The following is a 57,671-nucleotide window of genomic DNA, read 5'->3' as shown; positions in this document are numbered from 1 at the left end:
TGAATCCGGAAGAGTTTATCTCAACGAATGAAAAGGTGGCGCTCGTATACGAATGCAGTCCTGATCTTTGGAAAAAATCCTTATCAAATAGGGAGTTTGAATTTACGCTTAAGCCTAAAAAAGGCAGAAAACGGTGTGAGATAGCCGTACAAAAAGCCTTAAAACGAGAGCAACCATTTTCACTTAGCTTTCAATTCAAAGTTGAAGACGATTACGCCTATTCGAACAGTTGGCACAGTTATTTTCAGATCCATTCTTTTCCCGATAAGGGGGAAAACTGGCGTTGCCCAATTATGGCGTTAGAAACAAGTGCTGGGAAGTTGAGAATGTTTAACCGTTGGGATCTTCAACGAATATCTAGCACAGTGGATGGTACTTGTGCATCGCCCAACAACTCGATAAGAGCGCGAACCCTTTTTGAGGATGTGAGTTATTCTGCCAATAAATGGCACCAGTTTAAGATTGAGGGGACACTCTCTACAGAGACCTCTGCGTGTCTGAAAACCTACCTAGATGGCAAAAAATTAAGCGAGACGTGTGGTCCTAACACGTTTAACGATGCAAAGATGCCGTTTTTTAAGCTAGGCATATACAAGCCAACCCGCTGGGATATATATCCCGAAATAAGCATAAAAATTAAGGAATTGGAGCTTAAATAGCTTATGCTGATACGTAGAGAAACATTTAATCTATTTTGCTTAACCTCGCTTTTCTATTTGGTCCTGATTCGATCATCAAATATGGGGTTTGGTTACCCATCTGCCCAGTATCAACTTAGCCAGATTACGTTTATGCCTCAAAAAATCATGCAGATGGTCTTGTTTGCGATTTTGCTGGTTTTTCTGTTTTTTTCTGGACTATCGGTGCTGAGAAAATTCAAAACCAGTTTGCTGGCTAACCTCATTACACTGTGTGTTCTTCTCTCAATAGTGTTTTCTCCAAATATGTTTTTGGCCTTTCGTTACCTTACTTCGGTTGCCGTAGTCTCCATTCCTATCCTGCTCTATTACCAATATTATGGACCTGAAGCGCTATTCGACAATTTAGTGAAATTCCTTATTGTAGTTGTGCTCCTGAACCTGATTTATGTGATTGTTTTTCCACAATATGGAATCATGAGTGGGGTTCACTCTGGAGCGTGGAGAGGGTTGTTTGTACACAAAAATGGCGCCGGGTCATTTTTTGCTGTCGTCAGTGTTATTTTTTTCCAAAAATGGTGGTTTGAATCTAAACGCCGTGATGTTAAGCAATTGGGATTATTTCTCATTTGTTTATTCATGGTTGCAATGTCTAAGTCTGTTACTGCACTACTAACCATGGTGATTGTTATATCAACCTTTTTTGTTGTTCTCGTTGTTATATCTAAGCCTCTTATTAGACAAAAAATTGTGCTTTTACTGTTCTATTTTGTTGGTCTTATATTATCGGTTTCATTACTTAATGTGTTCCTATACGACATTTTTTATTTTCTAGGTAAAGATCCAACGCTCACGGGGCGCACTGGACTTTGGAATGTTCTCTTTGATTTGATTTTCGATAGACCTTTATTTGGATATGGAGTGGGTGTTTTTACTCGCCCGGAAATAATGTATCAGTACTCATCCGCATTTGGTTGGTCTGCAAAAACAACACACAGTTCTTATATGGATTTGATTTTAGGGATCGGTATTCCAGGCAGTATTTTAATGTTCCTATGGGTAGGGAAAAGTATATTTTTAGCATTGATGGCAAAAACCTTAACTTATAGGTATGAGCAACAACTGGCCATTGCCGTTAGTGTAATAACGGGCGGAATGACCGTTGCTTCAGCGTCAAGTGGTGTCCTTTTAAGTAACACATTTGCGTGGGTATTACTGCTAAGTATGATTTTATTCTGCCATTCTCGTGAAGTGCCAAACGAAAGTTTAGATGTATAGAATCTAATATTTAAGTTAAGAGCTGGAATATATAAGTCATTGTTCTGTAAAGAGTAGATCATTTTTTGATGTGTTTTTTAAAAAATAGGTATGGTCTATTATCTAATACTGGTTTGGTTTCTTAATGATTTCCTAGAATTATTTTTTCCTTTTTTAATGCCGTAATTTAGTTGTTCTCACCCTATTTGATTAATCAGAACTTATTAGGTTAGTAAGTTCTAATGCTGCAGTCCTATTTTGTCATTATTGTTTGTTAGAGTGGTGTCAAATTGATGTTAGGAGCAATATAATTTTCCATGAATTCAATAACGTGGCACCAACGATAATAGGCCTTATATTCGGGTGCTAATTCACTTGTGTTATATATAAATTGGAGACATGGACATGACTATAACAACATATGTAGGGACAACTAACACAGATGGCACAGGCTCAGCATCAAACCTTAATGCAGGAAATGCAACTCAATCTCTAGTTGGAATGGGTGCAGTATCCGCAGATGGTGTGGAGCTTCAGACTATAACGAGCTCTTTGAGTGCGACATTTATTTCATCCGATAGCTGGAATAAAGCAGGCTATAAAGAAGCGAAAGTCGATGGCAATGATAAAGTTGTTTATGTAAATAACTTTGTAGACGTCGATATCGATAACCAAAATAACCAAGGTGCATCGATTGTTGTTTCAAATGCAAAGCGTGGTGAAATAGACACAGGTAGAGGTAACGACAATATCGCGGTGTCCGTATTTTCAAACAATACACTGTGGAGTAATCTTTTTGAGATTAATTCAGGCGCTGGAAACGATACGATCACAATGACGCATGCTAAAAACTCGCAATTCACACGTTTTGATATCGATGCGGGGACAGGCAACGATGTCGTTGATGTCTCTGGCTTACTCGGTCCCGCTGAAGGTATAACGGGTCGCGATGTAAATGGTGGTTCGGGTTTTGATGTCTTGAAACTCAGCGGAACCGATACGGTGACGTTTGAAAACTTTGAAGTGGTAAAAGGCACCGGAAAAATCGCGCCAGCGGCACTCACCATTGACAGCACCTTGCTTGCTGCAAACGATGCAGAATCACAAGTTGGGTTTGGCTTGGTATTGTCAAACATTGACCTCACGTTGGACGAAAGCGTTACTGGGTATGACAGTAGTGCATTGACCGCCGCAGAAGAAACGTACTTACAGGCTCAGGGCCTGAATGCTGACGCATTTTTCTCTGTAACGGTTTACACCGCTGATGACACGTATCAGATTCTAACAACTGATACGGACTTTGCTCCAGTATAAGCCGACCTTACTGAGGGATCACATGCTTAGTGTGATCCCTCTTGGTACTTGGTTCATGCACAGGGGAGACTCACTCCCCGTATGCTCTCCGAGTATGTCTGTGAAGGTTAAGGCACTTTATATTCGTGTCGTTTTAGGTTCTTTTTCTTTTAAGAGCCTTAGAAGACAAGGAATATAATAAATATTAAATTGACTTACTGGCAGAATTGTTATGAAACGTTGGTCTATATTTACTTCTTATCGCAAGAAAAATTATTTCTATTTTCAAGTCTTTTCCGTATTTGCAAATCTTTTGGTGTTGGTACTCCCAATATACAGTTTGCAAGTGTTTGATCGTGTTCTCTCTTCTCGTAGTACGGATACCCTCCTTTTTCTTGCTTTGATTGCAGTGTTTCTCCTTGTTGTACAAGTTGCGATGGACTATACACGTCAACAAGTTCTCAACAACGTATCATCCATATATGATCAATCGTTTGGTGAGTTGCTGATTCAAAAGAGCCTAAATTTGTCCTCTAAGAATGCGGCGGCAGCGCACAAAGCGGTAAAAGATCACCAATTGGCTAAGCAATACTTATCTTCCCCTTTTCATCGAAGTTTATCGGATCTTCCTTGGTCGCTCATTTTCATTATTGTGCTTTTCCTTCTCCACCCCATGTTAGGTGCTTATGCACTTGCTGTAACGCTGGTATTAGCGACAGCAAGTGGTTTGCTGCTGTTACTGACGCACAAAAGCATGAATGAAGCGAAGAATATGGCGATCCAGCAATCGTCCTCGGTTCAAAAGTTGTTCTGTAAAGGCAAGTTATTGAAGTCATACCAAGCTTCTGGAAAAGTGCTGGAGCGCTGGAAGCAAAAACACAGCCGCACTCTTGAACAAGAGTTGCGTTCAAAGTGTTTTACCAATTATGGACAAACCATCATCAAGATGATTCGGATGACGGTTCAAGTGGGTGTTTTTGCGGTAGGGGCTTGGCTGGTCATCAATGAACAAATCATGGCTGGCTCGCTCTTGGCTGCTTCCATTCTGTTAGGAAGAATACTTGCGCCGATTGATCAAGGTGCAAACCAATATTTCAATTGGCTGGAATCAAAACAAGCGTTCGAAAGAATCGGTGCCGTTTTCTCTAGTCATCAGGACGACAGTAAAATGGATATCGCACTCGATACGATTGAATTGTCGGTTGACCAGGTGACTTACCGAGGGGGAGGCGATCGACTGTTGGTTCACAATATTGGCTTCAACTTAAAGCCGGGACACTGTTTGGCGATCAAAGGAGCATCTGGGGCAGGTAAGTCAACCTTGCTCAAGCTCTTGGCGAATTATTACGTGCCTACCAAAGGGCAGGTGCGAGTGAATGGGATTAATATCGATAAGCTGGATACCACACGTCTCGCTGAATCCATCGGTTATTTGCCTCAAGTTATCGACGTGTTTGACGCAACAGTTTCCGACAATATCAGCAGATTTGGAGACCATTTAGATATGCAGGTTTCTGAGAATGTAGTGAAAGCGAGTAAAGCAGCGCAATGTCATAGTTTCGTTGCCAAGCTTCCGCAAAGTTACGGAACCATGTTGGGGTCAGAAGGGGTGGAATTGTCTCGCAGTGAAATGCAGCGTTTGGCATTAGCACGTTGTTTTTATTACCAACCTAAGCTTCTTATTCTGGATGAGCCGACGGCATTTCTTGATAACGCCGCCGTCCTGCAATTGATGAAGCACCTTGAGGTTCTAAAAAGTAGTGGTGTTGGCATTATCTTCGTAAGCAGTTCTCCATTGATGATGACGTTGGCTGATTACGTCGTTGAGCTTAAAGATGGCGTCATTTCAGAAGCGTATGAAAACAAAGCGAAACAAGAGAAGAAAAGCATCAATATTGCCAGTCACTCAAACTACCAAGCGATAAAATACTAAAGGCTTAATGATGAATGACTCAACAAAATTAATGACGGATAACAACCGTCTTGTAAAGCACGCGACGATATTTCTGTTCTTGAGCTTAGGTTTATTTGTTGCTTGGACTTGGTTTGCGAAGTTGGATTCTGCCGCCATTGCTACAGGTATTGTCATCGTAGAGAGTAAGCGGAAAAGTATCGAACACTTAGAAGGGGGTATTATTGCTCATGTGTATGTACATGAAGGTCAGAAAGTAGAAAAAGGGGCTCCGTTAATAAAAATCTCGGACATCACGTTTCAGAGCCGACTCAAACAAACTCAGCTTATCTGGATTAGCCGTCAGATAGAGTATCAACGACTGCTGGCAGAGCGAGATGACTTGCCCCATTTTGATCCTGCCATCGATAAAACTCAATTTCCCCATCTTGTTTTGGAAATTGAAACGCTCATCGCCAATCAGCGGTCACTGTTTTTTAGCCGTATGGATATGCGGAGGAAGGAGCTGGATATCGTGGACTCACGATTGAAACAGACCCGCAATCGACGTTCCTTCTCGTCGCAGATGTTGGATCAGAGAAAACAAGCTTTGGAATTTCTCAACGACGAAATAGAGATGCACGCTCAGCTTTTAGCTGAAGGCTTCACTTCGCGCTTAAAAGTATTGGAGCTTAAGCGTTCGGAAGTCTTATTGGTATCCGATATTATCTCCGTTCAGTCTGAATTGGATGGACAGATATTGTCGGTATTGGAACTCGAACAGCAAAAAAGTGCCATCCAACAAAGAAACCGCTCTGAGGTTGAAACCCAAATCGCTGAAGTTCGCAATGCCCTTATCACCTTGGAGGCAGAATTAAACTTGGCGAGTGATGTTCAGGCTCGAACCGTGGTAACAAGCCCAGCGAGCGGTGTGGTCTTGGGGCTGAAAGTGAATGCAGCGGGTGAAGTGGTTGGGGCAGGTGAAAGCCTTATGGAGATTGTGCCAGACAACGACAGCTTGGTTGTAGAAGCGATCATTAACCCTAACGATATCGATGTGGTTAGAGTCGGTCAACAAGCGCTGATTCGCCTCTCGGCGTTTAACTTCCGAACCACGCCGCCAGTTCAGGGTGAGGTTGTTTATATTGATGCAGACAGGACGGATTCTGATGGTGAGGAGTTAAGTGGTTTCAAAGTGAAAGTGAAACTCAACAGCCAAGAACTCGCCAACAACCTAGACATAGAGTTGTATCCTGGGATGCCAGCAGAGGTTTACGTACTGCTCGAAGAAAAACGGCCATTAGATTACCTGTTAGAGCCACTGAAAGTCAGCTTGCTAAGAGCCTTCCGAGAAGGCTGATCCTGATGCCAATACCACTTTCACGTAATCCAGTGTCGAGTGGATAAAGGCCATAGAATGAGGCAAAGACGGTGAAATACCAATAACCGAAGCATTGTTGAGGTAAGCGCGATCTGACTGTGTATTACCCTACTAACTCGACGATCACCGACCCGAGGTGGCTGCGTCGAAGGCAGTATTGAAGCGACGAATGATGGTTGAAACAATGTTTGTTTCAGAGTTCGCGCTTCAAAACTTGCCAACAAGGTAGTAGGTAAGAAATAATTGAAAGGGTGAATACCCAGAGATTATGACGACGATGAAAGAACTCAATACCCAGACCCATCGCTCCAACTTAGGCCAACAGAGCCTAGTGATTGGTCTGTTTTTTAGCTGCATTTTATTGGTAGGCAGTCTTTCTGTTATGCAGAGCATTGGTTTACTGACAGGAGAATTGCGATACGCCATTCAGTACTACGATCTGGTCGTTCATTTTTCTTTGGCTGCTATTCTCGGTCTAACCGCATCGTTGGCGAGCAAAATAGCGGGAAAACCGTTTCTCAGTTTCTTGTTGGTATTAATGCTGATTGACGAATTCTCTCAGATCTGGATCCCCAGCCGACAATTTTCTTGGGTTGATCTCGCATCCAATATCTTTGGTTGTCTTAGTGGCGTTTTGCTACTCCAATTTTCATTCTTCATTTCAAAGGCTTTAAGTCATCAGCATTCGGGATAACTCAGCTCCTGGGATAAATCAGCTCTCGGGATAACTCAGCTTTCTACGTGAACACCGTCGATATGCGCAAACAACGTCTATAGACGCAAGTAACCTCTATACTCGGTAATCCTAATATTCTGGCAACCCCAATACTCTGGCAACCCCAATATTCCAGTAGCCTCTATACTCACAAACCCTTGCCTTGATCCCAATACCATTTCCTAGCATCCAGAGGGGACTTGGGTATAAACTGGCGGCATGATAAAAACGAAAAAACAGTGACATGCGGATCATTCACACCTCAGATTGGCACTTAGGTCAAAACTTCTATACCAAAAGCAGAAAAAGCGAGCACCAAGCCTTTTTAGATTGGCTTTTGCAGCAGATCACCGAACATCAAGTGAATGCGCTGATTATTGCGGGTGACATTTTTGATACGGGTTCGCCACCAAGCTACGCCCGAGAAATGTATAACCAATTCGTTGTCGCACTGCAAAAAACGCAGTGTGCTTTGGTGGTGTTGGGTGGTAACCACGATTCAGTTTCGGTACTGAATGAATCTAAGCAGATTCTCGCATACCTCAATACTCATGTAATCGCGAGTAGCCTTGAGGAAAATGAGCAACAGGTGATAGAGCTCAAAAACGATCAAGGCGAGATTGGGGCATTGTTGTGCGCCATTCCTTTTTTGCGCCCAAGGGATTTGGTGGTGAGTCAATCCGGTGCGTCCTCGACAGACAAAAAAGTGGCACTGGCAGAGGCGATTAAAACGCATTATGCGAGCGTGTATCACCATGCATTAGCTCGGCAAAACGAATTGCATAAAACCCATTCAGGTCGGTCGATTCCCATCATTGCGACTGGGCACCTAACGGCACTGGGGGTGAAGCAATCGGAGTCGGTTCGGGATATTTACATTGGTAGCCTAGAAGGGTTTGCCGCTGACGGGTTCCCACCCGCAGACTACATTGCGTTAGGGCATATTCATCGTCCGCAAATCGTCGCTAAAAAGGATCACATTCGCTATTGTGGTTCACCTATTCCTTTGAGCTTTGATGAATTGAAATCAGAAAAGCAGGTATTGTTGCTTGATTTCGCACAGAGCCTCACGCCCATCATTACACCTATTTTTATTCCTCGTTTTCAACCCATGGCGATCATTTCTGGTTCATTAGCGGACATTGAAACCCAGCTTAATGACTATCGATCAGGTGAGCAGACGTTAAAAGAATCACAGAATGAACAACAGCTTGGGGATGGCTCAACGTGGCTCAGTATTGAGGTAGAGATAGACGACTACCTCTCGGACCTTCAGCAGCGTATTCAACTCTTGGTTGAAGAGTTGCCTGTTGAGGTACTGCAACTCAAACGCAGCCAATCTTCACGAAGGCAAGCACTGACACAAGAAAGAAATGAGACGTTGGATGAGCTCAAACCTGCCGATGTGTTTGAAAAAAGGTTGGAACAAGAAGTGTTTGAATCCGATGAAGAGCTTGCACGAAAAGCGCGGTTACAAAATGCATTTCTGGAGATCGTGGCGGAAGTTGAGGAATCAATGAAATGAAGATCCTCTCGTTAAGATTCAAAAATCTCAACTCGCTTAAAGGGGAGTGGAAGATAGACTTCACCCAAGCGCCGTTTAATGACAATGGGCTTTTTGCCATTACTGGGTCAACGGGGGCAGGAAAAACCACGCTGCTCGATGCCATATGCTTAGCGATTTACCACAAGACTCCTCGCCTTGGGTTGCTTACCCCGTCAAACAATGAAGTCATGACAAGGGGCGAGGCGGAATGCAGTTCAGAAGTCGAGTTTGAGGTTAAGGGGAAAGCGTATCGCGCATTTTGGAGCATGCGACGTTCTCATGGTAAGTCAGATGGGAACTTGCAAGCAGCCGTTGTTGAACTTGCCGAAGTGGACAACAAGAAAATCATTGCGTCACAAGCCAAAAAGAAACTGGAAGTCATCGAACACGTCACTGGGCTAGACTTCGATCGGTTCACCAAATCCATGATGCTTTCTCAGGGGCAGTTTGCGGCGTTTCTTAACGCCAAAGAGTCTGAAAGAGCCGAGCTGCTTGAAGAGCTGACTGGGACCGAGATATATGGATTGATATCGGAACGTGTTCATCAGCATTGGTCGGAATCCAAACAGAAAATGGTTGCGCTGGAGTCTAAAGCGCAAGGTGTGCAATTGCTCAGTGATGAGTATTGCCGTGAATTAAAAGCCGAGCTTGATAGCCTGATTGCCCAGCAAGCCGACGCCAAATTGTCTAAACAGCAATTAGACATGAGCATCCGATGGAAGAATGAGAAAGCAAGTTTACAAAAAGAACATCAAAGCGCCGAAAAGGCACTCGAAGCCGCGCAGCAATCTCAATTAGACTCTCAATCCGATCTTGATAAACTCTTGCTTTCTGAACCGGCAGAACGTCTTCAACCCCTCTATGCCAAGTGCACTGAGCTGAACCAGTTACAAAAGCAACAGCATCATGAAGTGGGCAACTTAATTCAGGAAACAACGGAATTAGAAGAGGCATTCCAATCTTTTCATCAAAAGCTTGATGAGTCCCAGAAAACACTGCTTTGCGCAAAGCAAGAGCAGCAAGATCTTGAAGACCTACTGACGCAGACGGTTTTACCGTTGGATAATCAAATTGAGCAGCTAGCGAACAAGATACAAACAGAATCACAGTCTGCCGTGCAATGTGAAGCAAAGCTTAATGAGGTGCTAAATGAAATAGCGCGCCTTGAGTTATTACAGGCTACTCAGCAGAGTGCATTGCAAAGTACCGAGCAGTTTCTAGAGCAAAACAAATCGCTTTCGTACGTTGCCCCAAACATAGAAAAGTGGAAAGTCCAGTCATCCTTAATACAGAATCAGTGGCAAGAAAGCCAACACCTCGCGGAAAAGTTACAGCACGTCGAATCAGAATATAACGAGCATATTCGTAAGAGGCACCAGTTGGAGTCAGAAAAATCGCAGCTGACTTTAACTTACACACAGCTCAATGACGCTGAAACGAAAGTCGCTGCCGCATTTGAGGCACTGTGTCAAAATGGCACAATAGAAGAACTGGAAGCGGAGCTTGAGCGGCTTAATCAGGCGCTTATTTTGGCGTTACAGCTTCAACATGGGCAGGCACGTTGGAGCGAGTTAAACCAAGAGAAACGAAACCTCACTCAGGAGTGCGATAAGCAGAAATCTGAACTCGCGGCACTGCTTGCCCAGCGTAACAATATGCGAGCGCAATACCAGTCTCAACATCAATTGGTGCAATCTCTTCACCAATTGGTGTCTCAGGAAGAGCATTTAGCGGCTTACCGAGCCCAGCTATCTCCCGATGTACCGTGCCCGCTGTGTGGGGGGGTAGAGCACCCAATATTGGAACATGTCACGGAAGCATTACCTGAAACCGTATCAAGAAAGCAAGAGGCAGAGAAACGGCTTGAAGAGATAAAACAATCCGGCGAAGCCCTGACGGTTCAAGTGGGGGCGTTAGAACGCCACCAAAAAGACAACCAAGGGAAGGCCGATGCTCTTCAGGCTGAGTTAGAGAACATCGCCTCACAGTGGAATGAAAAAACACCCAACCTAGCAACGCCCATTGCCATAGAAAACGCAAACAGCGCATGGAATTTGGTGCAAAGCTTAGAACAAACCATCACGTTTACCAAAACACACCTCTCCCAGAATAAATCCGCATCCAAAGAGTTAGAGCAAGCCCAAAAAAGCAAAAGTGAACTGTCAGAAAAACTGCAACAAACGGAGGGGCAATTGCAGCTACTGGGCAAGGACTTGCATTTGTCTGAAGCCACGAAGCAAGAGCTGTTGGCTAGGTCGCAAAGCGTAACAAAAGAAACACAAATAGCAGAAAGTGAGTTTAAACAGCAGGTTGAGTCCTTAGGGCTTCGTTTTCCCTCTCAAAACACGCAACAATGGTTTGATGGGTTAGAAAGCCAAATTGCAGAGTATCAGCGGTCTAGTCAAAAGCGGGAAGAGCTCAAGCAGAGCGTGGCCGTAACTCACAGCCATTCAGATTCATTGGCGAAGCAGAAAACAGAATTATTAAATGCTCTGGACGTGCAGCAGCAACGTGTGAAAGACACTGAACGTGCTCTAAATGAGGTGAAATCGAAGCGTTTTGGAGCCTTCCAAGATAAAGTGGCTTTACATGAACGCGCTCAAATCCGTGAAAAAATTGCCGCTCTAGACGCTTTACACCACAAACTGGATGCGCAGTTGAAATCCTCTCAAGAGAAACTGGCGAATGCATTAGGCAAACAATCGACAGTGACTGCAAACTTAGAGACAACGAAAAAAGCGCTAAAAGAAGCGGAGAGTTCTTGGCAAACGGCTTTGGATGCCAGCCCGTTTGAGAATACAGCAGCCTACCAAGCCGCTCTTTTGTCGGAAGAAGAAAAAGGCAGAATAAAGGCACTCCAACAGAGCCTTAATCATGCCATCACACAGTCTCAAACGCTGCTTGAACGTTGTAGAAAGAAACTGAGTGAGATGAACGACCACGTTAACGCCCTTGATTGGGATAAAGACAGCTTAGAAGCACTCACTCTCCAACTTGAGGAAGTGCAGCAAGCATTGGATCGTCGAACCAAGCGAGAAGGGGAGATCAACCAAGAGTTAGCGTCGGATCAGAAAAGGCGGCAAGATCAGGCAGAGCTCTTGGAAGAAATTGAACGCTATCGCGTCGTCTATGATGATATCCAGTATCTGCATTCCATGATTGGTTCCCAAAAAGGCGATAAATTCAGAAAATTTGCGCAAGGTTTAACGCTTGATAATTTGATTTACTTGGCGAATAAGCAGCTCTCTCGTTTATATGGTCGATATCAATTGCAGCGCAAGCAAGGGGAAGGCTTAGAGCTCAGTGTGTTGGATTTGTGGCAGGGTGACAGCGAGCGAGATACCAAAACATTGTCTGGTGGGGAAAGCTTTTTGGTGAGCTTGGCATTGGCGCTGGCGCTGTCTGATCTGGTGAGCCACAAGACGAGTATCGATTCGCTCTTTTTGGACGAAGGGTTTGGCACATTAGACGCGCAAACTCTGGATATTGCGTTGGATGCATTGGACAGCCTCAATGCGTCTGGGAAAATGATTGGTGTTATTAGCCATATTGAGGCGATGAAAGAGCGCATTCCGGTTCAACTGAAAGTGTCCAAAAAAAGTGGGCTCGGCATCAGTGAGCTTGCACCCGAATATCGAGTTTAAAAAATGTCACACCCCTAAATCAGCACATCTTAGGGAAGCCAGAGAACAACATCATGACGAAGAAAAAGACAGACAGCGAAGAAGTACTCAAATTGGAGAATCAATTTTGTTTTCCACTCTATAGCGCAACGAATGCCGTTATACGTGCTTATCGCCCATTGCTAGACAAGCTGGATCTTACCTATTCACAGTATCTGGTTATGATGGTGCTTTGGTCACAAAATGGCATTAATGTTAAAGCGCTAGGGAATAAACTCTATTTGGATTCAGGTACACTTACCCCTCTGCTGAAGCGGCTCTCAGGTAAAGGGCTGGTGGAGAGACGACGTGCACAACATGATGAGCGGGTAAGAGAGCTGTATTTAACCGAGCAAGGACAAGCTCTAAAATTAGACGCTGAAAAAGTGCCAAGCGAGATGTTGTGTGCTTTGGATATGGATCTCGACGATTTGATTCAAATGAAGCAGTTATGTGAAAAGCTGCTAAAGAAGTTAGATCACCATTAGCTATTCACCGATTCTTTATATCTCAAGGGTTAGCGATTCACTCAAGGGTTAGCGATTTACTCAAGGACTAGCGATTAACTTAAGGATTAACAATGAACACCATTCAGGTTGAACAACGGACAGTGACACCTTCAAAAGTACTTTGTGTTGGTCGAAATTACGCTGAGCATATTGCTGAACTGAATAACAGTGTTCCAGACCAAATGGTGGTGTTCAATAAACCCAACAGTTCTATCAGTGCGACTCTTCACTCTTTCCTTGGAGAAACGCTCCACTATGAGGGGGAGATTTGCTTTGTGGTCATGGGGGGGAAGCTAAGCCATGTCGGGTTTGGGCTGGATTTAACCAAGCGAGCCCTTCAATCTGATTTGAAAGGCAAAGGGTTACCTTGGGAAAGAGCAAAAGCCTTTGATGGTAGCGTTGTGTTGAGTCGTTTTGTGCCGATTTTACCGCAAGATTTGCCCAATCTCACACTAGAATTGTTCATCAACTGCGTTCGCGTTCAGTCTGGCGGCACCAAAGATATGCTCTATCCACCGCTTCACATATTGGATGAACTGCAAAGTTACACCAGTCTAGAAGATGGAGACGTCATTATGACGGGGACACCAAAGGGGGTGGGCACCATTGAAAAAGGCGATCTTTTTTTAGCAAGAATCAAATGCCTAGATAAAACGTTGATTGAAACGGAATGGGTGGCGAAATAAGATGATACCCAAGTATCTAGAGGTTACTTGGGCATAGACAACCGCAATATTTAGATAGGAAGGGGGGTGGAGACATCGACCAGTACGCCGGCGGGGTCTTCCAGTAATAGCCTTTTTTGGCCATAAAACGTGGGTTCAGGCGTTTGAAGAACAACATAGTTTCTCTGCTCGGCCATTTTAAATACGGCATCGACATCTTCGACGACAAGCGTGACAAACAAACCACTGGCTGCTCCCTGATACCGTGGGGGAACCAATTCATGTCCCGCAGTAATAAGCCCTAATTCAACATTGCTTTTAGGATGCACCAACTGAATAAACCATTCACTTTCAAACCCAATATCAAAGCCAAATAACGTTTGATAAAATTGCTTAGAGGCAAGCAAGTTGTGCGTACAAAGTGTGGTCATCAATCGTTCAACAGACATCAGGTTTCCTTTTCAATTGTGTACTCGGGTTTCGTCAGATACCGAGATAAAGAGCGAGTTTACGTTTAGCTATCCGAAGAGTAGTAACATAGTTTTCTCATGACGTATGCTTCTTATTTAACAGACCATGTAGGATATTCTGCTCAATCATATGCAGTGATATAAATATAACTTGCTGAAATTAAAGAGGTAATTTGCTATCAAATGGGATGTTCTTATTTAAAAAGCGTGCATAACATCACAAATAGTCGGCATTATATATGCAAGTATGTTTTTCAACACATGAGTGAGTGATGAAAATTTAAAGGATGTTGACTAGAAATGCGGTAGCAATGGCTACACTATTGGTTCTTTTTGGGTGCGCTAATGTGCCGAAGAGTAATGTGGCGGATTTTAGCCAGTCAGCGACCAATATGCTTGACCATGTGTCTGGGGTCGTCAGCGAATATAATCAAGCGAAGTCTCACCGAGATCTCACCTATCTTGCAGCCAAATATAATGGCTCTTCTAAAGTGATGTTCAATTCCGACGAATTTGCGCCATTGGCAACTTACCAATTGCCGGAAAGCTCGCCCATTTTAGCGATTTCAAACGCGCTTCTTGCCTATTCTAAGGCGTTAAATGATTTGGCTTCTGCTAATAATGAAGCTGATGCAGAATTGGCCGCACTGAGTTTGTATCAAGCGGCTGAATCGTCGCCATGGGTCAATCTTTCGATATCAGAAGACAAAGTAGGGGTTGCGCAAAGTGCGTTGGTGGCGTTAGTGGGGAGCTACAGTGAAGAAAAAAAGCAGCGAGCACTCAAAAAAGTCATTACAAATTCCGATGCCATCGTTTCTCAGCTGAGCCTCAAATTGGTGGAGTTGATTAAAGCGCATCAGATAGGCACGGCAATTTATTTATCACGTTCCTATGTGTTGAGTGAAGAAGTTCAGGATTTCAATCGAAGAGCAAACCTTCGCCAAATGCCGCTAAAAACAAGTCGGGATGAAATAGAAAGGTTGTATGAACAATGGGAAGAAATGGCGGCCACCCCTCTTCTTATCGAGCAAACGGTTAAAGCAATTGACACCTTCCGAACGAGCCATAATAAGATGGCAAAAAGCCTCAATAACGGAATGTTTACGAAGGCCACTTTGGTGCAAGTGCAAGCTAGAATGAAAGAGGTCTCTTCTCGCTTCAGTACAACAAAAGGGTTATTGGAAAACTGTGAAGATGGCGTCGAAGTCGTCGATAGTAAACTCAGTTGCAAAGGGCAAGACAAATGACAGACACGGTGGTCAACGAGATACAAGTGAGCATGAAGGCGCTGAGTCGAGCCGCAGAAAGCGCAATTGATCATGAACAATTCGAGATCCGAGAGCAACAACGGCAGTTGTTTTTGAGATTGGATCGGTGGGTGGCGGCGAGAAAACCGGAGGGATCCTCGGAAGAGATCGCGATGGCGATTGAACTCTTAAAGCAACAGCAAAAAGTGGCCATAGAGGCAGAAGGCGCGTTAGATTCTCATGCAACCTTGTTGAAGATATCCAAAAAGGTGATTGCCGTGATTGATAAAATTCTGGACGCCGTTGCTTGATTAGGGGCTGTAGACTCTAGTCTGTACTTGTACTTGTACTTGTACTTGTACTTGCACTTGCACTTGTACTAGTGCTCGCCCATCCCCTATATTCGTTTTGTGCATTGGATTTCGGTTATACCCAACAAGCACCTTGAGGCTACTTGGGTATAAATCACGGATTCTCCGTTATACCCAGATTTCGAAATCAAACATGTCTGCCGCACCGTGTTAATGACGCCTAGCTCGGGTCTCTTATCCTCTTCTCTTTTATGTTCCGCTTCTAAAATTCGCATTGACTTTCATACTCACGATAGCCAATATCTCCTGCGAATAGAGCAAAGGAGCTTAAAATGGCAAAGAAATGCAAGAATAAGACGCTTATCCACGACAATGTGGTCGGGATGCAACACGAACACGGCAGAGGCGTGATTCAAGATAATGCGCTTAAGGCGATAGTCACCAGTGAGCTTTTTAGAACTCGGGTGGTAAAAGCGAAGAAAGGAAAAGGCAGTTTTAGCCGAGGGAACAAACATAAAGGGAAAGAGCCCTATTCAAAGCAAGCGGCGTAATCGCTTTTTTTGAATAGGGCTCTTTCGTTATACCTAAGTAACCTCAAGAAGCTTGGTTCAGCGAGAGTTAACTTGGTTCAGTGAGAGTTAACGGGTACTCAGCAAAGCTATAGGAACAGAATACCTACCCAAACAAGACCCGCCAGCAATAAGGCGACAAATACCGCGGCAGATCCAATGTCTTTGGCTCTCCCACTCAACTCATTCCATTCCGAACCAAAGCGATCCACAGCGGCTTCAATGGCAGAATTGAGCAGTTCAACAATGATCACCAAAAGCACGACACTGATCATAGCCACTTGTTCTAGTGGAGTAACGGGTAGGAAAAACGTTAATGTGCTGAGAAATACGAGTAATCCCACTTCTTGACGAAAAGCGGCTTCATTTTTCCATGCAGCTTGCAAACCTTTCATAGAGTAGCGTGTCGCATGCACAACACGAGTAAGTCCGGTAGCCCCAGGTTTCATTATTTTCCTACAGATTTCTCAATACAAAACACGCATTGTATACCTAAGTAACCTAAAGACGCTAGGTTCATCCACGTCTTTGTCTAGGCGATAGGCTTGGTTTCAGAGAATGTGTTTTGGGAGAATATTGTATTCTATTTTCATCGGTTTAATCTTGTTGACAGGAGTTTGACAACACTTACTCTGTATGTGTGTTCAGTGAATATAGCGTTTAGCAAGTTGAGCATAAGGATTGTGTTATAGAGTGAGAGATGGATGAATTACGATATTTTTAATGGTGATGCAGACGGCATTATCGCCCTTCTACAGCTTAGGCTGAATCAACCTAAAGATGCCGTTCTCGTGACTGGCGTGAAGCGTGACATTAATTTGATCAGTAAAATCGACGTCCAGCAAGGTGATGATCTGACCGTTCTCGATATTTCAATGGAAAAGAACAAAGCGGATTTGTTAAACGCTCTTGAGAGAAAGGCAAAGGTTTTTTATGCGGATCATCATAGACCGGGTGACATTCCTGAAGCGGAGAATCTACAAGCTCATATCAATACCGACCCAAACACCTGTACGGCTCTGATTATTGATGAACTCTTAGCTGGGAAGTACCGTTTGTGGGCGATCACAGCGGCATACGGTGACAACATGATTGCGCGAGCGGACGATCTTGCCGATCAACTTTCTTTATCCAAGGAACAAAAAGAGCAGTTGAAAGAGTTCGGTACATTGGTGAACTACAATGGTTACGGCGCAACTGTTGAAGATTTGCATTATCATCCAGCCGATTTGTTTAAGGCTTTGTTGCCGTACTCATCTCCGTTTGATGCCATTCAGCAAACTAACTCCCCTTATCATGTACTGAAGTCGGCGTATGAGAGCGACTTTTCTAACGCCTTAGCGGCGAAAGCGACTCATCAATCGGATTTGTTGACCGTTATACAATTGCCGAAAGAATCTTGGTCTGGAAGGATCAGTGGGGTTTTAGGGAACCATTTAGCCAATTCAACCCCAAATTCTGCTCATGCGGTGTTAACCAGTAACTTAGATGGGTCTTACATGGTTTCGCTGCGTGCCCCGCTCAATAACAAGCAAGGTGCTGGGCAAATTTGCAGTGAGTTTCCAACTGGGGGAGGGCGTGAAGCCGCCGCTGGGATCAATGCATTGCAGCCTGCCGATTTACCGCGGTTTATTGAACGTATTGAGTCCTACTACCGCTAGCCCCCTTTGCAAGTAGAATGAAAGAAACTCATGGATTTGTAGGTCTGTCTGTTTGAATTAATAAACGGACAGCACCCATGAATGACCACTTTTTCACCTTACTTGGGCTTAGTGCGGCAGCCCTATTCATGTCGACATCGATATCCGCTCAAACATGGACTCACCAAGGACAACCAGCACAACTCGTTGAGTTGTTTACGTCTGAAGGGTGTTCAAGTTGCCCACCAGCCGATCGATTCTTAAGCAAATTCCAATCTTCAGCAAAACTATGGGAAGAGATCATCCCTATCGCGTTTCATGTCGATTATTGGGATTATTTAGGGTGGAAAGATGACTTTGCCCATCCAGCGTATAGCCAGAGACAGCGTTTGTATCGCGCTTATGGAGCCATTAGCTCGGTGTATACGCCGGGGTTTGTAGTTGATGGAAAAGAGTGGCGTGGCTTTTTCTCGCGAAGCCCGTTACCAGCCAAGAACCGAAATGATCGTGGCGCACTCACACTCCATAAGAATCAAGATAGCTTTTCATTAACGTATGATCGTCAAGGTCAGTACACTGCGCACTTAGTTTTGCTGGCTATGGATGAAAAAACAAAAATCAAAGCCGGAGAAAACAGAGGGCGAGAATTGGAACATGACTTTGTGGTTTTGAATAAATACCAGATGAATGCAGAACAACACTGGGACTTCCAAAATATCATGGCATCTAATAATGCGGATGCTGTGGCGGTTTGGCTGACTCAGGGGAATCAGAGTCAGCCAGTTCAAACCGTTGCGGGTTATATTCACTAAGGTTTTTGCTCATTGTGGGTTTAGATAGAAACGATCACTTTGCAATGAGCTCTTATATTCCGCCCCGAACGTGGAGAACTTCCGAATGTTGATCTCCATGAACAAGGTAAAATACGACACAAGAATCCCAATATTCGATTAATGCTTGTTCATGTTGATTCAAAATCAAGCAACCAGTTGAGTTTCTAAGAAAAAAGTGACCTTTAGGGGTTCCAATTCTCAATGCTTGTGGCAATATAGAACCCGCTCAACGATGATGCGTGCATCGTATAATGGCTATTACCTCAGCCTTCCAAGCTGATGATGCGGGTTCGACTCCCGCTGCACGCTCCAATTCCTTCCTAAGATTTCAATCACTTATTTCCTTGTCTGCCTTATAGCCTTGCCATTATGCATATCACGATTGCATCCGGTCGTATGTCTTGCTCTATATTAGTGGTCGTTTTAATTTAAGTAAGCGCTAGCTTTTCCGTGTAAGTCTCGGTAGACGTACTGAACATCCACTCTCCATTTTCTAACTTGTATGACTCGATAAGCGTTATCTTCCCACCATCGTTTCGTCGGTACGCCACAGTATGTATTTCTTTCGTTTCGCCAGTGCAGGACTCCCGAATCGAGAGTGCAATCATGGGGGAGTTGTGACGCTGTATAAAATCTACTTGGGTGCGGGTTAGGTTTATCGTAAGTTGGCTCATGTACTCTATTTAGTCCAAAGGTGATGATTGTCGCCAATAACTTACTCAGTAGCTTACGCCTCATCTACGCGTTCTATGTTTCATAATGTTATGTTTATTTCGGTTTCCGTCTTGTCTGGTGGTATTTGTCTGAATTTATTCATATAAATATTTCTATTGATGTTACATTTAGCTTATGTAACTCATTCTTATGCATGAAACGAATTCTGTTTTAAGCTCATATTGTTGAGTTTAGAGATTCGATGGACTTAATGAGCGAATCGGTTCAGCCATTCTCAGTAGCGTTCTAAGATCTCCGGATACAAGACTGACGGTTATTCCATGCCGTTTTCAGTGCTGGGCTTGGCAGACAAATTGGTTTTTCCGAGTTTAATATTCAGCGTCAGGTCATCGTTTTTTCGTCAGCATTCGTTTGTAGCGACATTGAAAACAGCAGAAATGGAAGGGAGAACGTTGCCCTATTTGTTGCATGAAGGAATGAAGAAATGATTGGAGAGGGGCAGGTATTTTACGACGAATATGACACTATGGCATTACGTGCTATTAATAACAGTAAGAACAGTAAGAACAGTAAGCAGGCGGTATATTTACCGCCCCTCAAGATGATATAAGGGAGCACCTAGACAGGGCTCGCCTCTTTTTTAGTGTCTAACTCGCAGTCTTCTGCAATGAACCCGCCAGTTTGATGAGCCCAAAGTTGTGCATAAATACCACCAGAACGAATAAGCTCTTGGTGAGTACCCTGTTCAACAACGCTGCCTTTGTCCAGAACAATTAAGCGATCCATTGCAGCGATAGTTGAGAGACGGTGCGCAATGGCAATAACCGTTTTCCCTTCCATAAGCTCATTCAAGCTGTGTTGAATTGCTGCTTCTACTTCAGAATCGAGTGCCGACGTAGCTTCATCCATAATAAGTAGAGGTGCGTCTTTCAATAGTACTCGTGAAATTGCAATGCGCTGTCTTTGTCCACCGGACAATTTTACGCCTCTTTCACCGACTTGAGCATCGTAACCCACATTACCAAACGGGTCGGTTAATGTATCGATGAATTCATGCGCTTGTGCTTGCCTCGTTGCCTTGAGCATGTCTTCTTCTGATGCGTCGGGGTTGCCATACAAGATATTTTCTCGAATCGAGCGGTGAAGAAGCGAGGTGTCTTGCGTCACCATGCCTATTTTAGCTCGAAGTGAATCCTGAGTGACTTCCGATATGTTCTGACCATCGATCTTAATGCTGCCACCTTCAACGTCGTGGAAGCGAAGCAGCAGGTTAACCAGTGTTGATTTACCCGCTCCAGAGCGTCCCACCAATCCGACTTTCTCGCCAGGTTTTATGTCGAGGTTAAGGTTGTCGATCACCCCTTTGTTTTCGCCGTAATGGAAACTGACATTATCGAAGCGGATGCCTCCTTGTTCTACATTGAGATCTTGTGCGTCTTTTTTATCTTCAATGGCGATGGGTTTGGATAGCGTATTGGCACCATCGACTACCGTACCCATGTTTTCAAATAGAGCCGTCACTTCCCACATGATCCACATCGACATACCGTTGATGCGCAAAGCGAGTGCTATGGCAATGGCGATAGAGCCAACACTGATGGCGTTATCCATCCAGAGGAAGATGGACATACTGGCTACCGCGAATACCATGATGTAGTTAGATACTTGAACACACACGTTGAAGCCGGTGACTAACCGCATTTGGCGGTGCACGGTATCCAAAAAAACCTTCATGCCTTGCTCGGCATACTCAGTTTCGCGTTTACTGTGTGAGAACAGTTTCACCGTGGCGATGTTGGTATAGCTGTCTACAATTCTGCCCGTCATGGTCGAACGCGCATCCGCTTGCTCTGCCGCGACTTTCTTTAAGCGTGGAACAAAGTAGGTTTGAATGCCGACGTATGCTGTAAGCCAAGCCAGCATGGGAATCATTAAGCGCCAATCAGCTTGTGCAAGAATCACAACGATTGATGTGAAGTACACCGACACATAGATGAAAACATCGCATGTCTTCATTACGGTTTCTCTCACAGCAAGAGAGGTTTGCATGACTTTCGTCGCTACTCGACCAGCAAAGTCGTCTTGATAAAAAGAGAGGCTTTGTTTCAATAAGTATCGGTGAGCCAACCAACGAATGGACATTGGGTAGTTACCCAGCATGGTTTGGTGAATAAGCAATGAATACACCGAAACAAGAATAGGCATGACGACGAGGAGCAAAAAGCCGAACCAAAGTAGCGTGTCTTTGTTTTCTTGCCAAAAGGTTTCTGCGTTACTTTGGCTAATTAGATCAACAAGTTGCCCCATAAATCCGAATAGAGAGACTTCGATAACGGCAACTAAGGTGGCAAAAATGGCCATAATGACCAATGGGACTTCGTACCCTCTCGTATAATGACGACAAAAAGCGAAAATGCCTTTTGGTGGTTGTTCTGGCTCATCCTTGGGAAAGGCCTTCGTAAAGCTTTCGAACAGTTTGAACATACTTCCTTCCTAATAGAATACGTCCCGCTGCCAATAAGGGCAGTGGCTTATTAGCGCAACTGGTTATTTTGTTAAATTTAAGGTGATCGACTCAAAGAGGAGAGGAGCTCTTTCATTCGAAACTTAGCTATTTAAGAGATATCAAGGTAATGACTTGAGGTAGCTAAGGAAAATTCAGACGTTCTCTGTGCACAAAAGAACATCCTAACCATTTACTCTACACCAACCTCATGGAAATGTAATCAACTTAATGCATTTGTTAGTTTGTCGATCGTAACATTAACTTGTTATTAATCAATAGCATTTACTGAGCATGGATTCGGTATGGGAATCGCGAAATGCATTGGCTGGGTAAGTGATGCTGGTTAATATGTGATCGAAAAGTGCGTTCAGTTATATTTTTGGTGAAATTGATAAATGGCAGTGAATTGTTGGTTTCTGATTTCTTAATTTTAGGTAATTACAGTGAAATGATAGTTAACATTGTGTTTACAATTCAAGGGTGTTCCATCAACGTTGCCAGGGAAAATATGTTTCATTCTCCTAATCAAAATGTCGACTCTCTGTTATGCAGTGAGCAAGGTGTCCAGAACGCCAACTGTGTTGTGATGGTTCCACCGAAAGAATTTGCGTTTAATGCACAAACTGCCGTGGATAATGAATTTCAAAATGCAGTCGATGAATCAACAGAAGTGATTCGCGAAAAAGCAATGGCAGAATTCAAAGCGATGGCAAAAACATTGCGCCAGAATGGCATTCAAGTCGTGGAATTTGATTACCCTGAATCGGTGATTGAAACGCCAGATGCTGTTTTTCCGAACAATTGGTTCAGTACGACTCGAAATGGCGAGTTTTTTACATTTCCTATGGCGTGTGAAAACCGAAGACACGAAGTAAGAACGGAAGCCCTTGTACAGGCGCTTGAAAAAGCGGGCAGGAACGTTCGTTCAACTAACAACAGTCTTTTAAGTTACACAAATAAAGAAGCGTATTTGGAAAGTACGGGCGTGATGGTAAAAGATCATATAAACCGAACCCTTTATGCTGCGTTATCCCAGCGGTGTGACCGAGAAGTGCTCGAAGATTACGCGAAGCAAATTGGCTATGACCGAGTGATCAGTTTCCAAACCGCCTTACCCGAAACTGGCCACCCAATTTATCATACCAATGTGATGATGGCGGTCGGTGAGTCGTTCTGTGTGATTTGCGATGAAGTGATCCCCGAGTACGAAAGACGTTTTGTGTTGAAATCATTAGCCAGAGATCGCCAAGTCATCTCTATTAGCATTGAACAAATGAACCAGTTCTGTGGCAATATTTTGGAGTTGCAGTCGGTTAATGGTGATAAGTTAATCGCGATGTCGCTGTCTGCATACAACGCATTTAGTGAAGCACAAAGAAAGCAGCTCGCTCAACACGGCAAACTGCTTCCATTTGATGTCGGAACCATCGAGACGATTGGCGGTGGGAGTGTACGCTGCATGTTAGGAGAGGTCTTCCTTTCTCCTCGAGTCGCCATGCTTTAACGCTAAGCGGCTTTCATCACGACCTGATTTTTACCTGCTTCTTTTGCTCGGTTAAGTGCAAGATCCGCTCTTTCGATGGATGAGCGTTGATCTTGCCCAGCTTTCGTTAACCCGATACTGACCGTGATATTCAGTTCCTTGTCTTCGTACATGAAATCTGTATTTTCTATTTCATCTCTCAGATGCTCAATACGTTCAAAGGCTTCTTGCGCCGTCACCGCATCAAATAATATACAGAACTCTTCCCCTCCCAAACGGGCTACACTGACTCCAGATGGTGCTGGGAACAATGCGCTCATTGTTTTTGCTACCTCAATGATGATCCTATCTCCACAAAGATGCCCATTGTTATCATTGATGGATTTAAGGTCATCAATATCGATAAACGCGATGTAGCGATTGGAGTGCTCGACAGGTTGATTCAGGCGAGAATAGAAATACTGCTTATTGTCTAATAGAGTCATGCCATCTTTGTTTTTGAGCTGGTGGCTAAGAACAACGTTAGAGAGAGAAATTTGAGTGAAATCTCTGACAAGAAGTATCAACGTTCGATAAGTTGGAATCGCGCAAGACAGGTAAATCACACCTAACAATTTGTCTTTAACGATAAGGGGAATTGTATAGTGGCGTGAATGTATTTTTAACGTTTGAGCAAGTTCATCGCCATGTTTCCCCAATGTATAGCTAAGGCTTTTTTGGTTAGCTAATTTGTCGGCTAAGTGTCTATTCTGCAATACAACGTTGGTATTTCCATGATAGTCGATTGTTGAAAAGGTGTGTTGCTGGTGGTCATATAAACACAGCTGAAGACCGTTATGGTTAAAGAAGCGGCGAAATAGGGTTTTGAGTTGGTTTTTGAAACTCAAAAGATCCGGCGCCATATTCAGTTTTGATAGTTCTCGGTTTAACTGTAATGTAATGTAGTTCACCGCAGCCGTTAGAAACAACAAAGAACAAAACATGATAGCCGTCAGGCTAAATTGGTAAGAATTGGCGAGAATGTCCGCTTGCCCAGTGCCAGAAACAAATACCCACCCTAAATCGTTATCCGCATAAAATACCGAAATTTTATGGTCATTCTTGTAATAATATTCAACGCTTCCGAAGCGAATGCCATTGTTTATTTGTTCTTCAATACCTGCCCTATAGCTGATTGAACGTGTTCCAACGCGTTGTGGATCTGGGTGAAATATTAACCGTTTTTCTGTGGAGTCAACGACAAAGACGTAACCGTGGTCTAAGGTTTTGAGATCTTTAAAATGTTGTGTCGTATAAAAGAGATCGAATTCAATCCACACATTAAAGAGCAGCTTAGGGTTGGCATGTTTTACTGCAAAAACCCAATGACCAGGCTCCTTTTCGTAAATAGAAGAAACATAAAATTTCTCACCATAGCTGTGGAGTTTTTTCCAGCTGAGATTTTCAGTTGAGCTATTTGTTAAAGAAAAGCTGCGATGCGAACGGGCGTTATCTTTGGGTTCTGCATGAAGAATAATATCTGAGTATATGGGAGTTTCTAGCAAGATCTGCTGAACGACTTTTTGATAAGCCCCAAAGCCTTTTTCCAGCCACGTCTGTTCCAAAATGTAGAACTTGCTCACCGTTGATTCTAGGTGTGCTTGTATCAATGAGCTGGCTGTACGAATATTTGCCTGAGATTGTCGATATGCTTGGTTTTCTGTTTCCTTAAGTTCTTGATATGCCATATATAACATTACAATTATCAAGATGATGATAAATGGACGAATGAATTTTATTAGTATTTTTGGTAAAGCCATAGACGTTGTTTTTATTAAAATTTGGAAGTAGATCCCATTTTTGAGTTCGCCATCTTAGACTTAAATTAAGCGTGTATCAATGCATATCGACTGGATGTATATGGAGGGGGTGTAACTTGTCCAAAAAACAATGTGAGCCTATTTATAAAATAAGTGTTTTCTGCATGCCCAAGTCGTTTCACGGCGCAATATGCACTATGAGTGACTTGGGCATGAAATCGGCTTAGTTGTGAAGAATCATGAGTGTCATGGGGGGAACCCACTGCTCGCCATGCACTTTTTCATCAAGTTTTCGGCTTAAAGAGGTATCACAAATGACTTGCCAGTGTTGATCCTGAGAGGCTGGTAATGTGTATCTTGCTGGGACACTTGATTGGTTAATCAGATACAGAAGCTCCCGACCATCTGCACCGATTCCCATGTGAAGAGCGATAGCGCTGACAATGTTCCAATCATCATGGGACATCACTTCACTGTCGGTCCGGAGCCACGTGATTCGGTTGTCGTTTCGGGAATCGCCACTAAACGCGCGTACAAATGGAAGCATGTACTTATTTCTTGCTGCAACCAGCATCGCCAGCCAATCTTTGAAGTGTTTCTGACGTTCAGACAGCTCCCAGTTTAGCCAGCTGAGGTCATTATCTTGGCAGTAGGCATTATTGTTACCGCCTTGAGAGTGAGAAAGGAGATCAGCCGTTAGGATATGAGGAATGCCAAAACTAAACAGCAAGCTTGCCATGAAATTTCGCTTTTGTTTCTCTCTCATGGCGTTGATCAACATATTATTTGTGTCGCCTTCTACACCATAGTTTGAGCTGCGATTGTCTCCATGACCGTCTCGATTGCTTTCGCCATTTTTTAGATTATTTTTGTGTTGATAAGACACCAAATCTTGCAGTGTGAAGCCATCATGGTAGGTGACGTAATTGATCGTAAGCTTCTCCGGCCAACGGCTTGCAGAGTAAATGTCTCTTGAACCCATGAGACGTGTGGCAAACTCTTTAAGGTAGCCTTGATCACCACGCCAAAAGCTACGGCAAACATCACGAAATTTGTCGTTGCATTCATTCCAACCATCAGGAAAGCCGCCGACTTGATATCCATTTGGACCGATATCCCAAGGCTCGGCAATCAACTTGGTATCGCGAAGAGCAGGATCTTGTCCTACGGCTTGAAAGAATGAGGCCTTATGGTTGAAGTGGTCTCGATTTCTACCCAGTGTTGCCGCGAGGTCGAACCGGAATCCGTCTATGTGGTATTCCTGCACCCAGTACCTTAGCGTGTCCATAACTAAATTGAGGGTAGGTTGGTGTGTTAAGTCCAAGGTGTTTCCACACCCAGTGTAGTTTGAGAAATGACCATTATGGGCGAGGTAGTGTGAAGGGTCGAGTTTCTTAAGATTAAACACAGGTCCGTCAGCGCCACCTTCGGCTGTATGGTTGTATACCACATCCAAAATCACTTCGATGCCGTGGCGATGAAGCTCTCTAATGGCCGTTTTCAGCTCCTTAACGGCATCCTCCTCTGCGTATCTTGGGTCTGGAGCCATGAAGACAAATGGGTTATATCCCCAGTAATTTGTCATGCCTTTTTCAAGCAAGTTCGGCTCGTGCATGCAAGCAGCAATGGGCAGTAGCTGAATGGTGTTGATGCCTTGTTTTTGGTAAAACGCGAGCATATCTTTGCTTGCTAATGCGCGATAGGTTCCTCTTTGAGTTTGAGCGATTTCAGGGTGTAACTTGGTTAACCCTTTGACATGTGTCTCGAACAAAATCATCTCTTCATGGGGACGTCTTGGGGGCGTAATGCCTTGCCAGTCAAATTCAGAGGACGTGACGACGCTTTTCGCTAAACCCCAGCTTTTTTCTGCGGTATACGGTGGGACATAGTGCAGAGGTTGGCTTAATGCTTTTGCATAAGGGTCGGAAATCAATATCTCAGAATCGTCAAATGGCACAATAAAGCCATAGTGTTGTCCTAGCTCTACGCCTTCTAGGTAGATGGCTCTTATGCCTTGTCCAAGGTTTTGAAGTGGGTAACTGACAAATTCGTTGTTTTTATCGAACAAGGCAAGACGAATATCCGTCTCGTTGGGGGCGTGAACGGCAAAGTTGCAACCTGTCGAGTCTGGTGTCGCTCCGAGTGGAAATGGGCGTGCTCGTTTTTTATCCATGGTTAACTGTATTTCTATTCTTTAATTTCAAGATCAGAGCAATGCCATCACTCCGAAACACTTAGATTATTCAGATTCCAGTGCATTTCATTTCAATATGACGAGTCGATAAGAGTTCACGTACATATTGATATGCATGAATTTGAGTAGTGATTTAAGTATGATTTTTAATGACCATACGTCAACCTTACTGAGCATTCTTTTTTAGAGAAGAAATATTTCCCATTCACCCGATATACGAGGTGTAATCTTGAGCATGCTCTCGTTTGGTATGGATTGATTTGGTTATTTTTTGATGAAATTCTTTCGCGCAAAGTGTTGAAACAGTGTTCAATTGTTCAGCCTGCACTCAAAGATTTATAGAGTAACTGACTGATTTGTTTGAGCTACAAAGGTAAAATCGTCATTGCAACGCTTTTTGTAAAATTCCCCCTAAAAAAGCCCATTTAAAAACGGTACAATACAGCTTGTATTTATCACCAGCAGTTTCCTATGAATTTAATGACCATTGCCATCAGCGCTTCCGTGATCTGTCTCGTACTCGTCGGAATCGGCATGATGTCAATCAGTAGCCGAAAGCGTGCTGAAGAGCAGGGAAAAATCGCTCGAGAAGCAGCATACAGAAAGGCAATGGAAGCGTCTAAGGCAAAAGATCATCAAGAGCGTGTTTATAAAGCAGAAACGGGTCATGTCCCCACTCAGCTGTTCCTAGCGAAAGAAACGGAAATAGGGAATCCTAGAGAGGCTTTATATTGGTATGAGCGTGCAGCAAACGCCGACAATGAAATTGCCATGTACAGCGTGGTTCGCTTGTGCAATCGCTTTAGTGATAATCACATGATGAACCTTAAAGGAAAGTATTGGAGTAAGGTGATAGAAGCGAGGAACGGTGACAAGCAAGCTCAGTTTGAAGTGGGCTTGTGTTTGTTGAAAGGCCACGGTATCGATCAAGATTTGCAAAAAGGCATTGAGTTAATTCAAGAGGTGGCCGAAGAAGGCAATATTGACGCTCAGTTGTACATGAGTGATTGGTACGTTGCGGAGTCGAACCCAACGCCTAACGACACTTTAGCCGCAGAATGGAGTTACAGAGCGGCGAACCTCGGCTCAATAGAAGGAATGATTCGTTTAGGTCGTCATTATGCAGAAGGTAAGGGTGTTGAGCAAAATCGTACTCGCGCTACCTATTGGCTTGAATGCGCTGCCGAAATGGGGAATGGGCGAGCCCAATTTTATGCGGGTGAGCTTTGGGCTGATACGAATGATCAAGGTAATGCACTGGCTTATATTTGGTTTTTTCTTTCTGCTCATTCTGGTTTTTCAAAAGCCAAGAAGCGCCGTGATGAAATTGGCAATTTGATTGGAATCGATGCGATTGTCGGTCTTCAAGGGTTAACCAAACCCATTCTATCAAGGCTAGAGGAAGGAAAGATCAAAAGACATTCGATCATCAAAGCATTAAACAAAATGTATAAGCGTGAAGAATATTTTCCTGAGATTCACGGTGATGAATTTGTCGTGAGAACGTTAGAGAAAGAAACTGAAGAACCCAGTAAGCATAACGATTTCACCTAAGGAATAAGCCAAGATTAGGTGCTCTTTCTCTTTCCAGATAAACGATCCAATACACGTATTGATGACCATGCCCCGCAATTGCGGGGCATTTTTGTTTGTTATGACTGTCTATCTAAAGATTGGCATACTGCGGCGGTGAACACGACGTCGGTGGAACTGTTCAATGCGGTTTCAGCAGAGTCTTGAATGACACCAATGATAAACCCAACGGCCACGACTTGCATCGCAACATCATTTGGAATACCAAATAGCCCACAAGCTAATGGAATCAAAAGTAATGAGCCGCCAGCGACACCAGAGGCACCACATGCGGATACCGCTGCGACGATAGACAGAAGCAAAGCTGTCATTACATCAATTTGAATGCCCATAGTGTGTACAGCGGCAAGCGTGAGCACGGTGATGGTGATGGCAGCCCCCCCCATATTAATGGTGGCGCCTAAAGGAATAGAAACAGAATACGTATCTTCATGCAGCTTAAGCTTTGAACACAAATTCATATTGACTGGAATATTGGCAGCGCTGGAACGAGTGAAGAACGCTGTGACGCCACTCTCTCGTAAGCACGTTAGAACAAGGGGGTAAGGGTTTTGTTTCGTCTTAGCATAAACAATCGCTGGGTTAATGATCAGCGCCATAATGCACATTGACCCCAACAAAACGGCCAGTAGCTTTGCGTAGCCGAAAAGTGCGTCAAAGCCGGTGGTTGCAAACGTAGAGGCGACAAGACCGAATATACCAAGCGGCGCTAGCCTAATGATAAAGCGTACGATCTGTGAAACACCCTGACTTAAATCTTCAAAAACCGCCTTGGTGGTATCGGAAGCGTGATGCAGTGCGAGCCCCAACGCAATAGCCCAAGCTAAAATGCCGATGTAGTTAGCATTCATGAGTGCGCTGACTGGGTTGTCCACCAACTTAAACAAAAGCGTGTGTAGAACTTCCGCTATGCCCTGTGGAGGGGTTGCGCCTTCTGCTCCAGCAACCAACGTCAGAGTGGTTGGGAAAACAAAGCTCATTACAACAGCGGTTAACGCAGCAAGGAACGTCCCCAAAAGGTACAGCGCTATCACTGGCTTCATGTTTGTGTGTTGATTTTTCTTTTGATTGGCGATAGAAGCGGCGACAAGAATGAAGACTAAAATGGGGGCAACCGCTTTAAGAGCACCGACAAAAAGATCGCCAAGCATACTGGCTTGTATTGCGGTATCTGGTGAGGTGATTGCGAGTGCAACACCAAAAGAAATGCCGAAGAGTATCTGTAAGACAAGATTTCCGTTTGTTAACCGTGATAACACGGATGAGTTGTTCATAATCTTTCCTGTAATGCAATAAATTTTTGGCTCAAGCTAGTTTTAGGAATACGCCCGCTGCTTGAGTATTTAGCTATGAATGTCCGAATGCTTTGTTTCGGCGGGGCGATCTTATCGATTGAAGTTTTATTGTCTAGGTTAATCCGGTTATTTATGTTTAAAATTTGATAAAATACGATCTAACTAGGTATTTATTTTGTTAATTGGTTAAGTGATGTATACAGCTTGGTCACTTTCCATTGAACAATATCGGCGATATCGCTTTTGAAAGTCTTGTGTGGAGAAGAGCACTGCCATCAAGTGGTAATGAAAAAGAGGCTGGAACGTTTAGGTGTTGGCGTCAGCTTGACAGAAAATGGACGGGTTGCAGTATCGAAGTGTGTAGGAAGCTGAGGCTAAATGGATTGCTTTAGCCTAGCCAATATGTCAGCCGCTTGATCGAACTGAAAACTATCCAGCAGCTCCCTCATTTGATTGAGTGGGGATGCATCGCCAAGGTTGTATTTTTGCAATTCTTCAACAATCGTGAGCGCTTTTGTGTCTGCCTCTAGCAAGGCCGTGTTTAGCTGGTCCAGCAACTTGTGAAAATTGCTGTCGATAGTGATTTTGTCCTCTGGTTTTTCTTCCGCTTCATGAATTTGTGCATTGACCATTTCCACAAACGCCATCATTTTCTTTACATTATCAATCGATAAGGCTTGTCCGTTCTTTATCTCTTTTTCCATTCGAGAGGAATGTTGATAAAGGAAATCGACGGAAAGATTGGCTGATGCGCCTTTTATGGCATGCAGCTTGTCTTTGGCTTTTTCTAATTCTTGCTCGTTAGCCAAATGCAACAGCTCTTCCATATCGTTTGTTTGCGATTTAAAGAAACGTTTTAGCGTCGAGAAATAGATTTCAGCATTGCCGGATAACCGATGCAATCCTGCTTTCAGATCGATGCCTTCTATCTCTGGAAATGTATGCTCTGAACTCATTTTATTCTCCGGTTGATTTGCATGACCATTTAAAGTTCTTGGCGTCCGATGGTTTGCCTTAGGTTTATGGCTTTCCTCAGGTTTATAGCTTTCTTTAGCTTGATAGCTTTCCTTAGATATACAGCTTTCCTCAGATATATAGCTAGACTGGTTTTGGGTGAATTCGGAAATTTTTGCTAAAAGCCCAGGCACATCCACGGGTTTGGCTAAATGGGCATTCATTCCAACATTCAGACACGCTTCCACATCCTCACGCATGGCATTTGCTGTCATGGCCAGTATCGGTAGAGTGGTCTTATCGTAACGCTTTCGAATTTCTTTGGTAGCCGTTAGACCGTCCATTACAGGCATTTGCATGTCCATCAAAACCAGGTCGAATGTGTGCTTGTCTAATAAATCGAGCGCTTGTAAACCATGGTTTGCGATGCTGACTGTGGCCCCTTCTTTTTCGAGTATGGTTGATGCAATTTCTTGGTTTGTGATGTTGTCCTCCACTAACAATATCTTGGTTCCAGAAATATTAGGCACAGCTTGGTTTTCTGTGGGTTCTTTCAGGTCGTTTGGGGTTATGTAACTGCCCAACACGTCGACAATGGTGTCGAGCAAATTGGACGGGGAAATGGGCTTTAAGACGAGCCCATCAATAAGGTGACCATATTGGCTATTAATATCGAGTTGATTGCCATAAGCGGTGATCAGAATTATTTTTGCATTTGGGCAAAGTTGATGTTTGATAATGTGCTCAATGGCTTGTATTCCGTCAATTTGAGGCATTCTCCAATCCACTAAAAGTAGGTCATAGTGTTTTGTCTGTTGCTTAAGCATCTGGTATGCATCTTTTGCGTTCGATGCGACGTCGACGTCAAACATCATGTCGGTCAGCATGCTTGCCACGATAAGCCGAGCGGTATCATTGTCATCAATAACCAATGCACTTTTATGTTGTGTCATGAGATAGCGTTCTTGAGCTTCAGCTTTTTCATTGACTTCCAGTTCCAATTCAAACCAAAAATGGGAGCCTGCGCCATATTGGCTGCTCACCATAATTTCCCCTCCCATTAGCTGAATTAATTGCTGGGATATGGAAAGCCCTAGCCCTGTCCCGCCGTACTTACGGGTTGTGGATGTGTCCCCTTGATTAAAGGCTTGGAAAAGATTGTTGATCTGCTCTGGGGTCATCCCTATACCAGTATCTTCTACAGAGAAACGCAAAACAGCGAGGTTGTCGGTTCGCGCTTCCTCGGAAACGCTCACGATCACCTCACCCCGTTTCGTAAACTTCACGGCATTGCCGGCTAGGTTGATGAGTACTTGCCCTAGCCTTAATGGATCACCGGTCAGTCGGTTCGGGATATTGGGTGAGACATTAAAAATAAGCTCTACGCCTTTATCTTCAGATTTTCCTGACAATACGTTGGCTAGGTTATCCAGAACTTTATCGAGACAAAACTCAGTATTTTCAATTTGCAGTTTGCCTGCTTCGACTTTTGAAAAATCCAGAATGTCGTTGATGATGCCCAGAAGTTGTTTACTGGCATCATCAATTTTTTCAACGTAAACGCGCTGTTGTTTTTCCAAGCCGGAAGAAAGAACGAGGTGAGTCATCCCCATAATCGCATTCATTGGCGTTCGGATTTCATGGCTCATATTGGCTAAAAAGTCGCCCTTAATCTTGCTGAGCTTATCTGCTGAGTCTTTTGATTCAATTAAGGCGCGCTCTAGCTGTTTGGTCTTAGTCACATCCATAAAGGTACCGACAATACCCATGATCCCATTGTTCTGGTCGTAAAATGGCGCTTCGTAAACGATCAGATCTCGTTCTTCTCCATTACCATTGGTGAGCATCATTTCAAACTCAATGCGTTTTGTCCCTTGGAGCAGTTCTAACTCGTGGCGTTTAAGTAGGTGTACCGTGTCGTCGTTAAAGAGTGTCTCGATATGGTTTCCAAGCACATCATCTACTTTTAACCCCATGAATTCGCAAAACTGCTCGTTCACACCAAGGTATTCTCCTAATCGGTTACGATAATAGGTTGGGTTAGGAATGGAATCGATAATGTGCTGATTGAGTTCTAATTGCCTTTTGACTTCTTGTTCCGTTTCTCGTTGTTGTTCTATGTTCAAACTTAATTGAAATGCGATGCTGAAATTCTCGACCAATTCGTTGAGGATTCTCAGGTTGTTTCTATTCAGCTTTATGGTGGTCCCTATCTGTATTACCCCTAGTGATTTATTGTTGGCTCGTATGGGAAACGCGTGAAGTTCGAGTAACTCCATGGTCATTTCACCCATACCAATTTTCAAGGGTGCCTGCGAAGTGGCTTCAACCACTAGATGTGTACCGCTTTCTAAGCAGTAATATGGCAGTGTGTCGTTTTCGGGGGTTGGATCATAAATGTTTCCCAAACTGTTAATGGAGACTAAGTCACCGCGTTTGTTTTGATAAAAAGTGATGAGTGGAAATGAGAAATGCGTGTTTAAAAACTGTTTGGTAGCGGATATCACGTCGTCAAGCTGTTCTTTGCCACGGATCACGTCGTTATAATTTTGAACGGTTTGCCTTATTTTAAGCTCATATCGTAAATTAAAGAGTAACGAATTGATGGCACTGGAAAATGCACCTAGCTCTCCTCTCACTCTCTCGCTGAGTGTGAAGTCGTAGTCTTGGTCATTCACCTTCGAGATGACTTGATGTTGCATTCTTCCAAGTGGCGCGATGTAGACTAACCAAAGTAATGCAAAGGATAAAATTAAGAAAAACCCGAGGATCAGAACACCGATAAACAATATTCTGGAGTTGTGGTCGACTTCTTTTTCTGCTGACATTTGTTCATCGTTTAGCCTATCTATACTGGGGAGATAAGCCGATTCAATAGCCGACATTATTTTGGATTTTTCATCAAAATAGTTTTGTCCATAGAGAAGGGAAAGTGCGTTCTGTTTGCTTTGAGCGGTCGCCAGCTCGATTTGTTGGAAGGCCGCTTTTTCTAACTCAACGAGTTTCTCCGACTTAGACAGTGCGTTAGCAAGTGAATTGATTTCACTGTCAGACATGCCGGCTTTATGAATGCGTTGTAAGAATGTGTCACCGACCATTCCTTGGGTGAGGGGCGCATTTAAATGAGGATCCGTCGCGAGCACATCCCAATAGCTAAACTCGTGCCCTGTAGGAAGAGGAGCTCTTCCGTCTCTGACATCCAACACCCTTTCAAACAGCGTTTTCCACTTGATGTCACCTGTTACTGCGTAAGCGCGTGCGAATTTAGTTAGATTATCAGAGCTTTGCTTAAGCTCACTTCCCATTCTTATTAAGTTGACTTGATCTTGGAGAATTTGTTCTTCTTCCTTGAAAACATCTATTGTTCGATCGACGACAAAGATGATACTCATGTTTACGATAAACATGAGTAAAAACAATAGATTGAATAGAGCCTTCATTTTCATGGCATTACAACGCTACGACAGAAACACAACTCTAATTAGCATAGTTAACAATGTGTACTTTACCCAACAAGACAACTGCTTGATTTCAGAAATTTTAATTTGGCTTAATCACTCTCATTTTCCTCGACTATACTTGACTTAAAAAATGGGGTGTTACGTGATCTATGTATGAACTTTTGATTGTCGATGATGTGGCGGAAAACCTAAGGATGTTGCAGCTTATCATGCAGCAACCAGAGTATCGTATTCGTGCCGCAACCAGTGGGCACATTGCATTGAAGCTGGTGGAAAAACAAAAACCCGACTTGATAATTTCAGACATTAAAATGCCCCGGATGTCGGGAATTGATTTATGCAAAGTTTTAAAAGAGAGCACCGACACAAGTGACATCCCCGTTATATTTGTCAGCGCATTTACGGACGTCGAGAGCATTGTTGAAGCGTTAGACGCTGGCGGCGTAGATTACATTTCTAAACCGTATCGCCCTCAAGAAGTCTTGGCGAGAGTCAAGACGCAACTTACGCTTCGTGAAGCGCAGAAAAAACTCCTTAAGAAAGAGCTCACCTCCGCACTCAATAACTTGGTTGTTGGGGTAGCAAATGAAATTAATACGCCATTAGGGACGAGCATTCTAACGTCTACTCACATGAGAGAAACCATCTTGAATTTTGAGCAACAGTTTCGGGATCAAAAGGTCACCAGCTCGAAATTGAAAGACTTCATTATTTTCTGTCACGATAGTGTGGATCTTAATTTGAATAACCTCAATCGTGTTGCCGACATGATGGAAATGTTTAAATCGATTTCGGATACCGAAAATGAAGTGCTCATTGAAGAGGTTCATTTAATTAAAATCATCGAAAAAGTGATTGCACATTTCCATGCCAAATTGGCAGAGGCAGGCGTTATGGTTCGGTTGGATGGAGAGAAAGAAGTCCTCCATACGGATGGAAAACTGCTTGGCATAGTGTTCAACAATTTGATTGAAAACTCTCTAGTTCATGCCTATCCAAACGCAGAAGGGAAAAGGAATATTCATGTGTCATGGAAGAGATCGGGTCAACATCTTACGATCACTTACTGGGATAATGGGGTGGGCGTTGAAAACGAGATTTTGACGGATGTCGTTCGGCCGTTTTTTACCACAAAACGTGGGCGAGCAGGGCATGTTGGTTTGAGTGCAACCGTCGCGGCGAACATCATTAATGCATCACTGGCGGGTAATGTGAAGATAGAGTCGGATGATAGAGGCTTAGTTTGGCAAATGCAGCTTCCGCTTGAACTTTAAGTAACGATCACAGCCCAGAGTAAGGTTAATAGAAGTAATTGAATCAATGATCGACTCATCTACCGCTCGTTGCTCCTTCATTAAAGCGCAACCTAGAGATATTCCTAATATCAATGCCTTGATCTTTGATTCAAAAGCGTCTTGGGGGTACAGCTCGGAGCAAATCGAGCTATGGCGTACAGGGCTGACCATTACAGAAGCGTGTTTTATGCACCGTCATTTTTACAAAGGCGTGACGCCCGACGGTCTATTATGCTGTGTGTATTCCTTTAGCCACTCTGAAGGTAAAGTGTTCGAGTTAGAAGATTGCTTTGTTTCCCCTCTGTTTATTGGTTTGGGTTTTGGCAATCAAATAATGAGCGATGTGTTGACTCGAATAATGGCAGAATCGGCAGAAAAGCTGATCATTGTTTCCGATCCCAATGCCGTGGGTTTCTACCAAAAATACGGCGCCACACAAGTGGGTGTGTATCCATCGTTACCTGAAGGGCGTCAATTACCGATTTTAGAAATTGTACTGCCCCAAAAGACTTAGATTTCATACCGTGAATTCAAATGAGATGAGTAGCCAAAGAGGGCACTAAGCATTGTGACTTTACTTGGGAGAGAGGATATCTAAGAAAAGCTTGAACAGGTACGGGTTTAAATGATGCCCACGTAATCCAAGCTAATTGCATTATTAAGATAGCCCCTAACTTTTGTTTGATTTTTATTGGTGTTTTTTTAACAAGTTAGTTACCATTTGAAAGCTATGGAAATGAGCACGATGAACACTAAAAAATTTGGACAACAAGGAGGTAATATTGGACTATCAAACCATACTATTTGATTTGGACGGCACACTCATCGAACCCCGGCAAGGCTTCATACGGTCCATAAATTATTCGCTGCAAGCACACAACTTCCCCAGTTACCCAGAGCAGCACTTACTTAACTACATCGGCCCTCCTCTAGACCTCACATTTTACGATATTACCAAGCAAAACGACCCCAAACTCATCCAATCTCTTGTCGACAAATACCGCGAACGCTACTCTGAAATCGGATACAAAGAAAACACCCTTTACACCGGCATCGCTCAAACTCTTAAAGCTCTGCACCAATCCCAGCGATTTACACTCGGTCTTTGTACATCGAAACCGTCAAATTACGCCAGCCAAATCCTCGAAATGCATGGCCTTCGAGATCTCTTTGAGTTCGTTGATGGTGGTGATGTTGGCATTGAAAAGTGGCAACAGCTGGAATCGTTAAAAAAGAAAGGGGTCATTACATCCCGTTCTTTGATGATAGGGGACCGAGCCGTAGATTTAACCGCCGCGCATAAAAATGGATTAAGTAGCGCGGGTGTTCTTTGGGGGTACGGTTCGAAACGCGAACTCACGGCAGAAAATCCGAAGTATTTGTGGTGTAAGACGCAAGACATATTAACGCTGTTGGAGCATCACTGCTCTGGGTGTTATTGAGTCGTTCTAGAGCCATTTGGGGATAGATCCCTCAGCGCTTTAAAAAACCGTTATAATGTCGCGTCATTTCTAGTGAGATTCGTTAATGAGTGAAGAGATTGAAGTCGAGGCGTTAGGGGTTGAGGTGTCATCTCAGCCGATAGAGCTCTATAAGGTATTAAAAATCGCGAATGTGGTGAGCGGTGGCGGTGAAGCGAAATACGCCATTGCAGAAGGTTATGTAGCAGTGAATGGTGAGCTAGAAACTCGAAAGCGTCGCAAGCTTTACGATGGTGACTTGATTGAATTCAATCAGGAGTATTACGTTGTCATTTGCGATGCGCCAGTATCAGAGCCTGAACCAAAAGAAGCGAAACCCGTAAAACAAGAAAGCCGTAAGACGAGGTCTTCCAACAATAAAGAAACGGCTTCGGGTAATAAAAAATCGGGCTCTGCGAATAAAAAGAGTGCGAGCAATAAACAAAAAAATAAAGAACAACCCGCAGAAAAACCAGCCCAATCGCCTCGCGACCAACAGACAGGGCGTGGCTCGATAAAGTTTTGATGGAAAAGTGTTATATAAATAAAACAAGAAAGGTCTGACTATCCGTCAGACCTTTTTCGTTCTGGGTCGCTATTTATTATCAGAGCTACAGAGAGGGTATATCTCTCACAAAGCGAAGATTGGCATGAGGCAGCCAAGTCGAATTGACAATGTCAATGGAATAACCAAAATGAACGCCTCGATAGTCATTTGAGCTGGATTCGTAGCTTCTTGTCGAACTCAGGAAACTGAAGTGTTTTGCAATAATCTGCTCCATCTTTGTTCGCGGCTTGAAATCCGCCATGTGATTGTCTAACACTTCTTGCCATGTATCTGGAAAGTGTTCCTTATAATGGTCATACACTCGATCGTACTCTTCCTGAATTTCCACTTCGTGAATGGACGAAAGCGTTTGTTCTAGCTCTGCTGTTGTCACGTTAACGTAGTGGAAGTCGGTATAAATGCTGGGAGAGCAATTGGGTTGGTAAATGCTCAGTAACTCATTTGCGTTTGGGATCCGCCATAGGTTTGTGGTTTCACCGAGGCGAGTGTTTTCGCCATTAACAAGGCTGACCAACGAGGGTTTGTTTTGGTCTGCATCTCTTTCAGCCGCATTGAGTGCGCTGCCTTCACACTGACCCGTTGACGTATTAGATGCGTGTCCATACAGGCAGTATTGCCATTGTAAGCCTGTTGCATGGTCATTGACGACTCTTACCATACCAACATCTGTATTGATGGTTTCTTGAGTGAACCGACCTACAGGCGCTTCATGGGATGCCCCATTAACACAAGAGGGTATGAGCCTAGGATCCACTTGAGCATTGACAGAAAAGCCGATACCTACACCGATAAATAGAGTGATTATTGCATTAAGTTTCATCGTAAATCCCTTTTTATTGTGCTGATGTATTGGTATTGAAGCCATCACTCACCAACATGATGTAATGTGGTTCCCACATGTCATGGGCACTTCCTGACAGATGCAAGTCAGGTCGTAGTGTATGTGCCTTATCGGCTTCTATTTCTTGATCATTTAACCAGAAGGCATGATAAATCTGAGTGTAATTTTTTTGACCGACAGAGTTTGACCATTCAATGGTTGAAGAACCAAATCCAGAATAGAATGGGAAGTAGCGGCTATCCCAGTTGGCTCTGTTTTGTCCTTTGTAATCCATTAATGCATAAGTTTCGTCTGTTTCAGGAAGACGCCAGTTACTGAGCCCACAATGCTTCGCTTCGTTCATCCATTTGATCTGGTTTTGAACATTGCAAATGGCCGTTCCTGTTTCTAGTGCTCCCGTTTCTGGGTTATAGCAACTGCCGTTGAACGGGACACGATCCTCAGTAGGGAACGTCTTATAGGCGAATAAAGATCGGTCGTCGTTAAGTGTGAAGGCATCGGTGTCTTTGATCTGAGCTTTGGTTTCCCAGACAAGCCCTGTGTCTTGGTCCACTACACAGGAAAACTTAGATTGTTTGAACGACAGATCTTGTCTGGCTAAGGACTGCCCTTGTTCGTCAAGCTTAAGGTAGCGAGAGCTCGCCAATCCGTCTTGATCGCTATTGAACGCCTTGCCTGCCAGTGGGTTACAGTGTGAGTTGCTGTCACGCCCATGGTTTGCGTCGCTGCCTTCTGGTCCCATTAAAATATGGGTGTCGGCAACAAACTTTTGCCCTGGCATGTATTCCAAGAGGGCACTTGGCGTACCAGAGTTTGGAATGATCTGAATGTAGTATTTTTGCCACATTTCAAGGCCGTTCAGGGTTAGCGAGTCTGATTGAATATTTTCCGCTCTAAACTCCGCTTGTGCTTCATCCGTAAATGGGGTTTTCGACCAAACGACGGTGTAGTGGCTAGAAGCTTCTACTTCTTTCCAGTTAACGGTGACCCAAGGTTTGTTTTGCGCATCTAACCCTTTGCCTTTTAGACCAACTCGAACAACCTGATCCACCGCAACCGTATCCAAACACACAGGGCTGATAGGTGAGTTTTCATAAACAAGCACATCTGCGCCTGGTACTTGATTCTCAGTGTAGAAGCTTTTGTCTAATTCTGAATGTAAAAGCAGTTGAGTCGCCGCTTGGGTAATATGCGACACATTTTTATCTGGGTGAGCAAGCAATACTTCTCCCAAACCTTCATTGTCACCTAATCGCTCATACAGTTTGGTGTAGTCAGGAAGGATGTTGTTGTCCGACCACATGCCATATTCTGCCGCTAAATTTATATTGAGCAACGTTAGCAGTGAGCGGTGGAAATCGGCTTCATCCATTAAATCGATAGAGTAACCAAATAATACCCCTTCCGCCTGAACAGCGGCTAATCCCGCAAATACTTCCACCATATCGCGTGGCAATGCTGCGACCCCAGTCTTTATTTCCTCTAAGGTTTTGGGTACATAGTCATAAGTACCACCGTACGAATTGAGTGTCGCCTTTTGTAACAGTACCGTTTGGGCTGTTGCCACATAGCCTACATTTAACCGGTCGTACTCTGTTTCAGTTAATACGCCATCGGAGTTGGCATCGAGTGTCACCAGTTCACAGAAAGAGCCAAGCAGTGAACGCACTTCAGCGCCTGAGATTGGATCGTAGATGACCACCGTCAGGTTATCTTGCATGTTATCCCACGTGTAAGTTCCGCGTTGACCTGCACCGGGCTTACAAGCATTAAAGGTATCGGCATCATCTGGCAGAGTAACGGTTACGGAAAATCGGCTTTGGTTCACTTGGCTTATTTGAGTACGTCTGTTCCCGTGTGAATCCATCAGCGGTGTATCGATGATTCTTGGTGGGTGATACTTGCCATACTGCGTGTAGTAATACGAATCCGGTTCAGGCTTCGCTTTTGTGCCAAGTTTTATGGCGAGTTTCGCCTCTTTGAAAAGGGAAGGGTAACGTCCTTCGATAACCAATGACCTCTTGGGCTTCATGTCTAAGAACGCTGACATCAAAATGGACTCGTAGTTTGTGTCGGCTAACTCTTTTATGGCCTTTTCAAACCGAGCTTGAATATCAGCCTCTTCCTGAGAAGTCAGAGCGATGGAATGAGGTTGCAACATCGCTTTATAGGCATCGAAAAGTGCAAGATCGGGTTCTTTTTGAAGTACCTGAATAAGATCAGAAACAATGTCCGCCAGTGGTTGGTCGGGCGCAGGTATTGGTTGATTTCCTAAAACATCGTTTCCTTCTGTGTCTTTTTCAGGTTGTTTTGGGAACAACTCGGAAGCCACCGCAGCAAGTTCAAAAACCAAGTTCTGATCGTAAATCAATTCGCCTTTCAGTTTGGCTAAATCGGCTCTAGGGACACTGATGGTGACAACTTGGTCGTACTCGTGTTTTTCCGCCACTTGGAACATTTGGTAAATGCCAAGTTGAATGGTTCTGTCCACCTCTGGTGTGCTTTCGTTCGCGCTGATGCCAATCTCTTGCAGTTGTGCGATCGTCAAAACAATCGGAATGGACGCTGGGTATGCTTTTGGATCGCTCCAAGATTTACCAAGATCGGTGTTGTGTTCTTTCACCCTTGCTCTCACGGTGGATAATTGGTCTTGATTAAGATCCACAAAGCGAGTCGCTTCCGAAATCATTACAAGTAAATCATTGCGTTTGGCGTTGGCAGGGGTGACGTTTAGTGCGGACGGAATACGCGTTTCGAGTTCGGATAAAACGGTATCCATCGTCGACGAAATAGGGTTAACAATCAAAAGACCGTATTCATCAGAGGTGATTAACCCGTCTTCATTGAGATCTTCACGCGCCAACTCTGAAAGGCTCGCCAATTCTTGTTCAATCAGTATGCCCTGAGGCATGCCTTGTGGAGCGTAGCTTGCGGTTAACTTCAGAGGGAGATCGTCTGGCCATTGATCCGTTCTAAGTTTAAATTCATACCCTCCACTCTCTGAATCAGAAAGCTGAGAGTCACAAACCTTTCCTGCACAAATCTTCACGGAATACGTGTTACCAATGCCTTCAAATATATTTCCGGACAAGACAAACTCTTTCACTGCCTTTGTGCCTGTCCCACTGGCGATAGTGGTTTTGTTGTCGCCGGAATCACCTGATCCACCCCCACAGCCCGCGAGTGCAAGACTGACGGCAGCAGTGACCGTGTGTTTTTTAAATAGCATTTTCATTCCCTTTCGTTAATCAAAGAATTGGCGTAAAAATTGGACCTGCACAGTCTCATTATTGGGACTTATTTAGAGTCGAGAATAAACATAAATGAGTGATTGTGTGGTGTATGGTTCTGTACAGTTGTCCGTATGGTATATAAATGGCTACTAAAGAGCGTAAATACAAGATAATGATCGCAGATGCTATTGATAATTATTACTAATTGCAATATGATTTTCGAAATTATTAACAATTACTATTTAAATATAAAAGTGAGTGGATATGAATTACATTTTGGAAAAGGTATTAGTGGGATTTCGTTGCAAAAAAGGGGCGACGGCTATTGAGTATGGAATTCTAGCTGCGGGTTTAGCGGCAGGAATATTGGCTATTTTCGGGTCGGATGGCGTATTTATTACAGCCCTACAAGAAAAATTCATGGCCATCATTGACGGCTTAAATATGGGTGGAGAGTAATACATCAGGAAGGCATAGGCTGAGTGAGTTGTACACTGTTCGAGCTATACGCTGATTAAGCCGTGAACTGATTAAGCTATGAACTGAGTGAACTATGAACTGATTGAACTATGAACTGATTGAACTATGAACTGATTGTTATTTTATCTGAGTGTTATTGTAACTTAGCAAATGATGCGCAATTAGATTCATTAAAATAGAATACGAATCTCTTATAATTGGAACATTATTTCATAAAAAATATTCATTTCTAATTTAATCATATTAAACAAAGTGAAATAACCTATTTTAAATCATTTCATTATTTCCAATTTTGTTTCATTTCGGAGAGAAAATGAGAAGGACCATTTTGGTCGGCATTTCATTCTTAGTAATGTTGTTGCTGCTTACCTTAATTTGGATGTCGCAGAAACCCAAAGCGGTTGTCGTAAATGAAGACCCCACTGAATCACAACCCGTCGCAATGGCGTTAGTTGTCGTTCGAGATTCTAATCAAGGTGCGATTTTAGAAGATCGTAATCTTCGATGGAAAGCGTTAGATGAAAGCACCGATATTGAAATCGGTGACTTGTTTTTAAAAGGGTTGTTCGAAAAGAAAGAACTGGTTGGCGCGCTTCTTACGCGCCCGCTTCTCCGTGGTGAGCCGATCACTTGGGATAGCATATTAATGCCTCAAGACAGCCACTATATCAGTGCCTTGTTGTCACCGGGTGCACGAGCATTGACTCTTAAATTACCCGTAAGTGAGGTAGGCAGCGGGCTGATTCGTCCAGGTAACCGTGTGGATATTGCCCTGACGAGCTCGACGTCAAACCTTGGTTTAGACGAGCAATCCAATGACGATCCCAACAATGACGACCCGATCAATCTTGGTGAAGCGAGCAATGTCGCCACCGAAATTATTTTGCAAAATATTCGTCTGCTCGCCATTAACGACCAGAAGTTTAGCGATGTGGGGAGTAAAGAGTCTGAAGAAGCGCTGTACGACTTAACCTACAACTCGGATGAATATGTGTTAACGACATTCGAACTGAGCTTGGAACAAGCATCGAAGCTAACGCTTGCAAAGCAACTTGGAAAGATCAGCCTCATTCTTCGAAGCAGCCAAGTACTCGGCGAGGAGCATTCAGACACCACATGGGCTCATGAAGTGTCAACGAATCACAATGCATCATCAAAACCATTTCAAGCAGTGAAAATTTACAATGACTAATTTCTCAAGGTTATACAGTGTCACTTTTATGTCGATATTGGGCTTAGTGCTTTCTTTGAGTTCTGCCCATGCAAAGACTCAGCGCATTGAAGTGACAGAAAGTGAATCTGAACTTATTCAGCTTGATACAAGCTTCAGTGAAATCTACGTGTCAGACAAAAGTGTTTTGTCTGTGCGGGCACCATCCAATACTTCTGTTTTGGTGACGGCGAAAACATTTGGGCGTTCAGATGTTGTATTGACGAATTCGCAGGGCAAATCTGTTGCCCATTTTTCTGTCAACGTTAAACCGAATTTATCCATTCTTGAGCGTTCTATTTCGGTGCAACACCCAGATGCGAAAGTTCGCCTTCGTGCGTTAGATGAGGTCATCATTGTAGAAGGGGAAGCACAAAGCCCAATTCAAGCGCATGAAATACTGAACATTGTTCAAGGTTTTGCTCGCTCATTGGCGGATACAGACCGCGGCAATAATGAGGGGGGAGAACAAACCAAAGCGGTGGAAGGAACCGCGATTGGTGGTGGTGGGGCCGGATACTACGAAAACGTGGTGAATAAGCTAAAAGTAGCGGGTTCTGACCAAATCAATATCTCTGTGCGCATTGTCGAAATGGAACGTTCCACCAGTGAGCAATTAGGCCTACGCTGGAATGCCATCGGGGAATACCTCTCGTTAGGGGTTTCGCCGGGTAACAAATTCAACACCCCGACCGTCCTCGGTAACAACCAAGATACCAGCATCAATGGCATTATTGATGCCTTGGTTGAAAACAGTTTGGTGAGCGTATTAGCCGAACCGAATTTGACCGCAAAATCGGGGGAAGCCGCTACATTCATGTCTGGTGGAGAATACCCTGTTCCTGTCGACAACAGCGACGAAGGCGTATCGATTGAATTTAAGCGTTTTGGTATTTCGTTAGAGCTGACCCCAACACTACTCGATGGGAATCGAATCAGCCTGACCGTCTCACCAGAAATTTCCAACATCAGCCGTGAAAACAGCGTCACGCTGAATGGCGTAGAGGTGCCGGGGATCGATACTCGCAAGACCACCACCACCGTTGAACTGGCTGACGGGCAAAGTTTTGCATTGGCGGGGCTGATTAGAACGTATCGTGACCAACGTATTGAAGCCTTACCCATTTTAGGTGAACTGCCCATTATTGCGCCGTTTTTTAGCACCAACAGCTATGTCGAATCGGAAAGTGAGCTCGTGATTATCGCCACCGCTCGTTTAGTCGAACCGACGTCCGATCCTTTAGCGCTTTCGACGCCATTAGATCAATTCAAGCCGCCATCACGATTTGAGCGTTTATGGTTTGGTGAGTTTGAAAAGCAAGAAAGCACACAGCTATTCGGAGAGTACGGTTTTGATTACTAAAAAGAACACACAAACAGCGGTAATTGGCTTGGGGTTAGTGATGCTCCTTCAAGGCTGTGCGTCAAGCAGCCTTGAAGATCCAGTGATCACGCAAGAGCACCGTTATCAAGTCAATGTCAATGAGTTTGAACAATCGCTAAAGCAAGTCCTTAAGCCGTTTTATTACGACCGTGTGGAAACAGGCAAAATTGACGTGTTTGTTTCGAATTCACGCAAGCATTTTCCTCACTGGCCTGCCATCCAAAGCCACTTAGAAAACCATCTGAATATGGCGGTGGATCTCCATTTTGGTCGCGCATCATCGAACCCAATGAATGTGAATCTAGAGGTGACGCTGGTACCGGGGAGTTGCAAATACAAGAAGGACGGACACGCCTTAAATCTCGCTGAGTGCAACATGCTGAGAAATCAATATATTTTGGCTTCAAATAAAGCGTTTTGGTTTGAGGGCAGTGAATACAAAGACACCAGTTCTGCGCTTAAAACTGGCGCAGTACAAAGGTTGATGAAAGGTGCGATCAAAGTTGCTGAAAAACAGACAGTAACGGGAGAATAACGTGAGCAATTTGAATCAAACCATTCAAGCGTTCGTATTGGATAAAGAAACGCGTTTAGGTCTTGAAAACATCGCCTCTCAACTTGAAGCGGAAATGACGGTTCAGGCAGGAGGCATTGAAGATTCGGCCAACTGGATAGCTCTGCATGAGGCGCCCGACATTTTGATCGTGGATAGCGGTGAAGGGCTGAATTTAGAAGATTCACTTCGCAATTTAGCGCAGCACTGCCCACCACAAATAAAAGTGATCGTATTAGGCAAAAAAGCCGATCTGGCGTTGTACCGCAGTTTACTGTTTGCTGGCATCAGTGATTACCATACCAAACCGCTGGATCCGGATGGGTTACGAGCAAGCTTACTGAAGTTTCTAGGGCAAGAGAAAGAAACCGTATTACTGCAAGGCAGAAAAGTGTGCGTGGTGGGTACAGGAGGCGGCCAAGGAACGAGTACGCTTGCTTCCAATGTCAGTTGGCAGATGGCCGATGCGTTTAAACAACGTGTGGCTTTGGTCGATTTGGATACGTATCAGAGCCAGCATCCGATTTTGCTGGGTAAAGATTACGAACCTTCATTGGCTCAGTTAATGGCCAACGTTGACAAAATTGATGACACCTTGCTGGCGCACACCGCACACCAAGTCCATAAGAACCTGCATTTGTTCTATGCCGAAAAGATGAATGACAGTGACATCGATGCGCAAAAAGCCAAGCAGTGCGTGCAAGCCTTATCCCATCATTACGGGATGGTCGTCGTCGATATTCCGGATCTTCGTAGCCAAGCCGCGAGAGACTTAGTCGCCAGTGCCGATGTGGTGGTTTGGGTATCCGACTACAACTTAAATAGCAGCCGATTCTTATCGAAGGCGGTGCCACAAAAACGCAACCCTAATCAGCGTCAGATAGTCATAGGGAATCAGTCTCGCAGTGGCAAAAAACGCATACCTAAACGGCTGTTTGAGCAGTCACTCGATCTCAACGTCGCGATGGAATTGCCCTACGACGACAAACCTTTCCTAGCAGCAGAACGCGACGGCGTCCCCTTAGTCACGTTAAAAGGGAAGCTAACGCGCCAAATTAAGTCGCTTTCTTCCTTGATCTGCTTCGGTCATGGAGGCTAATCATGTTCGGCTCTCTTACTGAAAAAGTCAGCAGACGCAATGAGTTGTTTGATGTTTCCGAACAAGCTCGGGAAGCCTTCTACGAACTGATGGATCCCTCCGTCGCGGCCAATTTGTCGCGGGAGGAATTGTTACCCCGAGTGAGCAACGCGCTCAATGACATTGCTGGGCGAAAAATGCTGCCATACAACAGCACTGAAATTGCCCAGTTATGCCAGCAACTCGTTGACGAAATGATTGGTGTAGGGCCGATACAGATCCTCGTTGAAGATCCCTCGGTTTCCGACATTTTGGTGAACGGCCCGCATTCGGTGTTTGTAGAACGCTTTGGCAAGCTTGAAAAAACCGAGATTCGGTTCCGTGATGACCAGCACGTATTAAATGTTGCTCAACGCATCGTGAATGCCATCGGTCGTCGAATTGATGAAGCCAACCCAATGGTGGACGCCCGTTTAGCCGACGGAAGCCGTGTGAACGTCATTATTCCCCCATTGGCGCTGCATGGTACGTGCATTTCCATTCGTAAATTCCCTGCCAGTAAATTGATGCTCAACCACCTAGCAGAAAAGGGCAGCATGACCGATAACATGGTTGAATTTCTCAGCATTGCTGCGGAATGCCGTTTCAACGTTTTGGTCTCTGGTGGTACGGGATCGGGTAAAACGACATTGTTGAATGCATTAAGTCGGCACATTCGTAACGATGAACGCATTGTCACCATTGAAGATGCGGCGGAGTTATCGCTGGAACAGCCCCATTGGGTGCCGTTAGAAACCAGAAATGAGAGCAGTGAAGGCAAAGGTGAAGTCACCGTTCGTGCGTTAGTCAAGAATGCCCTGCGTATGCGCCCAGACAGAATTATTTTGGGTGAGGTTCGTGGATCTGAGGCATTTGATATGCTGCAAGCCATGAACACTGGCCACGATGGTTCATTGTGTACGCTCCACGCCAATTCTCCAGAGGATGCTCTGCTGCGACTAACCAACATGCTTCAAATGGGGTCGGAGAAGCTGTCGGAAAACATCATTCGTAACCAAATAGTCAGTGCCATTGATATTGTGGTTCAGCTTGAGCGAATGAGAGACGGAAAGCGGCGAGTGACGGCAATCAGTGAAATTGTTGGGATCGAGAATGACAATATTGTGGTTTCACCCATTTTTAAGTTTGAGTTTTCTGGCTCCACCAAAGGGGAGATCTCTGGCGTTCATAAACCCTATTCTGTCTCGGCCGAGTTGCTGGAAAAAGCCGCGCACTTTGGCCTAGAAGACGAACTCGCAGGTACATGCCAATGATGTACGTGGCGGTGGTTCTTATATGGTTCGGTTTGATGTCCCTATTTCTAAAGTCGCAAAAAGCGGAAGAAAATTGGAGCAAACAGCTTGAACGTTATGGCAAGGGAGAGAACGCAAACCTCAATAAGCCCACTCCTTCTTTTCTTGAAAAGTACGAATGGTACAAGCAGTGTGAAACGCTCATTGAGCCAGACACATTAAAGAAATGGAAGCGGGTTACCGCCGCTACGATGGTTGCGTTGCCTATTGTTCTTTTTTCCAATGGCATGCCCCTATGGTTCTCGCTGCTGCTTTCGGTGGCTGTGATCGTGAGTGGGTTATGGTTTGGCTACTATCAAGCCCAACAAAAAGCCATTGAAGCTTTTAGGTTGGAACTGCCCGATGTGATCGACGGGTTACTCAGGGCGATAAGAGTCGGTGCGCCGCTCGCGGACACCTTCTTAGTGATTTCTCAGCAACACTCAGGTGTGATCGCTCGTCTCTTTTTCCAAATCCACGCCGAACTGGGTGTTGGTCAAACCATGCAAGAAACCATGGCCAATGCCGCGAAGCGTATGCCGATACCTGAATTTCGTTTTTTAACCATAGTGATGAGCTTGCAGCAAGAAACGGGCGGGCGGTTGTCGGATGTGCTTTCACGTTTGCGAGACACGTTACGATCAAGGCGGGAGCTGTCTGCCAGCATCAAATCGATTACTTCGGAATCTCGCAATTCCGCAAAAGTATTGGCGGCACTGCCATGTATTGTTGCACTCGTTTTGTTTACGACGGGCAGGGAGCATTTCAATTTTCTGATGACGACCCATACCGGTCAGATGGTGGTTGCTTACGTGATCGCCAGTGTGCTGGTGGGGCTTTACCTAATCAGGCGTCTTACTCAGCTCAAAGGCTAAAAAAGCTCAAAGGTTAAAAAAGCTCAAAGGTTAAAAAATGGAATCAATTCAACTACCCGCCACCGAATTTTTGGTTGCGCTTCTGGTTTTATGGCTGATGGTGAGCGCCGTTCTCATTTGGTTTGACGGGTCTAAAGACACGCATTGGCAACGTCAATTGGAGAGATACAGCGAAAAGCCCAAGCATAAGAAAACGCAAGTCGCATCGGAATATCAGGGGTGGGCGCGTATTGGGTATCTGTACCCAGTTTCTGAAAAAGAATCCTCTCGACTTCAGCAATTGCTTGAGCGTGCTGGTTACTTTGAACTCAATGCCGTGAATAAAGTGAAAGCCGCCAAGTTCATGCTTGGTGTGGGCGTGGCATTAGGCGTGCTGCTTTGGCAACTGCAAAAGCCAGAGCCTGTCTCCATGTTCACCGTGATGTTTGTTTTGGTGAGTTATGTGATCGGCTCAAACATTCCCGAGTACTGGCTAAAGCGTTGTGCCGGCATAGCAAAAGCTCGCCAGCAAGAAGTGCTTCCCGATGCCATTGATTTGTTGGTGATCAGCGTTGAGGCTGGGCTGTCTTTAGAGCGCTCGCTCGGAAAAGTAGGGCACTACTTAGTGAATGTCGAGCCTGGGCTTTCCTCTCAGTTTTTACGAACACAAGCGGAAATGAAAGTCATTGGTGATCAATCGGAGTGCATGAAGAAGCTGGCTTGGCGAAGTGGATTAGAAGAGTTATCTCGGCTCGCGAATACGTTAGCAATGGCTCAGAAATACGGGTCGCCATTAGCCGATACGATGAGAACCATCAGTGAAGATGCGCGCCAAATGAGAAAAATGGATCTGGAAGAAAAAGCAGGCAGCTTACCGGGGAAAATCACCCTCATTCAAATGGCGTTGATCATGTTGCCACTGCTTGTCCTTATTGTCGCCCCCACACTCAACCTGCTTTTGGAAAGCTTACGTTAAGGAACATCTATGCGTTTACTGTTAGGAATAATGGTGGTGCTTCTTACTGCATGTACAAGTACTCGCGATCATGCCGAAGAGAAGAAAAGTCATAATTACCAAGCCATGGCGGAAGCCGCGTTTAACTACTCGCAGTACGACCGAGCCGAGCATTTTTACGTATTGCTTACGGAAGAACAGCCCGACGATGCGCATTATCAGGTGATGTTAGCAAGATCTCTGTACTTGCAGGACAAAAAGCAGGCTGCCATTGCGCGCCTTCAGAAAATGGCTTATGAACGCGCTTCTTCAGAGGCCGCACTCTACCTTGGGAAATACCATTTGAAGGGGGGGGATTACGTAGAAGGTGAAAAAGCCTATCGATCTGGCTTGTCCAATTTAGGTGAGCAATCAAAACCTTCTATTGAGGGCGCTTTACACAACGGTTTAGGGGCGGCATTGGTCAGCCAGCGGCAGTTTAAAGAGGGCGTGGGGCATTTTGAAAAAGCGACACAGATCGAGCCAGACAATGCAACGTATCGTTCTAATCTTTCACTGGCTTGGTTAACCAATGGAGAGACAGAAAAAGCACGTGAAGTTTTCACGCCATTACTGAGTTACAAGAACCTAAGCCCCAGAGTTGAAATGAACTTTGCCCTCATTTTGCTTGCCGAGAATCGAGAAGAAGAAGCTCGTAACATTCTTGCGAGACACATGACCAAGAATCAAGTCGATAAGGATATCGCCAAGTTAAAAAGGCGATCCATTCCATGAGCCTGAACTGGGCAAAGGAGCGTCGGCAAAAAGGCATTGCAAGCCTCGAATTTGTCGTGTTATTCCCATTATTTTTAACGCTTATTCTCATCTTCTTTGATATTGCCAAAATGCATTGGCAGTACTCCATGCTGGATTCGGCGATGAGGGGAACACTGCGAGCGCTCATTACGGAAAACTGGTTGGATCGCAACCTCACCTTGGGGGTTGTGACCCGAGAAATAAAAGAGAGAAGTGAAGGGCTTATCGAACTGTCAGAGGTGAGTTCACGCCGTTTCGATTCCTTACAAGATATGCTGAATGCCGAGACAGTGGAAGACGAAATAGAGGAAGAGTTTAGACGCCCAACGGCACCGGTATTTCGTATAGAAGCCACGATCAACGTGCGCTTCACCTTGTCGCCTTTAGCGTGGTTCATCGATGAAGAGTTTACTTACAGCAGTATTTTGATACTCAATCCGGAGTTGATACTAAATTGAGTGCGTATTTTAAAAAAAGTAAAGGGGTGCATAAAGGCAGTGTCAGTATTGAGTTTTTATGTATTTTACCGGCTTTACTGATCCTTATACTATCGACCGCCGATTTACTGAGAATCCTCCGTTTAGAGCAGAAAATAACGGACTTGAACTACAACATTTTACAGATGGTGAGCAGCAGTAAAACGTTGGATTCTCAGGCAGAGATTGAACAATTTCATCTCTACCAAAGGTTTGTCGATAACGAACTGGGCAAACGGGTTGCTGGAGAAGCCAGCGTCCAAATTGAAACGTTTGACCGAGCGAACAACAAAAGGGAAACGTTGTTCGGAACTGGGGTGTGCCGTGCTACGGCGAATTGGCCCAATTTAGCAACGGGCACACTGATCCGAGTGACACTTTGTTATGAAGTCCGCGACACCAACACGAACCTCATTTGGCGACTTTGGCCAGAGGAACGGTTTCAATCCCATTTTGTTCAGGAGGTGAGATAGTGGCTCAACAACAAAAGCAGCTTGGCGCCTTTTCCCCTCTGTTCGCATTAGTGCTTGTGGGGATGCTGACGTTTCTTGCGGTGGTGGTGGAAACCATACGTCTAAATACGGCATCCAGCCGGCTCTCTGCCATTGCCGATGCTGCCATACTTTCCGCCGCCGACTCCAGTACCCCTCAGGGTGACACCCAAGAGATCATGCGAGGAAACTTGGGAGACGATGATCGCAATGGCATTACGCAAGAGTCGTTTGGTTGGCTGCGTACCCAAAGCGTTAGTGCAATAAAAATAGAAGCGTCTCTGGACAATGCGATGCCTCTATTAGGATTTGACGAAGTATTACCCGAGCTATCGGTATCGACGGACGCAGAAGCTAGCACGAATGATCACTCTGTTGAAGTGGCCATTATGGTGGATGTGTCGGCTTCTATGGCTGGGCAAGCGATGGCCCAAACCAAAAAGGGTCTCTACGCATTCGCGAAGATTTTCTATTCAAGAGAGCGGAGAAATAACAACCGGATCGTCAGCGTTGTTCCGGCGACAGGGTTCGTTAACATTGGCCCTTATCCCGAATTTTTCCATTATTCAACAACCCGAATTCCGCGCTCGATGGTTAAGATTGCACGTGAACAAGGGTGGCGAGATTTACTAGAAGAAGCGCTGCCGGGTAGAAACCGAGATGCGTTTTGCGCACAACTTCCAGAACATGTCGACGGGATCAATGCGCCTTCAGATGTGTCGGGGCATTGGGTACGTTCATTGGAGCGCCCGCCAACGAGATTGAGTGATCAATTGAACCTGTATACCTCTCATTCTGAGCCTCTGGTTGATCAGTATTCCGATGGTACGCCCCTGACGAAATTTTATCCTCTTGGGAACCGAAACCCTTATCTTGATAAAGTACGCACCAACCTTGGCATTTTTGATGATGCAGATTGCGGTATGTCTCAATTGCACCCACTCATGAGAACATACAAAGAGTTCATTCAATCGGTGGATAATCTGCAATGGGAAATGAGCACCAATAATGCAGAGGGAATGCTTTGGGCGTGGCGGGTATTGTCGCCAAGGTGGCAAGGCTTATGGAACGATCGATTGCCGCGCATTCCTCGTGAATACAATGATGCAAGCAATAGAAAAGTGGTCGTCCTCTTTTCAGACGGTAACCATTTTATCGACCCAATGATTCGGGATAGAAAGCAAGTACTCATCTGCCGAGAGCTGAAGCGCAGGGGGGTAGAGATTTATTCCATTGACTTCGAAAACACCTCCGCTGCCGTTAAGGCATGCGCGACCCCTGGGAATTATTACAAAGCAAGCGCGAGAAGCATCGCCACGGTTCTACGGAAGATTGCCAATAATATCAATACGGTGACGCTCACCAAATAACGACACTCCCTCTTATTATTGTTGTATAACAAGAGGGAGTATTGGGTATAACAAGAGGGAGTATCGGGTATAGCAAGAAGGAAGTGTTGCCTTGATATATCAAGTGGTTAAGTACTTTTCCATTTCATCGCGTGGCACCATGCTTCCACCCGTCGCCCACACAAGGTGAGTGGCGTTGTCCAATTTGGCGTTATCGATACCAGACTTTTCTAAATAGTGAGGGTTTGTGCAAACATGAAATGGACCGACCATGCCCGCTAACGCCGAGGGTTCAAGCTGAATATCCTCGGCTAAAGAAAGCTCTCGAAGCAAGCGGTACATGTGTTCATCCGATAGCGTGTAATACCCATCGATCAAGCGTTCCATCGCTTTGCCAACAAAGCCAGAAGCTCTGCCTACCGCCAAACCATCGGCGGCGGTTATGTTGTCTATCCCCAAATCTTGTACGCATATGTGATCATGCAAGCCTGTGTGAACACCCAACATCATGCACGGTGAATGGGTTGGCTCTGCGAATAGGCAGTGCACGTGGTCGCCAAACGCCATTTTTAAACCAAATGCGACGCCTCCCGGTCCACCACCCACTCCACACGGTAAATACACAAATAACGGATGATCTTCATCGACGGTGATGTTGTGTTGTTCGAACTGCCGTTTTAACCTTTCCCCTGCGACGGCATAGCCTAAGAAAAGCGTTTGTGAATTTTCATCGTCGATAAAAAAGCACTGAGGATCTTTTTCCGCTTCCTTACGCCCTTGCTCGACAGCCACTCCGTAATCTTGTTGGTATTCCACAACGTTGACACCATGGCTTCGAAGCGTGTCTTTTTTCCACTGGCGCGCATCGGCTGACATATGCACCGACACGGAAAATCCAAGTTTGGCGCTCATGATGCCAATGGATAAGCCAAGGTTTCCTGTCGAGCCCACCGCGATTTTGTGCTGGCCGAAAAACGCCCTGAATGCGTCGGAGTTCAGTATTCGGTAATCGTCTGTTTCTAAAAGCATGCCCGCTTCTCTCGCTAACTTTTCAGCATGAGTGAGTACTTCATAGATACCACCACGCGCTTTGATGGAACCTGAAATGGGCAAGTGGCTGTCTTTTTTCAGCATCAATCGCCCCGCCATGGTTGTGTCGTATAGCTGCTCTATTTTTTTGTGCATGTTTGGAATGCCGACCAGCTCAGATTCAATGATGCCTTGGGTGATTGTCGTTTCAGGGAACACCTCGCTAATGTAAGGGGCAAACCTGTTTAATCGGCTGCTTGCTTGCTGAATATCGCTTAAGCCCAAGCCGACATAGGGTAAGCCCTCTTCTAGGCTGGTGACGTTAGGGTTGAACCAACACACTTCGTCAAGTGAGATGAGTTTTTTAAGCAAAGGGAACTGCTGAATGAGATCTGAGTGGTTAGGGAGGGTCATTCCGTTGATACTCCATACGTAGTGAACGAGACTGTCAGATGGATACTTTGTTGACTGCCCATTCTCTGTAACGAAAGTGCTGAGCAAAGTGCCTTAAGACCATTTGGGTATCAGGTTATTAAATCTTTATTTTGTATAAATAACAAATGATGAATAATCACGTATGTGTGAATGTTGTTCAAAACACGTTAGAACGTAATGCATTCGCATTGAGTATATTTACCTTCACAGTTCAAACTTTTACTGAGGACGACGAAATGAAAGATGCCAAAGGGTTTTGGGACAAGAGTGCGCCCAAATACGCCAAAAGACCAGTAAGAGACGAAGCGGTTTACCAGAAGAAGCTGGAGGTGACACAAGGCTATTTTGCACAAGATTGGAACATTCTTGAGTTTGGTTGCGGCACGGGCACAACGGCAATCAGACACTCCCCTTATGTCAATAGCATTATCGCCATCGATATTTCCTCGAACATGTTAGAGATTGCACAATCCAAAGCGGAACAAGAAGGGGTCAGCAATATAGAATTCAAAGAGGGGACGTTTGACCAACTTAACTTGGCTGAGCAAAGCTTCGATGCGGTGCTCGGATTGAATGTACTCCACTTAATGGATGACATCGATTCCGTGCTTTCTCAAGTCTTCGAACTGTTGAAACCCAATGGTATTTTTGTGCAAAGCACCGCGCTTATCGGGCAACTGAATATTGCATGGCGCTTGCTTATTCGTTTAATGCAAACACTCAATCTCGCCCCTTATGTGAACCAGCTGACGAAAGACAGCTTAACCGAAAAACTGCTTGAAGCGGGTTTTCAAATTGAATACGAATGGCAACCCGAAGGCGATTCAATGTTTATGATTGCTCGAAAGCCGGCAGGGGAAGATGCCGCCAATATTGCAGCGCAACCTTATACCGAAAAATTGGCAAAGGGTTTGTCAGGCGATGAGTGAGCTTTAATTCAAACACCATTTACACTCAGTCCAGTGGCACTTGCGACCGTTCTTCCATCCCGTAATCCCTGACCACGTGTGCCACTCTCAGGCGGTATTGAGCAAATAGTTCCGTTCTGCCTTTATCCTGCGCGACGCGATGCGTTGCCAGTGTGCGCCAACGTTTTACGGCGGCTTCATCCTGCCAAAACGAAAGCGACAAAAATTTATTGGGTGTCACTAGGCTTTGAAACCGCTCAACAGAAATAAACCCTTCTATCTGGTTCAGATCTTCTTTCAATTGCCCTGCGATATTGAAATACGCTTCCTTGCCCGACGCTTTGGGTTCTACTTCAAATATCACGGCAATCATACAAAGCGCTCCAAAGAGCGAGGGGCTTGTTTGTAGGTGGACGACACAACTTTAAGGAACGTTCTTTTTTCCTCAATAATAAAGCGTTGGTCTTTAGCAAAGGCGAAATTAGATTGCCCCGATTCCGACTCTTTTAACCTTTTTCTGTACACCTTATACTCGGTTAAAGAAGGGAAACTAATGAGCCCGTAGGCACAATAATTGGTGCCCTCATGTGGCACAAAATACCCCAATAAGTCTCCGCCACATTCTGGAATAATCTTGCTCCAATTTTCAGCATACTGTTCAAACAGGCCCACTTTGAATGGGTCGATTCGGTATTCAATAAAACAAGTGATGGTCATGGTTGTTGTCTCCTTACGAGTTTTGCTACAGTCTAAGAGACCACGAAAACGCATGCTTCGATGAGCATCGAACTAAAGGACTCATTTCATGGAACCGGACATTGCCCATGTGGCGGGACTAATCGCAGACCAAACTCGATCAAGAATGCTCATGGCATTAATGGGTGGAAAAGCCCTAACTGCAACCGAGCTTGCAATGGAAGCCGGCATCACCGCGCAAACGGCGAGCAGCCATTTACAGAAACTGGTGGAAGGCGACATGCTGATGGTTCGAAAGCAAGGGCGTCATAAATATTTTCAGCTTAAAAATCAAAATATTGCAGAGCTTTTAGAAAGCTTACTTAATATTACCGTTTCACTGTCTTCAAACAGCGTTAAAATGGGGCCTGAAAACGAAAGGCTCCGGAGATCGCGGGTGTGTTACGACCACCTAGCGGGAGAGTTAGGGGTTGAACTGTTTGATCATTTGGTGGCACAGGGTTGGGTTTGTGGCGATGTGGACGAAGCAACGCTTACCGACAAAGGCGCGGACTACTTCCAAACCATCGGATTTGATGTATCTGAACAAAAGAAAAGTAAACGCCCTCTGTGCAAAGCCTGTCTAGATTGGAGCGAAAGACGCAGCCACCTTGCAGGGCGGTTAGGGCAATGGATATTGGAAGATGCATTGTCAAAGCAATGGGCACTGCGCGATATGGATTCAAGAGCGATTGAATTTACCCAGCGAGGCTTGCGTCATTTTCATCAAAAATATCGAATTCAGCCAAAATGATCCTCACTAAACGTTCGGGATTTTACACTGTAAATCCTTCTATCCCTTTGTTTTAAGGCTTTTTCTTATATGCAATGTACACGTCCCATCGCGCTAATTCGTCATGGTGAAACAGAATGGAATCGATCGGGCATTTTGCAAGGGTGGCGCGACAGTCGCTTGACCCCAAAAGGCATTCAGCAAATTCGTCACTCAGCACGAAAAATCGTTAAATATCAGTCTAATAACCCTTTTCCTATCTACACCAGCGATTTAGGTCGTTCTCTATCATCCGCCAGAATACTAGCCAATGAATTGGGTGGATACCTTGTGGTGGACAAACGATTGCGAGAAAGGGAGTTTGGAGAATTAGAAGGCAAACCATTAGGGGCTGATTTCGTTCGGAAAAACAAAAAAATGCCAGAAACCATTGAGCGTTACCACTCAAGAATTCAAGCGTTTATCACCACTGTGACTCGACAACAATCCGATCAACCAGTGATTGTGGTTGGGCATGGAGAGTGGATCCGTACATGGCAACAAATGTATAACGGCGGTGCAGAGGTTCCGCTACCCAAAAATGGCGACATTATTGTCGGAAAGTTGGAATCAGGGAAAAAGGCTTCTTAATGGATTGGTGGCTAAACAGCGTATTTATGTCGGCTATAGCTGTATGTGGTGCACTGGTGTTGGATGCTTTGTTCGGAGAGCCAAAAAAATGGCATCCCTTAGTCGGTTTTGGCAACGTCGTTTATTGGCTTGAAGAAAAGATAAATACTCCAGCCTCAAGAGATACTTTAAAAAGCAAAATCAAAGGATTAGTGGCTTGGTTGTTGGCTGTCTTCCCCTTTGTCGGCGTTGTTTTTTGGATTGTTTCTTGGGTGAGTGGAT

The 57,671-nt window shown here is 44.6% G+C and carries 49 protein-coding genes, 1 tRNA gene and 1 pseudogene (2 of these 51 cut by a window edge); 38 read left to right on the top strand and 13 right to left on the bottom strand.

Annotated elements, in window-relative coordinates; translation table 11 throughout:
• From HC752_RS04590 to HC752_RS04545, 10 genes are all read left to right on the top strand, one after another.
• A protein-coding gene (locus HC752_RS04590; RefSeq protein ID WP_190333950.1) for a heparin lyase I family protein crosses the window boundary here: on the top strand, window positions 1–659 show its 3' portion. The gene continues 100 nt to the left of window position 1, outside the view; 659 of the gene's 759 nt are visible here — the last part of the coding sequence; its start codon lies off the left edge, out of view; its stop codon occupies window positions 657–659.
• A 132-nt stretch (window positions 660–791) separates the two neighbouring features.
• Window positions 792–1,916 (top strand): O-antigen ligase family protein, encoded by a 1,125-nt coding sequence (locus HC752_RS04585; protein WP_238930409.1) that lies wholly within the window; start codon window positions 792–794, stop codon window positions 1,914–1,916.
• Between the two features lie 384 nt (window positions 1,917–2,300).
• Complete coding sequence (locus HC752_RS04580) at window positions 2,301–3,209, top strand: hypothetical protein (protein ID WP_190333948.1); 909 nt, start codon at window positions 2,301–2,303, stop codon at window positions 3,207–3,209.
• A gap of 211 nt (window positions 3,210–3,420) precedes the next feature.
• The gene (locus HC752_RS04575) at window positions 3,421–5,121 is read left to right on the top strand and encodes a type I secretion system permease/ATPase (protein WP_190333947.1); all 1,701 of its coding nucleotides are present in this window, start codon (window positions 3,421–3,423) and stop codon (window positions 5,119–5,121) included.
• A 31-nt stretch (window positions 5,122–5,152) separates the two neighbouring features.
• Window positions 5,153–6,439, top strand: coding sequence for an HlyD family type I secretion periplasmic adaptor subunit (locus HC752_RS04570; protein ID WP_190333946.1), 1,287 nt, complete (start codon window positions 5,153–5,155; stop codon window positions 6,437–6,439).
• A gap of 289 nt (window positions 6,440–6,728) precedes the next feature.
• Window positions 6,729–7,154, top strand: coding sequence for a VanZ family protein (locus HC752_RS04565; RefSeq protein ID WP_190333945.1), 426 nt, complete (start codon window positions 6,729–6,731; stop codon window positions 7,152–7,154).
• 265 nt (window positions 7,155–7,419) lie between these two features.
• Entirely contained in the window at window positions 7,420–8,700 is a 1,281-nt protein-coding gene (gene sbcD, locus HC752_RS04560) for an exonuclease subunit SbcD (RefSeq protein WP_190333944.1), read from the top strand.
• Window positions 8,697–12,365, top strand: coding sequence for an AAA family ATPase (locus HC752_RS04555; RefSeq protein ID WP_190333943.1), 3,669 nt, complete (start codon window positions 8,697–8,699; stop codon window positions 12,363–12,365). The genes sbcD and HC752_RS04555 overlap by 4 nt, the downstream gene beginning before the upstream one ends.
• A 53-nt stretch (window positions 12,366–12,418) precedes the next feature.
• Window positions 12,419–12,871: a MarR family winged helix-turn-helix transcriptional regulator gene (locus HC752_RS04550; RefSeq protein ID WP_190333942.1), complete on the top strand. Its 453-nt coding sequence runs from the start codon at window positions 12,419–12,421 to the stop codon at window positions 12,869–12,871.
• Window positions 12,872–12,963: 92 nt separating this feature from the next.
• The gene (locus tag HC752_RS04545) at window positions 12,964–13,578 is read left to right on the top strand and encodes a fumarylacetoacetate hydrolase family protein (RefSeq protein ID WP_190333941.1); all 615 of its coding nucleotides are present in this window, start codon (window positions 12,964–12,966) and stop codon (window positions 13,576–13,578) included.
• A 50-nt stretch (window positions 13,579–13,628) separates the two neighbouring features.
• Here HC752_RS04545 and HC752_RS04540 read toward each other — a convergent pair whose 3' ends face one another.
• Window positions 13,629–14,006, bottom strand: a complete 378-nt coding sequence (locus HC752_RS04540; protein ID WP_190333940.1) for a VOC family protein — start codon at window positions 14,004–14,006, stop codon at window positions 13,629–13,631.
• A 368-nt stretch (window positions 14,007–14,374) separates the two neighbouring features.
• Here HC752_RS04540 and HC752_RS04535 point away from each other — a divergent pair, with 368 nt between their 5' ends.
• The 3 genes and pseudogenes from HC752_RS04535 to HC752_RS04525 all read left to right on the top strand — a co-directional run.
• Window positions 14,375–15,274: a hypothetical protein gene (locus HC752_RS04535; protein WP_190333939.1), complete on the top strand. Its 900-nt coding sequence runs from the start codon at window positions 14,375–14,377 to the stop codon at window positions 15,272–15,274.
• Window positions 15,271–15,585, top strand: coding sequence for a hypothetical protein (locus tag HC752_RS04530; RefSeq protein ID WP_190333938.1), 315 nt, complete (start codon window positions 15,271–15,273; stop codon window positions 15,583–15,585). The genes HC752_RS04535 and HC752_RS04530 overlap by 4 nt, the downstream gene beginning before the upstream one ends.
• Window positions 15,586–15,968: 383 nt before the next feature.
• Window positions 15,969–16,124, top strand: a pseudogene (locus tag HC752_RS04525) (alternative ribosome-rescue factor A); the annotation flags it as partial.
• Between the two features lie 119 nt (window positions 16,125–16,243).
• On the opposite strand, the gene HC752_RS04520 reads toward HC752_RS04525, so the two are convergent.
• Entirely contained in the window at window positions 16,244–16,603 is a 360-nt protein-coding gene (locus HC752_RS04520; RefSeq protein WP_190333937.1) for a diacylglycerol kinase, read from the bottom strand.
• Window positions 16,604–16,858: 255 nt separating this feature from the next.
• Here HC752_RS04520 and HC752_RS04515 point away from each other — a divergent pair, with 255 nt between their 5' ends.
• The 3 genes from HC752_RS04515 (at window position 16,859) to HC752_RS04505 (ending at window position 18,939) form a co-directional block, all read left to right on the top strand.
• Window positions 16,859–17,815, top strand: coding sequence for a DHHA1 domain-containing protein (locus HC752_RS04515; protein ID WP_190333936.1), 957 nt, complete (start codon window positions 16,859–16,861; stop codon window positions 17,813–17,815).
• 77 nt (window positions 17,816–17,892) lie between these two features.
• Window positions 17,893–18,606 carry a DUF1223 domain-containing protein gene (locus HC752_RS04510; protein ID WP_190333935.1) on the top strand — a complete coding sequence of 238 codons (714 nt, stop codon included), beginning with the start codon at window positions 17,893–17,895 and terminating at the stop codon, window positions 18,604–18,606.
• A 258-nt stretch (window positions 18,607–18,864) separates the two neighbouring features.
• A tRNA-Gly gene (locus HC752_RS04505) sits at window positions 18,865–18,939 on the top strand.
• A 116-nt stretch (window positions 18,940–19,055) separates the two neighbouring features.
• On the opposite strand, the gene HC752_RS04500 is transcribed toward HC752_RS04505, so the two are convergent.
• Both HC752_RS04500 and HC752_RS04495 read right to left on the bottom strand, forming a co-directional pair.
• Window positions 19,056–19,301, bottom strand: coding sequence for a hypothetical protein (locus HC752_RS04500; protein WP_190333934.1), 246 nt, complete (start codon window positions 19,299–19,301; stop codon window positions 19,056–19,058).
• 619 nt (window positions 19,302–19,920) lie between these two features.
• The gene (locus HC752_RS04495) at window positions 19,921–21,786 is read right to left on the bottom strand and encodes an ABC transporter ATP-binding protein (RefSeq protein ID WP_190333933.1); all 1,866 of its coding nucleotides are present in this window, start codon (window positions 21,784–21,786) and stop codon (window positions 19,921–19,923) included.
• Between the two features lie 530 nt (window positions 21,787–22,316).
• On the opposite strand from HC752_RS04495, the gene HC752_RS04490 reads away from it, so the two are divergent.
• A complete protein-coding gene (locus tag HC752_RS04490; RefSeq protein ID WP_190333932.1) occupies window positions 22,317–23,312 on the top strand; it encodes an arginine deiminase-related protein in 996 nt (331 codons plus the stop codon).
• Window positions 23,313–23,314: 2 nt separating this feature from the next.
• Here HC752_RS04490 and HC752_RS04485 read toward each other — a convergent pair whose 3' ends face one another.
• Window positions 23,315–25,018, bottom strand: coding sequence for a sensor domain-containing diguanylate cyclase (locus tag HC752_RS04485; protein WP_238930408.1), 1,704 nt, complete (start codon window positions 25,016–25,018; stop codon window positions 23,315–23,317).
• Between the two features lie 295 nt (window positions 25,019–25,313).
• Window positions 25,314–27,263, bottom strand: coding sequence for a glycogen debranching protein GlgX (gene glgX / locus HC752_RS04480; RefSeq protein WP_190333930.1), 1,950 nt, complete (start codon window positions 27,261–27,263; stop codon window positions 25,314–25,316).
• Between the two features lie 492 nt (window positions 27,264–27,755).
• On the opposite strand from glgX, the gene HC752_RS04475 reads away from it, so the two are divergent.
• Complete coding sequence (locus HC752_RS04475) at window positions 27,756–28,838, top strand: tetratricopeptide repeat protein (protein WP_190333929.1); 1,083 nt, start codon at window positions 27,756–27,758, stop codon at window positions 28,836–28,838.
• 98 nt (window positions 28,839–28,936) lie between these two features.
• On the opposite strand, the gene sstT is transcribed toward HC752_RS04475, so the two are convergent.
• Window positions 28,937–30,151, bottom strand: a complete 1,215-nt coding sequence (gene sstT, locus HC752_RS04470; RefSeq protein ID WP_190333928.1) for a serine/threonine transporter SstT — start codon at window positions 30,149–30,151, stop codon at window positions 28,937–28,939.
• Window positions 30,152–30,546: 395 nt separating this feature from the next.
• On the bottom strand, window positions 30,547–34,533 hold the full coding sequence (locus HC752_RS04465; RefSeq protein ID WP_190333927.1) for a response regulator: 3,987 nt from the start codon (window positions 34,531–34,533) through the stop codon (window positions 30,547–30,549).
• A 203-nt stretch (window positions 34,534–34,736) separates the two neighbouring features.
• Here HC752_RS04465 and HC752_RS04460 point away from each other — a divergent pair, with 203 nt between their 5' ends.
• The 4 genes from HC752_RS04460 (at window position 34,737) to HC752_RS04445 (ending at window position 37,868) form a co-directional block, all read left to right on the top strand.
• Window positions 34,737–35,861, top strand: coding sequence for a hybrid sensor histidine kinase/response regulator (locus HC752_RS04460; protein WP_190333926.1), 1,125 nt, complete (start codon window positions 34,737–34,739; stop codon window positions 35,859–35,861).
• A gap of 46 nt (window positions 35,862–35,907) precedes the next feature.
• On the top strand, window positions 35,908–36,396 hold the full coding sequence (locus HC752_RS04455) for a GNAT family N-acetyltransferase (protein ID WP_190333925.1): 489 nt from the start codon (window positions 35,908–35,910) through the stop codon (window positions 36,394–36,396).
• Between the two features lie 268 nt (window positions 36,397–36,664).
• The gene (locus tag HC752_RS04450) at window positions 36,665–37,324 is read left to right on the top strand and encodes an HAD family hydrolase (RefSeq protein ID WP_190333924.1); all 660 of its coding nucleotides are present in this window, start codon (window positions 36,665–36,667) and stop codon (window positions 37,322–37,324) included.
• A gap of 85 nt (window positions 37,325–37,409) precedes the next feature.
• Window positions 37,410–37,868, top strand: a complete 459-nt coding sequence (locus HC752_RS04445; protein WP_190333923.1) for an RNA-binding S4 domain-containing protein — start codon at window positions 37,410–37,412, stop codon at window positions 37,866–37,868.
• Window positions 37,869–37,953: 85 nt separating this feature from the next.
• On the opposite strand, the gene HC752_RS04440 is transcribed toward HC752_RS04445, so the two are convergent.
• On the bottom strand, window positions 37,954–38,730 hold the full coding sequence (locus tag HC752_RS04440; RefSeq protein ID WP_190333922.1) for a DUF1566 domain-containing protein: 777 nt from the start codon (window positions 38,728–38,730) through the stop codon (window positions 37,954–37,956).
• A gap of 13 nt (window positions 38,731–38,743) precedes the next feature.
• Window positions 38,744–41,980 carry an Lcl domain-containing protein gene (locus tag HC752_RS04435; protein ID WP_190333921.1) on the bottom strand — a complete coding sequence of 1,079 codons (3,237 nt, stop codon included), beginning with the start codon at window positions 41,978–41,980 and terminating at the stop codon, window positions 38,744–38,746.
• Window positions 41,981–42,248: 268 nt separating this feature from the next.
• Here HC752_RS04435 and HC752_RS04430 point away from each other — a divergent pair, with 268 nt between their 5' ends.
• From HC752_RS04430 to HC752_RS04375, 12 genes are all read left to right on the top strand, one after another.
• The gene (locus HC752_RS04430; RefSeq protein ID WP_190333920.1) at window positions 42,249–42,443 is read left to right on the top strand and encodes a Flp family type IVb pilin; all 195 of its coding nucleotides are present in this window, start codon (window positions 42,249–42,251) and stop codon (window positions 42,441–42,443) included.
• Window positions 42,444–42,777: 334 nt separating this feature from the next.
• Window positions 42,778–43,656, top strand: a complete 879-nt coding sequence (cpaB, locus tag HC752_RS04425) for a Flp pilus assembly protein CpaB (protein WP_190333919.1) — start codon at window positions 42,778–42,780, stop codon at window positions 43,654–43,656.
• Complete coding sequence (locus HC752_RS04420) at window positions 43,649–45,037, top strand: type II and III secretion system protein family protein (RefSeq protein ID WP_274602106.1); 1,389 nt, start codon at window positions 43,649–43,651, stop codon at window positions 45,035–45,037. The genes cpaB and HC752_RS04420 overlap by 8 nt, the downstream gene beginning before the upstream one ends.
• Window positions 45,027–45,593: a hypothetical protein gene (locus HC752_RS04415; protein ID WP_190333918.1), complete on the top strand. Its 567-nt coding sequence runs from the start codon at window positions 45,027–45,029 to the stop codon at window positions 45,591–45,593. The genes HC752_RS04420 and HC752_RS04415 overlap by 11 nt, the downstream gene beginning before the upstream one ends.
• Window position 45,594: 1 nt before the next feature.
• Window positions 45,595–46,710 (top strand): AAA family ATPase, encoded by a 1,116-nt coding sequence (locus HC752_RS04410; RefSeq protein ID WP_190333917.1) that lies wholly within the window; start codon window positions 45,595–45,597, stop codon window positions 46,708–46,710.
• 2 nt (window positions 46,711–46,712) lie between these two features.
• Window positions 46,713–48,002: a CpaF family protein gene (locus HC752_RS04405; protein WP_190333916.1), complete on the top strand. Its 1,290-nt coding sequence runs from the start codon at window positions 46,713–46,715 to the stop codon at window positions 48,000–48,002.
• Complete coding sequence (locus HC752_RS04400; RefSeq protein ID WP_190333915.1) at window positions 47,999–48,895, top strand: type II secretion system F family protein; 897 nt, start codon at window positions 47,999–48,001, stop codon at window positions 48,893–48,895. The genes HC752_RS04405 and HC752_RS04400 overlap by 4 nt, the downstream gene beginning before the upstream one ends.
• 37 nt (window positions 48,896–48,932) lie before the next feature.
• Window positions 48,933–49,850, top strand: coding sequence for a type II secretion system F family protein (locus HC752_RS04395; RefSeq protein WP_274602105.1), 918 nt, complete (start codon window positions 48,933–48,935; stop codon window positions 49,848–49,850).
• 9 nt (window positions 49,851–49,859) lie between these two features.
• Window positions 49,860–50,603, top strand: a complete 744-nt coding sequence (locus tag HC752_RS04390; protein WP_190333914.1) for a tetratricopeptide repeat protein — start codon at window positions 49,860–49,862, stop codon at window positions 50,601–50,603.
• Window positions 50,600–51,082, top strand: a complete 483-nt coding sequence (locus HC752_RS04385; RefSeq protein WP_190333913.1) for a TadE/TadG family type IV pilus assembly protein — start codon at window positions 50,600–50,602, stop codon at window positions 51,080–51,082. Before HC752_RS04390 ends, HC752_RS04385 begins: the two co-directional genes overlap by 4 nt.
• A complete protein-coding gene (locus HC752_RS04380) occupies window positions 51,079–51,573 on the top strand; it encodes a hypothetical protein (RefSeq protein WP_190333912.1) in 495 nt (164 codons plus the stop codon). The genes HC752_RS04385 and HC752_RS04380 overlap by 4 nt, the downstream gene beginning before the upstream one ends.
• On the top strand, window positions 51,573–52,961 hold the full coding sequence (locus HC752_RS04375; RefSeq protein WP_190333911.1) for a pilus assembly protein TadG-related protein: 1,389 nt from the start codon (window positions 51,573–51,575) through the stop codon (window positions 52,959–52,961). The genes HC752_RS04380 and HC752_RS04375 overlap by 1 nt, the downstream gene beginning before the upstream one ends.
• Before the next feature lie 99 nt (window positions 52,962–53,060).
• Here HC752_RS04375 and HC752_RS04370 read toward each other — a convergent pair whose 3' ends face one another.
• On the bottom strand, window positions 53,061–54,383 hold the full coding sequence (locus HC752_RS04370; protein ID WP_190333910.1) for a D-serine ammonia-lyase: 1,323 nt from the start codon (window positions 54,381–54,383) through the stop codon (window positions 53,061–53,063).
• Window positions 54,384–54,640: 257 nt separating this feature from the next.
• Here HC752_RS04370 and HC752_RS04365 point away from each other — a divergent pair, with 257 nt between their 5' ends.
• Complete coding sequence (locus HC752_RS04365) at window positions 54,641–55,333, top strand: class I SAM-dependent methyltransferase (RefSeq protein ID WP_190333909.1); 693 nt, start codon at window positions 54,641–54,643, stop codon at window positions 55,331–55,333.
• 25 nt (window positions 55,334–55,358) lie between these two features.
• Here the strand turns inward: HC752_RS04365 and HC752_RS04360 are convergent, their stop codons facing one another.
• Together HC752_RS04360 and HC752_RS04355 are read right to left on the bottom strand one after the other, a co-directional pair.
• Window positions 55,359–55,685 carry an antibiotic biosynthesis monooxygenase family protein gene (locus HC752_RS04360; RefSeq protein ID WP_190333908.1) on the bottom strand — a complete coding sequence of 109 codons (327 nt, stop codon included), beginning with the start codon at window positions 55,683–55,685 and terminating at the stop codon, window positions 55,359–55,361.
• Entirely contained in the window at window positions 55,682–56,029 is a 348-nt protein-coding gene (locus tag HC752_RS04355) for an NIPSNAP family protein (RefSeq protein WP_190333907.1), read from the bottom strand. Before HC752_RS04355 ends, HC752_RS04360 begins: the two co-directional genes overlap by 4 nt.
• A gap of 88 nt (window positions 56,030–56,117) precedes the next feature.
• Between HC752_RS04355 and HC752_RS04350 the strand changes: the two genes are divergently transcribed.
• The 3 genes from HC752_RS04350 to cbiB all read left to right on the top strand — a co-directional run.
• The gene (locus HC752_RS04350; RefSeq protein ID WP_190333906.1) at window positions 56,118–56,801 is read left to right on the top strand and encodes an ArsR/SmtB family transcription factor; all 684 of its coding nucleotides are present in this window, start codon (window positions 56,118–56,120) and stop codon (window positions 56,799–56,801) included.
• 69 nt (window positions 56,802–56,870) lie between these two features.
• Entirely contained in the window at window positions 56,871–57,410 is a 540-nt protein-coding gene (locus tag HC752_RS04345; protein ID WP_190333905.1) for a histidine phosphatase family protein, read from the top strand.
• On the top strand, window positions 57,410–57,671 hold the beginning of the coding sequence (gene cbiB / locus HC752_RS04340; protein ID WP_202987881.1) for an adenosylcobinamide-phosphate synthase CbiB. 731 nt of this gene lie beyond the right edge of the window; the window shows 262 of its 993 coding nt (coding positions 1–262); it begins with the start codon at window positions 57,410–57,412; the stop codon falls past the right edge of the window. The genes HC752_RS04345 and cbiB overlap by 1 nt, the downstream gene beginning before the upstream one ends.

The organism is Vibrio sp. S9_S30, assembly GCF_014694455.1.
Classification (GTDB): Bacteria; Pseudomonadota; Gammaproteobacteria; order Enterobacterales; family Vibrionaceae; genus Vibrio.
The sequence above is the reverse complement of the archived record's forward strand: the minus strand, read 5'-3'. Positions and strand labels throughout refer to the sequence as shown.

What these genes read in the sequence shown, in the direction of transcription:
- HC752_RS04585 (WP_238930409.1), top strand. Translation starts at nt 792, where the DNA reads ATGCCTCAAAAAATCATGCAGATGGTCTTGTTTGCGATTTTGCTGGTT.
- HC752_RS04580 (WP_190333948.1), top strand. Translation starts at nt 2,301, where the DNA reads ATGACTATAACAACATATGTAGGGACAACTAACACAGATGGCACAGGC.
- HC752_RS04575 (WP_190333947.1), top strand. Translation starts at nt 3,421, where the DNA reads ATGAAACGTTGGTCTATATTTACTTCTTATCGCAAGAAAAATTATTTC.
- HC752_RS04570 (WP_190333946.1), top strand. Translation starts at nt 5,153, where the DNA reads ATGACGGATAACAACCGTCTTGTAAAGCACGCGACGATATTTCTGTTC.
- HC752_RS04565 (WP_190333945.1), top strand. Translation starts at nt 6,729, where the DNA reads ATGACGACGATGAAAGAACTCAATACCCAGACCCATCGCTCCAACTTA.
- sbcD (WP_190333944.1), top strand. Translation starts at nt 7,420, where the DNA reads ATGCGGATCATTCACACCTCAGATTGGCACTTAGGTCAAAACTTCTAT.
- HC752_RS04555 (WP_190333943.1), top strand. Translation starts at nt 8,697, where the DNA reads ATGAAGATCCTCTCGTTAAGATTCAAAAATCTCAACTCGCTTAAAGGG.
- HC752_RS04550 (WP_190333942.1), top strand. Translation starts at nt 12,419, where the DNA reads ATGACGAAGAAAAAGACAGACAGCGAAGAAGTACTCAAATTGGAGAAT.
- HC752_RS04545 (WP_190333941.1), top strand. Translation starts at nt 12,964, where the DNA reads ATGAACACCATTCAGGTTGAACAACGGACAGTGACACCTTCAAAAGTA.
- HC752_RS04540 (WP_190333940.1), bottom strand. Translation starts at nt 14,006, where the DNA reads ATGTCTGTTGAACGATTGATGACCACACTTTGTACGCACAACTTGCTT.
- HC752_RS04530 (WP_190333938.1), top strand. Translation starts at nt 15,271, where the DNA reads ATGACAGACACGGTGGTCAACGAGATACAAGTGAGCATGAAGGCGCTG.
- HC752_RS04520 (WP_190333937.1), bottom strand. Translation starts at nt 16,603, where the DNA reads ATGAAACCTGGGGCTACCGGACTTACTCGTGTTGTGCATGCGACACGC.
- HC752_RS04515 (WP_190333936.1), top strand. Translation starts at nt 16,859, where the DNA reads ATGAATTACGATATTTTTAATGGTGATGCAGACGGCATTATCGCCCTT.
- HC752_RS04510 (WP_190333935.1), top strand. Translation starts at nt 17,893, where the DNA reads ATGAATGACCACTTTTTCACCTTACTTGGGCTTAGTGCGGCAGCCCTA.
- HC752_RS04500 (WP_190333934.1), bottom strand. Translation starts at nt 19,301, where the DNA reads ATGAGCCAACTTACGATAAACCTAACCCGCACCCAAGTAGATTTTATA.
- HC752_RS04495 (WP_190333933.1), bottom strand. Translation starts at nt 21,786, where the DNA reads ATGTTCAAACTGTTCGAAAGCTTTACGAAGGCCTTTCCCAAGGATGAG.
- HC752_RS04490 (WP_190333932.1), top strand. Translation starts at nt 22,317, where the DNA reads ATGTTTCATTCTCCTAATCAAAATGTCGACTCTCTGTTATGCAGTGAG.
- HC752_RS04485 (WP_238930408.1), bottom strand. Translation starts at nt 25,018, where the DNA reads ATGGCATATCAAGAACTTAAGGAAACAGAAAACCAAGCATATCGACAA.
- glgX (WP_190333930.1), bottom strand. Translation starts at nt 27,263, where the DNA reads ATGGATAAAAAACGAGCACGCCCATTTCCACTCGGAGCGACACCAGAC.
- HC752_RS04475 (WP_190333929.1), top strand. Translation starts at nt 27,756, where the DNA reads ATGAATTTAATGACCATTGCCATCAGCGCTTCCGTGATCTGTCTCGTA.
- sstT (WP_190333928.1), bottom strand. Translation starts at nt 30,151, where the DNA reads ATGAACAACTCATCCGTGTTATCACGGTTAACAAACGGAAATCTTGTC.
- HC752_RS04465 (WP_190333927.1), bottom strand. Translation starts at nt 34,533, where the DNA reads ATGTTTATCGTAAACATGAGTATCATCTTTGTCGTCGATCGAACAATA.
- HC752_RS04460 (WP_190333926.1), top strand. Translation starts at nt 34,737, where the DNA reads ATGTATGAACTTTTGATTGTCGATGATGTGGCGGAAAACCTAAGGATG.
- HC752_RS04455 (WP_190333925.1), top strand. Translation starts at nt 35,908, where the DNA reads ATGATCGACTCATCTACCGCTCGTTGCTCCTTCATTAAAGCGCAACCT.
- HC752_RS04445 (WP_190333923.1), top strand. Translation starts at nt 37,410, where the DNA reads ATGAGTGAAGAGATTGAAGTCGAGGCGTTAGGGGTTGAGGTGTCATCT.
- HC752_RS04440 (WP_190333922.1), bottom strand. Translation starts at nt 38,730, where the DNA reads ATGAAACTTAATGCAATAATCACTCTATTTATCGGTGTAGGTATCGGC.
- HC752_RS04435 (WP_190333921.1), bottom strand. Translation starts at nt 41,980, where the DNA reads ATGCTATTTAAAAAACACACGGTCACTGCTGCCGTCAGTCTTGCACTC.
- HC752_RS04430 (WP_190333920.1), top strand. Translation starts at nt 42,249, where the DNA reads ATGAATTACATTTTGGAAAAGGTATTAGTGGGATTTCGTTGCAAAAAA.
- cpaB (WP_190333919.1), top strand. Translation starts at nt 42,778, where the DNA reads ATGAGAAGGACCATTTTGGTCGGCATTTCATTCTTAGTAATGTTGTTG.
- HC752_RS04420 (WP_274602106.1), top strand. Translation starts at nt 43,649, where the DNA reads ATGACTAATTTCTCAAGGTTATACAGTGTCACTTTTATGTCGATATTG.
- HC752_RS04405 (WP_190333916.1), top strand. Translation starts at nt 46,713, where the DNA reads ATGTTCGGCTCTCTTACTGAAAAAGTCAGCAGACGCAATGAGTTGTTT.
- HC752_RS04400 (WP_190333915.1), top strand. Translation starts at nt 47,999, where the DNA reads ATGATGTACGTGGCGGTGGTTCTTATATGGTTCGGTTTGATGTCCCTA.
- HC752_RS04395 (WP_274602105.1), top strand. Translation starts at nt 48,933, where the DNA reads ATGGAATCAATTCAACTACCCGCCACCGAATTTTTGGTTGCGCTTCTG.
- HC752_RS04390 (WP_190333914.1), top strand. Translation starts at nt 49,860, where the DNA reads ATGCGTTTACTGTTAGGAATAATGGTGGTGCTTCTTACTGCATGTACA.
- HC752_RS04385 (WP_190333913.1), top strand. Translation starts at nt 50,600, where the DNA reads ATGAGCCTGAACTGGGCAAAGGAGCGTCGGCAAAAAGGCATTGCAAGC.
- HC752_RS04370 (WP_190333910.1), bottom strand. Translation starts at nt 54,383, where the DNA reads ATGACCCTCCCTAACCACTCAGATCTCATTCAGCAGTTCCCTTTGCTT.
- HC752_RS04365 (WP_190333909.1), top strand. Translation starts at nt 54,641, where the DNA reads ATGAAAGATGCCAAAGGGTTTTGGGACAAGAGTGCGCCCAAATACGCC.
- HC752_RS04360 (WP_190333908.1), bottom strand. Translation starts at nt 55,685, where the DNA reads ATGATTGCCGTGATATTTGAAGTAGAACCCAAAGCGTCGGGCAAGGAA.
- HC752_RS04355 (WP_190333907.1), bottom strand. Translation starts at nt 56,029, where the DNA reads ATGACCATCACTTGTTTTATTGAATACCGAATCGACCCATTCAAAGTG.
- HC752_RS04350 (WP_190333906.1), top strand. Translation starts at nt 56,118, where the DNA reads ATGGAACCGGACATTGCCCATGTGGCGGGACTAATCGCAGACCAAACT.
- HC752_RS04345 (WP_190333905.1), top strand. Translation starts at nt 56,871, where the DNA reads ATGCAATGTACACGTCCCATCGCGCTAATTCGTCATGGTGAAACAGAA.